This is a genomic window from Pseudarthrobacter sp. BRE9 (genome assembly GCF_031844305.1).
GTDB lineage: Bacteria > Actinomycetota > Actinomycetes > Actinomycetales > Micrococcaceae > Arthrobacter.
On sequence record NZ_JAUZUY010000004.1, the window covers coordinates 112,152 to 168,899 of the forward strand.

The window sequence follows — 56,748 nt, forward strand, 5'->3', positions numbered from 1 at the left end:
GGCGGCCTGGATGCCATCAGCGTGGCAGTGCCCACGTTCCTGCACGCCCCCATCGCCATCGCCGCCCTGGAACGGGGAATCCACGTTTTGAGCGAGAAGCCCATCGCGCGCAACGCCGCCGAGGGCCAAGCCATGGTGGACGCAGCCCGGAAGGCCGGGCGGGTCCTGGACGTCGCCTTCAACCACCGCCGCCGCGGCGACATCCGGGCGCTGAAGGAAGTGATCGACGACGGCGGGCTGGGCCGGCCCTACTACGCCAAGGCATCCTGGCTGCGCCGCTCCGGCATCCCCACCCTGGGCAGCTGGTTCACCAACCCCGAGCTTGCAGGCGGCGGCCCGCTGGCGGACATCGGCGTGCACGCGCTGGACTACGCCCTTCACCTCCTCGGCGAACCGAAGGTGGTGGCGGTCTCCGCCGCGACGCACTCAGAGCTGGGCCCGCAGGGCAAGGGCGGCGGAAGCCGGTATTCGGCCCAGGCCACCAGCCACGCGTTCGAGGTGGAGGACTTCGCGTCAGCGTTCCTCCGGCTTGAAGGCGGCGGGACACTGCTCATCGAGGCAGGCTGGGCCACCTACCGGGAATCGGATGACCTGCTCGACTTTACGGTCTACGGAACCGACGGCGGCGCAGAACTCAAGGTGCACGGTGCACCCTTCCCGCCGGTCGGCCAGCTTCGGGTGTTCACTGACAAGGACGGCGAATCCGCCGACTATGTGCCAACCGTGCTGCCGGGCCGCGCCCATGATGCAGTGGTGGAAGACTTCGTAACGGCGGTGCGCGGCGGTGAAGCTGTCTGGGCTGCGCACGACGGCTCGCTGGCGCTCTACCGGGCACAGATCATCGACGCGTGCTACCAGTCGGCGCTGGAGCAGAGGGAGGTTCGGCTCTAATGAACGGCAAACTGAGGATCCGGGTGTGGAACGAGGGCGTCCACGAGGCCATCAATGAGCCCTCGCATATCGGGGAGATCTACCCCGACGGCATCCACGGTGCCATCGCGGCAGGACTTCGTTCCTACCTCCCGGACGCTGACATCACGACGGCGGTCCTGGCCACCGACAACGAGCACGGCCTGGACGAGGAGGTGCTCGCGGAGACGGACGTCCTGCTCTGGTGGGGCCATATGGCCCACGCTGAGGTGAGTGACGCCGTCGTCGAACGCGTCCACCGGCATGTGCTCGGCGGAATGGGACTGATCGTGCTCCATTCGGGGCACTTCGCGAAGATCTTCACCAAGCTCCTGGGCACCAGCTGCGCGCTGGCGTGGCGGAACGACGGCGAGCGCGAGCTGGTGTGGACCGTCAAGCCATCACATCCCATCGCCGAGGGTGTGGACAGCCCCATCGTCATCCCTGAGCAGGAGATGTACGGGGAACTGTTCGACATCCCGGACCCGGACGACCTGATCTTCATCAGCTCCTTCGCCGGCGGCGAGGTGTTCCGTTCCGGCGTCACGTTCACCCGGGGCAAGGGCCGCATTTTCTACTTCAGCCCGGGCGACCAGGAGTACCCGGTGTACCACCACCCGCAGATCCAGCGGGTGCTGGCCAACGGCGTGAAGTGGGCCGCGCAGCCGGGGCTGCACCGTTCCGCCCCGGAAGTGACCAATCCGCCCCGGGAGTGGTTCCAGGAGGAAAAACGTCATTGACATCGGGTCCGCCCGGGAGCAGATTGAAAGCGTTACAACGCATGGTTCGGCGGGTTCTGGACGGGCACTTCCCGCCCTGCCGGACCCTCTTTCCCTGAGCGGCTCAGCGCACGTGGGTTTCATAGCCACTCCCTTTTGAGGAGCCAGAAATGCCTGCAGTAACGGTCACGAACCTCGAATCCAAATCCTTCAACGAACCCGATGAGAAGCGCCGCCCGCCCAAGACCCAGGTTGATGTGGTCAACATTGGCGGCGCCACCCTGGGCCGGTTCACCTTCGAGCCCGGCTGGCGCTGGTCTGAAACCGTCAAGACCGTGGTCAAGACGGACAGCTGCCAGAACAACCACCTTGGCTTCTGCACTGCCGGCACCTTGACGGTGCAGCTCAACGACGGCACGCGGACCACCATCCATGCCGGTGACGCCTACTCCATCCCGGCCGGGCACGACGCCTGGGTGGAAAACGACGAGACGTTCGTTGGCTATGAAGTCATGAGTGCGGCCGAGTACGCCAAGCCTGCCTGATGACCTGGAAGAGCAAGGCGAACCAGCACGAAAGGGAGGCCCGCCAGGACCTCCCTTTCCTGCTGCTGCGGCCCTACGGTTAGGGGAATACAACGATCGGAGAGCAATGAAAGTCACCGTCATCGGCGGCAGCGGCCACATCGGTTCGTTCCTGATCCCCCGGCTGGTCCGCGCCGGCCACGAGGTCACCAACATCAGCCGCGGCACCAGCAGGCCCTACACGGACACGCCGGAATGGCAGCAGGTCCGGCAGGTCACCGCGGACCGGGAGGCGGAAGACCGGGATGGAAGGTTTGCTGAGCGCGTGTCCGCGCTCAAGCCGGACGCCGTGGTGGACCTGGTCTGCTTCACCCTCGAATCCGCGGCGTCACTGGTGCACCGGCTGCGGGGCGAGGTGGGGCACCTGCTGCTCTGCGGCTCCATCTTGCGCTACGGCCAAAGCCTGAAGCTGCCCATCAGGGAAGGCTCGGATTCCGCGGCCGAGCCCTTTGGTGAGTACGGCGTCCAGAAACACCGGATCGCGGTGATGCTGCAGGAGGAGACCGCCGGCGGCGGCCTGGCAACCACCTCGCTGCATCCAGGCCATATCGTCGGGCCGGGGTGGCATCCCATCGGCCCGCTCGGAAACCTGGACCCCGCCGTCTGGCAGACCATCTCCGCCGGCCAGCCCCTCCGGATCCCCGGCAGCGGCGCGGAACTCATGCACCACGTGCATGCCGACGACGTCGCCCAGGCTTTCGAAAAGGCCATCGCACAACGGGAGGCGGCCGCCGGTGAGGACTTCAACATCGTGGCCCCGACGGCCCTTACCGTCCGTGGCTATGCGGACATCGCGGCCGCCTGGTTCGGGCACGCCGCCGTGTTGGAGACGGTGACCTGGGACCGCTTCCGCGAAAACACCTCCCGGGAATATGCCGAATCCAGCTGGGGCCACCTCTACCGCAGCCATTGCTTCAGCATTGAGAAGGCCACGTCCTTGCTGGGCTACGCGCCGCGGTACGAGCCGGAGCAGGCCGTCTTCGAATCCATCCAGTGGCTGGTGGAGCAGAAGCGGCTGCACGTCGCCCGCCCCCTGGGAGTCCCCGCGGGCTGGACACAGCGGGCCGGACACAAAATTTCGACGCCGAATGGGTGCCAAAGTCGAAAGCATGCTTAGTATGGAGGGGTCAGGCTCTGGCTTTGGCCAGGGAGAGCACCAATGTAAGGAGCAACTCCATGGGTTTGGATGACAAGATCGGCAATGCCGCAGAGAAGCTGGGCGGCAAGGGCAAAGAAGCTGCCGGCAGCGCTACAGGCGACGAAAGCCTGAAGGCCGAAGGCAAGACCGACCAGGCCAAATCGGACCTGAAGCAGGCTGGCGAGAACGTCAAGGACGCCTTCAAGAAGGATTAGTTCGACGCTTCAAGAATGGGTGCAACTCCAACCGGAGTTGCACCCATTGGCGTTTTCAGGGCCGGTCGCGCATAGCCCGCAGCTCCTGCAGAAGTTTCAACTGCTCAGCGTTGATGTTCATCAGCATTTCTATCTGCGCCTCCGCACGGACATCGGTGTCGTAGTCATGCTGCGCCATCGCGGAGGCGATGGCGTCCTGGCGCTTGGCCGCGATCAGCAGGATTGCACCCTGCAGGCCGGCCAGCATGGAAAGGAACAGGTTCAGGAGAATGTACGGGTAGGGGTCCCAGGCGTTCGCTGCCAGGACGTAGGTGTTCACCAGCGCCCATGCCAGCATGGATGCCAGGAAGATGCCCACAAACGGCCAGCTGCCCATCCCGTTCCGGAGGGTGTCCGCTGCCCTTTCGCCGGCACTGAGGCCGTCCTTGTGCCGCCGGTGCCAGTTAACCCTCATGTCTGCCATGGCCCCAGCGTATGCCCGGCGGGAACCGCCGGGCATACGCGGCGGGGCAGGTTCGGCGAATCCGATCCCGCCGCCTGGAACCTTAGTGGATAAGTCCCGAGACCAGGTTGATGGTGGTGGCCAGCACGATCGCTCCCAGGAGGTAGGACAACAGCGCCTGCCGCAGGACCGTGGAGCGGATGGCGTTCGTTTTCAGGTCCGTATCCGAGACCTGGAAGGTCATGCCAACGGTGAAGGCCAGGTAGGCAAAGTCCGAATAGCGGGGTTGGGTCTCCTCGTTGAAATCAACGCCCGTGCCGTCACGGTAGTAGATGGCGGCGTATCGAAGGGTGAACAGCGTATGGACCAGGAACCATGAGAGCGCGATGCTGCCCAGGGCCATGGCCACCGTGGCATCCTTGGCCGGCCCCTGGGTGTTCGAGGCATCAAGCAGGATCAGCGCCACCCCCGCGAAGCTGGCCATGGTAGCGGTGAGGACCAGGGCATCTGAGAAGACCCGGCCAGGATCCTCGCGCCGGGCATGGGCAGCGGTGGCCGCGGGTCCCAAGCGCGCGATGACACTCCACACCCAGATGAGGTAGGTGGCCGAGGCAGCGGCCCATCCGAGGGCAGGTGCGTATGCCCAGTTGCCAATGGCCCCGACGGCTATCGCCGCAATCACGCCGACTCCGAGCATCACCAGCATCCGGAGCCGGGAATGGTGAGCCGGGGAGTTGAAGTTCCGGCGATGGTCGGCAGCGGCAGGCATCGCATTCATGGGTTGATCATGCCACCGCCAGCTTGTACCCGCCTGAGAGAGTCAACCCTCATCGGATTGCGACTGGGGACGAATAGCTGAGCTCGGGGAACCCCGGCTAACATCCGTGATATGAAAATGAGTTTCCATCCAATGAGAAGCTGCGCCGCGCGGCGTTCCCCGATCGGCAGAGACTGATGCCGTACGTCTGCCTGCTCCTCTCCGGCGCCGCGCTGCTGGTCAACGGCCTCGCCACGCTGGGGCGGCTCCCCCGCCGTGATGCCGCCGCGTTCAGCCTGGTGATCGGAGGCACCCAGCTGGTTCTCGGCGTCGTGCATCTCTCCGCTGGTGACACCGGGACGCCGGCGCTCCTGGCAGCCGCCGGCATGTTCCTGTTCGGACTGACATACCTGTACGCAGGGCTGGATGTGGTGCTGGCTCTCGGGTCCAGGGGACTGGGCTGGTTCTGCGGGATGGTGGCGTTCTGCGGGCTGCTGTTGGGGGCTGCCTGGTCGGGCACCGACCCGCTGCTCGCTGTGCTCTGGCTGTGCTGGTCTGTGCTGTGGGCGCTGCTGTTCGCGTCAATGGCCCTCGGTGCCGTGCGGCTGGAACCGTTCACCGGTTGGGCGCTGGTCCTGGCCAGCCAGGTCACGGCCACCGTTCCGGCGCTTCTTGGTCTGGCGGGTCTCTGGCCGCGTTCCATCCTCGTGGCATGGCTGGCTGCACTGTTCCTGGCCGGACTGTTCGCTGCGGCACGCGCACTGGCCCGGCGCGGAACGAACGTTCCACGCCGCGCCAGTGCGGGGTGGCGCTGACGAACCCCGGTTACCGGAGCACCACGGTGCGGTTGCCCTGCAGGATGACCCGGCCTTCGCAGTGCCACTTGACCGCGTTGGAGAGGGCCTTGCATTCCGTGTCGCGGCCGGCGGCCACCAGGTCTTCCGGCCCGTACGTGTGGTCCACCTCCACCACCTGCTGGGCGATGATGGGCCCCTCGTCCAGCTCCGCGTTGACGTAGTGTGCCGTGGCACCCACGGTCTTGACGCCGCGGGCATAGGCCTGGTGGTAGGGCTTGGCGCCCTTGAAGCTGGGCAGGAACGAGTGGTGGATGTTGATGGCCCGGCCGTCCAGCTGCCGGGTCAGGTCGTCGCTGAGCACCTGCATGTAGCGGGCCAGCACCACCAGTTCCACGTCGAGCCCGTCCACCAGTTCCATGAGCTGCGCCTCGGCTGCGGGCTTGGTGCCGGCCGTGACCGGGATGTGGTGGAACGGAATCCCGTGCCACTCCACCAGGGCCTGGTGGTCCCGGTGGTTGGACACCACTGCCACCACGTCAATGGGCAGTTCCCCGATCCGGGCCCGGAACAGCAGGTCGTTGAGGCAGTGCCCGAACTTGGACACCATGATCAGCACCCTGCGCTTGGAGCCCTGGCGTTCCAGCTGCCACCGCATGCCGAACTTCCCGGCAACGGGGGCAAAAGAGGACCGCAGGAGATCCAGCGTGGATTCGTCCCCTTCGGAGACGAAGTGCACGCGCATGAAGAAGTGGCCCTCGGAGCGTTCACCGAACTGCTTGTTGTCGATGATGTCGCAGCCGTGCTCCAGCAGGAAGCCGGAGACGGCGTGCACAATGCCGGGCCCTTCCGGGCAGTCGAGGGTCAGGACGTGCTCCACCGTGGTGGGCGCCTTCGGTGAGGGGATGTGGGTTTCAGTAACAGTCATGGCTCAGCACTCGATCACATTCACGGCGAGGCCTCCTCGGGAGGTTTCCTTGTACTTGGTTTTCATGTCGGCTCCGGTGTCGCGCATGGTCTTGATGGCCTTGTCCAGCGAGACCTTGTGGCTGCCGTCCCCGTGCAGGGCCAGCCGGGCCGCGTTGATCGCCTTCACGCTGGCGATCGCGTTCCGCTCGATGCAGGGGATCTGCACCAGGCCGCCCACGGGATCGCAGGTGAGGCCCAGGTTGTGCTCGATCCCCACTTCTGCGGCGTTTTCCACCTGCGCGGGCGTTCCGCCGAGCACTTCGCAGAGCCCGGCCGCGGCCATCGAGCAGGCGGAGCCCACCTCACCCTGGCAGCCCACTTCGGCGCCGGAGATGGAGGCGTTCGTCTTGAAGAGGATTCCGACGGCGGCCGCCGCCAGCAGGAAGCGGACCACACCGTCGTCGTCGGCTCCCGGAACAAACTTGATGTAGTAGTGCAGCACGGCGGGCACGATGCCTGCCGCCCCGTTGGTGGGCGCCGTGACGATGCGGCCGCCGGCGGCGTTCTCCTCGTTCACGGCGAGCGCGAACAGGTTGACCCATTCCATCGCCAGCAGCGGGTCCGCCGGTGCCTGGACGGGCGACGGCGATGCTGCCGCGGCTTCGGCGCTTGCCGCCGAGGCCGTCAGGGTGCGGAACAGTGACGGCGCCCGGCGGGTGACCTTCAGGCCGCCCGGCAGGATGCCTTCGGCGTTGCAGCCGTTCTCCACGCATTCGCACATGACCGCCCACAGGGCCAGCAGTTTCTCCCGCAGTTCCGCTTCGCTGTGCCAGGTGAGCTCGTTGGCCAGCATGACGTCGGAGATGGACATGCCTTCCCGGCTGCAGATCTGCAGAAGCTCGTCGGCGGTGGAGAACGGGTAGGGCAGGACAGTGTCATCGGGCACCACCTTGTCAGCGCCCGCCGCGTCCCCGTCCACCACGAAGCCGCCCCCAATGGAGTAGAAACTCCGTTCGCTCAATACGGCTCCGGTGTGGTCAAGCGCACGGAAGGTCATCCCGTTGGGGTGTGCCGGGAGGGACTTGCGCCGGTGGAGGACCACGTCCTCTTCCCAGTTGAAGTCCACCCGGTGGCTTCCCGCAACATGCAGTTCGGCGTTCAGGGCCGCGGCCGCCACCTGGTCGTCCGCCGTGAAGGTGTTCACCGTTTCGGGTTCCAGGCCCTGCAGGCCCAGGACCACCGCCTTGTCCGAGCCGTGGCCGCGTCCCGTGGCGCCCAGGGAACCGAAAAGTTCCGACTGGACGCGCACGGCGGAGGCCAGCAAGCCGTCACCCTTCAAGCTGTCAGCAAACAGCTTGGCCGCCCGCATCGGGCCCACCGTGTGGGATGACGAGGGCCCGATGCCGACAGAGAACAGGTCAAGGACGCTCAGCGCCATCAGGGGACCTCTGGCGAGGCGTACTCCCGCATGGCGTCCAGCAGCCACCGGCCCAGGAACTCGGCGAAGGATGCGCGCGGGAAGATCCGGAAGGACTCCTCACCGGTCTTCCACAGGATGGCCGGGATGTTGGCGATCTCGGTGGAGAGGGCGGTGCCGGCCTTGAACACCCGGGGGTGCAGGTCCAGTGAGCAGCCCTTTTCCAGGACGGCGCGGACCCGGGGGCCGGTCAGTTCGAACGTGGTCCGGTTGGCGGACAGATCCACCACCTGGCCCGCGTCGTCCCCCAGTGCTTCCCGGAGTGCGGGGATCAGGCCGCCGCCCAGGGATTCGTGGGCCTCGGTGGGTGCCACCACCAGGAATTCGCCAGGGCCCAGCCAGAGGACGGAGGTGTCGCCGCTGCCGGCCACGGCGCCGGACCCGGCGGGAAGGCCGCCGGTGACCGCGGCCAGGCGCTTGGCAGTGTCCGATCCTGCCGTGGCCCTGAGCCCGACCATGGTGAGGAAGGGCAGCTCAGCAAGTTCCACAATGCCGGCCAGGGAACCGGCCGCGAACGCTTCGGAGAGCTGTTTAGCGGGACTGACTCGGGCTGCGAGGTTCTTGTCCGCGGCGGTCTTTGCGGCGATCGGGGATGCTGCTGTTTCAGCCATCTTTACGGGTCCCTTCTGGGTCAAAAAGCACTGTTTCTGCAACAACCACGTCAACCAGCTGGTCGCCGGCGGCGGCCACCAGGGTTTCGCCGATGCGGTTGCGGCCGTTCTTGATCAGGGCCAGGCCGAAGGACCTGCCCAGGGCTGCACTGTGGTAGCTGGAGGTGACGAAGCCTTCCATCGGGACCGGGCCGTAGGCCGGGTTGGTGGAGCGGCCCTTTTCCACCAGCTGGGTGCCTTCGGGGAGCCGGAGGGTCCCGTCGACGGGAAGGACGCTCACCAGGTGTTTGCGGTCCTCGCGCTGGGCATCGGCCCGCGAGTAGGAGCGCTTGCCGATGAAGTCCTTGGCCTTGGAGACGATCCACTCCATGCCCGCATCCTGCGGGGTGACGGTGCCGTCCGTGTCCTGCCCAACGATTGGGTAGCCCTTTTCGGCGCGCAGCACGTGCATGGTTTCGGTGCCGTAGGGGGTGATGTTGAACTCGGCACCGGCGGCGGCCACGGCTTCCCAGGTGTTCAGCCCGTACCAGGCCGGCACGTTGATTTCGTAGGCCAGCTCACCGGAGAACGAGATCCGGCAGATCCGGGCGCGGACGCCGGAGGCAAGGGTGGTTTCGCGGAAGGTCATGAACGGGAACGCCTCGGCGTCCAGCCCACCGTTGGCAGCGAGTTCCGGGGCCACCTTGGCGATGACTTCACGGGACTTGGGTCCGACGACGGCGATGGTGCTCCACTGCTCCGTCACCGAGGTGCATTGCACGTCCAGCTCCGGCCACTCAGTCTGCAGCCATTCCTCCAGCCAGTCCAGGACCTTCGCGGCACCGCCGGTGGTGGTGGTCATGAAGTAGGTCTCGTCGTCCACGCGGAGGGTTACGCCGTCGTCGAAAATCATCCCATCCGGCGTGCACATCACGCCGTAGCGTGCCGAACCCGGTGCGAGCTTCTTGAACGCGTTGGTGTAGACCCGGTTCAGGAACTCCCCCGCGTCCTTGCCGCGGATCTCGATCTTGCCCAGGGTGGTGGCGTCCATGAAGCCCACGGAGTCGCGGACGGCGGCGCATTCGCGCAGCACGGCAGCGTCCATGTCCTCCCCGTTCTGCGGGTAGTACCAGGGCCGCTTCCACTGTCCAACGTCCTCGAACAGGGCGCCCTTGGCGACGTGCCAGGGGTGGATGGAGGTGACGCGGGCCGGGTCGAACAGCTCGCCGCGCTGGCGTCCAGCCAGTGCCGCGAACGCCACCGGGGTGAACGGTGCACGGTACGTGGTGGTGCCGATGTCACCGATCCCGCGGGAAGCTTCCCCGGCCGTGCGGAGGGCCGCCGCGATCACGCCGATCGCGTTGACGCCGGAGGTCTTGCCCTGGTCGTTGGCGGTGCTGATGGAGGTGTACCGCTTGATGTGCTCCACGGACCGCATGCCTGCCCCGGTGGAACGCAGCACGTCGGCCACGGACTGGTCGCGCTGGAAGTCCACGAAGTGATGGTGCCAGTCGTCCGGGGTGCCCTGTTCGCCCGGAACCAGCCACAGCTGGCGGGTGGGGGCGGCTGCCTTCGGTTTGGCGAGCGGGGAAGGTTCGACGGCGGACGCGAACCCCGCGGCGATGGCCGCCTTCGCGCCGGCGGAGACACCCTCGGCCAGGCAGTCGGCGGTGGCGAAGGAGCCGCGGCCGGAGCCGATGTTCTGCTGGTTGGGCACTTCGGTGCTGGGCACGAAGGCGGCGAGGTCGTCGTCCCAGCGCAGCTTGCCCTGCCGCTGCGAGTGCAGGTGGACCAGCGGGCTCCAGCCGCCGGACACCGCCAGCAGGTCGCAGGCGATCTGCTCGACGCCCGAGGTGAGGTCGCCGTCGTCGTTAATGCTGCGGACGGTGACGCCGTCCAGCCGGCCGGACCCGTCGGCGGAGGTGTTGGCCACCGCGCTGCCGATCAGCACCCGGATCCCGGATTCGACGGCGGCAGTTGCCGCGGCGGTCAGCGCAGGACGGGCGTCCACCACGGCGGCGACCTTGACGCCTGCGGCGGCGAGGTCCGCTGCCACGGAGTAGGCGCTGTCGTTGGTGGTGCTGATGACCACGCGCTTTCCGGCGGCCACCGCATACCGGTTGAGGTAGGTGCGGACGGCCGAGGCCAGCATGATGCCGGGGCGGTCGTTGTTCTCGAACACCAGGGGACGTTCGTGCGCGCCGGGGGCCAGGACCACCTGGTTGGCACGGATGTGCCAAATCCGCTGGCGGGAGACGCCGGGGGCGGCGGGGGTGGTGAGGTGGTCGGTGCGGTTCTGGACGGCGATGACGTAGTTGGCGTCGTACGCACCGAACGCGGTGGTGCGGTTCAGGACGGTCGATTCCGCGCCGGACACGAGTTCCGCTTCGACGTCGGCCACCCACTCCAGGGCCGGCTTGCCCTCGATGGTCTCGGCCTGGCCGGGAGACGTGGAACCGGAGAGCAGCGAGCCGCCGAGTTCGGGTTGGTCGTCCAGCAGCATGACCCGGGCGCCGGTGCGGACGGCTTCGCGGGCCGCGGCGAGGCCTGCGGGGCCGCCGCCGATGACCAGGACGTCGGTGTGGACGTACTTCTTGTCGTATTCGGCGCGGTCATCCTCGGGATCCAGCTTGCCCAGCCCGTTCAGCAGGGTGGCCTGCAGCCCATCCACCAGTGAGACGGTGGTGGCGGGGAGCATGGATTCGGCGACATGGCCGGGGAAGCGGGCTTCCACGCGGACCAGGGCGTTGGCTTCCTCCACGCCGGCGGACATGATGCCGCGGTGGCGGTCCTCATAGAGGGAGTTGCCGGCGGCGATGCGGCCGTTGGCCAGCAGGGCAGAGGCCAGGGTGTCGCCGGGGTGGCCGGTGAACTCCTCGCCGTCCAGCGTAAAGCGCCAGGAGATGGTGCGGTCGATGCGGCCGCCGGTTGCCAGGCGGGCGTTCTGGGAAGTCACTTGGTCGCTCCTTCCGGGGCGGTGCTGGGGCTGAGGGGGGTGGTGCTCGCCGGGCCGGTGCTTGCGGTGCCGGTGTCGGCGGCCGGCGGAACGGGCGCGGCGGGCCGCGGCACTCCCATCGGGTAGACGGCCTGGATGTCATAGGTCACGGTGTCGCGGAGCATGTTGAACCACTGGCGGCAGCCGGTGCTGTGGACCCAGCGCTCGGCGAAGATGCCTTTGGGGTTCTCGCGGTAGAAGAGGTAGCGGGACCATTCGGTATCGCTCAGCTCGTTCGGGTTCTCCGGGTATGGGACGTGGGCCTGGCCACCGTAGTGGAATTCGGTTTCGTCCCGGGGGCCGCAGTTGGGGCATGGGATCAGCAGCATGTGCGTTAGTCCTTTTCTGGTGGCGGCGGCTAGTGGGCCACGGCGGCGGCGCCGTGTTCGTCGATCAGGGCACCGGTTTCGAAGCGTTCCAGCGAGAACGGCTTGTTCAGTGCGTGCGGGGCGCCGGTGGCGATGGTGTGCGCGAAGGTCAGGCCGGCGGCGGGGGTGCCCTTGAAGCCGCCGGTTCCCCAGCCGCAGTTCACGAACATGTTCTCCACGGGGGTCAGGCCCACGATCGGGGAGGCGTCCAGGGTTGTGTCCACGATCCCGCCCCAGGTCCGGAGCACGTGGGCCCGGGCGAAGATCGGGAAGAGCTCGACGGCGGCCGCCATCTGCTGCTCGATCACGTGGAAGGAGCCGCGCTGGCCGTAGCCGTTGTAGGAGTCGACGCCGGCGCCCATGACCAGTTCGCCCTTGTGGGCCTGGGAGACATAGACGTGGACGTGGTTGGACATGACCACGGTGGGGTGGACGGGCTCGTGCAGTTCAGACACCAGTGCCTGCAGCGGGTGGGACTGGATGGGGAGCTGGAAGCCGGCCATCTCTGCCAGGACCGAGCTGTGGCCGGCGGCGCAGAGGCCCACCTTTTCGGTGTTGATGGTGCCGCGGCTGGTCTTGACGCCCACCACGCGGTCGCCGTCCTTGAGGAAGCCGGTGACCTCGCAGTTCTGGATGATGTCCACGCCCATTTCGTCGCACTTGCGGGCGAAGGCCCAGGCCACGTGGTCGTGCTTGGCGATGCCGGCGCGCGGCTGGTAGGTGGCGCCCATGACCGGGTAGCGGATGTTGTCGCGGATATTCAGGATGGGGCAGAGTTCCTTGACCTGCTGCGGGTCCAGCCATTCGGCGTCCACGCCGTTGAGCTTGTTGGCGCCCACCCGGCGGATGCTTTCGCGGACGTCGCCCAGGGTGTGGGCCAGGTTCATCACGCCGCGCTGGCTGAAGAGGAAGTCGTATTCGAGTTCCTCGGGCAGGATTTCCCAGAGCTTGAGGGCGTGCTCGTAGATGGCCGCGCTCTCGTCCCAGAGGTAGTTGGAGCGGATGATGGTGGTGTTGCGGGCCATGTTGCCGCCGGCCAGCCAGCCCTTTTCCAGGACGGCGATGTTGGTCATCCCGTGGTTCTTGGCCAGGAAGTAGGCAGTGGCCAGGCCGTGCCCGCCGCCGCCCACGATCACGGCGTCATAGGAGGACTTGGGTTCCGGGTTCCGCCAGAGGAAGTCCGGGTGCTCGGGGAGGAGATCTGCGCTCACTGGGCGGCTCCAATCAGGTCTGCTTCGGCTTCGGCCAGGCCGGCGTCGGCGGAGAGGTGCGGGTAAAGGGGGAACTTGTCGGCCAGGGCCGCCACGCGGTTGCGGAGTTCGACGGCGGTGTCCCCGGGCAGGGTGCCTGTGCCGGCCGATGCGATCAGCGCAGTGGCGATGATGTCTGCAACCTCGGTGAATTCGGCGGCGCCGAAGCCGCGGGCGGCCAAGGCGGGGGTGCCGATCCGGAGGCCGGAGGAAACCATCGGCGGGCGGGGGTCGAACGGTACGGCGTTGCGGTTGACGGTGATGCCGATCCGGTGGAGGGCGTCCTCGCCCTGCTGGCCGTCGAGTTCGGAGTGGCGCAGGTCCACCAGGACCAGGTGGACGTCGGTGCCGCCGTTCACAACGGAGATGCCGGCGGCCTGAACGTCTTCCTGGAGCAGGCGTTCGGCCAGCAGCTTGGCGCCCTGCAGGACGCGTTCCTGGCGTTCCTTGAATTCAGGGGCTGCGGCGAGCTTGAAGGCCACGGCCTTGGCTGCGATGACGTGCTCCAGCGGACCGCCCTGCTGGCCGGGGAACACGGCGCTGTTGATCTTCTTGGCGTATTCCTCCTTCGCCAGGATGACGCCGCCGCGGGGTCCGCCCAGGGTCTTGTGGGTGGTGGTGGTGACCACGTCCGCGTACGGGACGGGGTTGGGGTGCAGTCCTGCGGCGACGAGGCCCGCGAAGTGGGCCATGTCCACCATGAGGTAGGCGCCCACAAGGTCGGCGATCCGGCGGAATTCGGCGAAGTCGAGCTGGCGGGAGTAGGCGGACCAGCCGGCCACGATGAGCTTGGGCTTGTGTTCCAGGGCCAGGGCTTCCACCTCGGCCATGTCCACCCGGAGGTCGGATTCGCGGACGTGGTACGGGACCACGTTGTAGAGCTTGCCGGAGAAGTTGATCTTCATGCCGTGCGTGAGGTGCCCGCCGTGGGCCAGCGAGAGGCCAAGGATGGTGTCGCCCGGGTTCAGCAGGGCGAACATGGCGGCGGCGTTGGCCTGGGCGCCCGAGTGCGGCTGTACGTTGGCGAACTCGGCGCCGAACAGGGCCTTCACGCGGTCGATGGCGAGCTGCTCGATCACGTCGACGTGCTCGCAGCCGCCGTAGTAGCGCTTGCCCGGGTAGCCTTCGGCGTACTTGTTGGTCAGGACCGAGCCCTGGGCTTCCATGACGGACGACGGTGCGAAGTTTTCCGACGCAATCATTTCCAGAGTGGACTGCTGGCGGTGCAGTTCCTGTGCCACAGCGGCGGCGACGTCGGCGTCCACGGTGGCGAGCGAGGCGTTCAGTACGTCCTGCATGGTTCTCCTTCTAGGCCCTTCGGAATTACTGATCCATAACTGATCTGTAACTGATATATTAGAACTGACGTAATAGTATGTTGTAGATCACGTGGCAGTCAATAGCTACCTTGGGAGAGCTCGGATGAGCGTAATGCTAGAAAACCAGCTGGCCGGAGAAGGGGACCTCTCGCTCGCCGAGCAGGCCTACCGGCACCTTCGCGACCGCCTGATCATGCTGGACATCCGGCCGGGTGAGGCGATCAACGACGGCAAGCTCGCCGCCGAACTGGGGATCGGACGCACCCCCGTCCGCGAAGCGCTCAAGCGCCTGGAAGGCGACCACCTCGTCGTGTCCTACCCGCGCCGGGGAACGTTCGCCACCGTCGTCGACATCACCGAACTCGCGGATGTTTCGGAGCTGCGCGAATCGCTGGAACCCCTGGCGGCCCGCCGTGCCGCCAAGCTGGCCACCCCCGCATTGCGCAAGGAAATCAGGGAGACCGCCGCGGCGATTGCGGACATGGGCGCGGAGGACGATCCCTATGACCTCATGCGGTACGACATCAAAGTCCACCGCCTGATCTACCGGGCTGCTGCCAACACGCACCTTGAGGACGTCCTGATCCGGTACGACAACCTGGCCACCCGCATCTGGTGCATGGTGCTGGAAAAGGTGCCGTCCGTGGCGGGGCACATCGCCGAGCACGTGGAACTGCTGGAAGCGGTGGCCGACGGCGACTCGGACCGGGCGGGCAAGCTCGCCCTTGAGCACGTGACCAGTTTCGAGCAGGCCATCCGGAGCGTGCTGTAGGTTCCGCATCTTTTCTTGGCCGGGTGCGATAACTTTAATCCCGCAATCGCGGGTGAGGGCCGGAGGGTTGCCTGTCAAAGGGGGCCCTTGGATCTGGTTGAGGGATAGACTCGGCCAAGTCCGGCACTGCTGCGGTCTGCACCATCTACATGACTGGGGGTCGAATGTCGTTTGCTTTGAGTTCCTGCAGTCAGGCCATTTGCTGTGGTGACGAAGAACCGGATCGTTGTCGTGGGTGAATTGGTGGTTCGCGGACCCGCTGAAGAGCCGGGCCGGGTCTTGAGGGTGCTGGTCGTTGATGATGACGCGGGGTCCTTGCTGGTCGCGAGGGCAGCTGTGGAACAGTCCGGACACGAATGCATTACCGCCGCGGACGGCGACACGGCCTGGGAGCTTTACCGCAGCCATCAGCCGCACGTGGTGGTTGCCGACCTGCAAATGCCTGGCATGGACGGGCTCAGTCTCTGCCGCGCCATCCGCACCGCCGACACAGACAACTACACGTATCTGGTACTGGTCACCTCCCACGGATCCCGAAACGACGTCCTGGCCGGCATGGACGCCGGTGCCGACGACTACGTCACCAAACCGCTGGACCCCTTCCACCTCCAGACCCGGCTCTTCGCCGCCCAACGGGTCACAACCCTCCACAGCCACCTTGCCGATGCCTTGGCTGCGGCCAGGAGCAGCAATGAGCGTCTTGCGGATTTCACTGGCCGCGTCAGTCATGATCTCCGTACCCCGTTGACGTCGATCATCGGGTATGTGGAGCTTGGTTCCATGGACCCCGACCCGGACCCGGCAGAGGTTGCCGAGTACTTGCAGATTGCGGGTTCAAGTGCGCGCAGGATGCTGTCCATGGTCGAGGAACTGCTGGCATTTGCGTCCATCGGTGGTTCGCTTGAGAGAAAAGAATTGGCGCTGGCGGACTTAGTGGAAGCAGTCCGGGTAGACATGAGCGCGGGCTTACGGGCGTCCGGCGCTTTCCTGACGTGTGAGGACCTCGTCTTCGTGGCGGATGAGGCGCAGATGCGGATGGCGTTGCAGAACTTGATCAACAATGCCCTTGCCTATAGCCGCCCCGGGGTTCCGCCGGTAATCCGTGTGGAAGGTCACCATTCGGAGGCCGGGACCATAGTGCGGGTGGTGGATAACGGTAAGGGAATCAGCGTGGGGGACCGCGCCCGGGTGGTGGAACCGTTGGTGCGCCTGCACCGTGACGGCGACCCCACCGGGTCCGGGCTGGGCTTGGCTACATGCTCGAGGATCGCGGCCGCACACGGGGGCCGGCTCGAAATTACCGGGAACCCCGGTCAGGGCACCACCGTCAGCCTGTTTCTAGCGCAAGCCTAGACAGTGTGTAGCAGGACCTGGTTCTTCCGAGGTTTCCTCACGCGCTATTGCCTGGCTGAACTTGAGAGCGCGGGATCACTTCGGTTGGATGCCGGGCGAAGCCTTGCGCGGGCAAAGGTCCTGCGAAACACTCGAGGTACGCATGCTGAATTTGATGGAAATTTGGATGGCGGGATACCAGGGAAAACGGAGGCAAAGACGCCTCGTGCCTGTCGGGCGGCAAAGATGCGGCCTCAAGATCCCGCAGACCGAAAGGATCGCAATGGCAGGAATGTTCGAACTATTTGTCGACGCGGAATCTGCGTTCAGGTTCCGGCTGACAGCGCCAGATGGGACCATCATGGCAATCTCCAAGCCCTTCGAGACCAAGACTGACGCTGTTGCTGGCATCGCCGCTGTGCGCGAATACGCCGGCATGGGACTGATCACCGACCGCTGCACAACATCCACAAGTAACGCCCAGCCAGCAGCCTGGAGTGATCCTGGCGGCCAAACTGAGGATTCCCCGCGCATGCCAAAGATCGACTTCCACACCCGTGCCAGGGCCGTCCGCAGGGCCGTGTCCGGCCCCCGCTGGGCCGGGGCAATCCACAACCTCTCCTGAGCGCCGGGGAGGGGATGGGCAGATGGAAGAGGTCAACCTTGGAAAGGCCGACAAAGGCCATGTTGTGCTGCTGGGAGATTCGATCTTCGACAACGCCGCGTACGTAGGTGGAGGTCCCGACGTCGTGGCCCAACTGAGGCAGGAACTACCGGACTGGCAATGCTCCCTGCTGGCGGTCGACGGCGACGTCATAGGTGGCGTCCACCGGCAGCTTGGTTCCCTGCCCGCGGATGCGACGCTCCTGGTGGTCAGCGCCGGCGGCAATGATGCGCTCGGCCACGCACCGCTGCTGCAGGAAAAGCCCCTGTCGGTCGCTGAAGCTCTTGCGATGCTTGGGGCGGCCCAGAAGACATTTACCAGGGATTACTCGGCAATGATCGATGCCCTCGCCGGCACCGGACTGCCGTCAGCCGTGTGCACCATCTACGACACTCCCCCGTCCGAGCCTAACCACAGCGTGATCAAGGTAGCCCTGTGCCTCTTCAACGATGCCATCACCAGGGCGGCCTTTTCGCGCGGTACTGCCTTGATCGACCTTCGCCTCATTTGCAGCGAAGACGGGGACTATGCGAACCCGATCGAACCGTCAGTCCAGGGCGGGCTGAAGATAGCGCGGGCCATCGCTTCACTGGCTCGGGCGGGCCGGGACGCGGGAGCTTCAAATCATCGTGGCGGAGGGACAGCCGTGTTAACGGCATTCCAACAGGGGCGAGACCTGGGCCAAGTCTCTGCCATCGGCAGCGACGAGACGCGGGCAGCTGCAGCTCAGTTTCTTTCAGAGGTTGCGGGAAGTCGCAGAGCTCGAGGCGCTGCGCGCGAACGCAAAAGCCGCCGAGCTGAGCCCTTTAGTGCACGGCACCCTTGAAGATTGCAGGCGGATCGGAGTAGTTCGCCGAGTGGACCTCCATCCGGACGTCACCGAAGCTCGCTGTCGGTATGCCGTAGGCGACCGTCACGGTTTGCGTCTCGCCGGGCAGGATTGTTGAGAGGGAGCCTCCAGAATTCCCCAAGGCGAAGTCATAAGCCGACTGTGCCTCGATGCCCTGGGCGCTGTAGCTGACCTTCGGACGGCCCATCATGCTGCCCTCGACGGCTTCCGTTCCGCCGTTCGTCACAGCCAGGTCGAAGACGACTATCTTGCCTTCAATGGCGCCCATCCCTGTCTGGCTGGAAGGAACAACTCTGCCGGGTGAGACCTTCACTGCAATGGCGCTTGGGTAGGTGATGGTGTCGCCAAAAGCTCCGACCGTCTTCGCTCGTGGTGTCTGCGTTGCCGTCGTTTGAGTCGGCTCGGGCCCAGCCGCTGCCGGGGGCGTTGATAGGCCAGGAGTAACAGTGTTCGATCCTCCGCACGCGGAGAGTGAGCCAATAGCCACCGCCGCGGCGACAAAGAGGATCTTGAGCTTCATTGCGCGTTCCCCCTAGACAAAGGGCCCTACGGCGGAATCATAAGAGCCAGCTATCGTGGAGACAACTGGGTTGGAGGTTCCAAATTCGGTCGGCTGTGGGGCCGAGGAACGCCACCGGGATGGAAGCAAGGAATACTGTCGGTACAGCCAGGCTACGGCGCCGCGGACCTCAGCAGTCGTAGACAGTGACTTCCGAGCCAGAAGGTGGCTCAGTGCCTTTGATTGCCCACGACCATACTGCGGCTAGAGCGTCGACGTCGCATTGTGAAAGCACTGGCGGTCGGTTTCGTGTCCAGCCGTACCCCATGAGGTCGTAACTCTCCTGAATGTTTGTTGCGTGCCCCAGCCCCAGCGCGTGTCCGAGCTCGTGGAGTGCCACACCGTATACAAGTTCGTCAGGGTAGGGTTCGTGCCTTCCGGTAGCGACCATAATTTTGCAGGCCTGGGCATTGCCCATGCACCATTCGACGCCGGAAGCCGAGACACCCAGTGCGCCCGGAACGATGCGGAGGACCACGTCTGCGGAGCCCCACTTGCCGGGCACGATCTCGCGAATGGTGACTGCGCCGTCTAGGCAGGACTGTAGAACCGAGTTCCAGGTGCGTATTGCCCTTGAGGCTGCCGCAATTTGCTCAGTGGTTACTTGCGGAGTGACCTTGATCGCGACGGTGATATCGGTGTCTTGCAGTCTCTCGTCGGCCGCGATCATCTGAATGCCTTCGGCGTTGGACTCCGGTCGAGTGCACGTGGCTCCGGTGGTTTCGTCGGCGGCTGCCGGGACAAGCGAAGTGAAAGCCATCATGGCTGCCACGACAACGCCAACCGAAATGGTTCGAGTGTTCTTCACGCTCAGTTGCTCCATTCCAGTCCGTGGCTAACTACACCGGAGCGCATCGGGCAAATGGGTGGGGCGTCCGGCGTGTGACATGAGGCGTTTGCGTTCTTCATTCTGGAAACCTCTACTTGACGAGATCTGCAATTCGATAAGTTCCCCAGATTCCCGATGCTAGGAGCCGGATACAAGTACGGCAATCCCTAATCCGCGCATCAAACTCCCCTGTTAAACGAGAAAGCCCTTACACCGGGTTCAGACGCTGCAAAGCTGCCCACGCTCCGAGATCAACGTCCTGAAGCTGTCCAAGCCGCAGCCCGACATATCTTGGAGGGCTGCCGCCTGACAGAGATATTCGCCGCCGGGTGGCCCGCGGGCTTCAAGTTCTCGGACACGCTCGAGGATTCGATCTCGGGATGTCCTGCCTCAGGCGGCTGCAGCACATCAGCATGACGGCACCACTTATTCGCTTATGGTTGCGCCAAAATCCAGCCGAAGAATCCCCGGATCCGCCGTGCAAACGGGAGCTCTCACAACCACTTCCACTGTCGGATTCTAGAAGCCGATATTTGATATTCCGTCAAGCTAGGGCGAGGAGCGGCGGGAGCCCTCGACTCCTCGGAGTCTCCCGAGCTTGCTCGCTGACCGTGCGGGAATAGGACTTTTCTAAAATTTTCGATGGTGACACTAGGCTGCATATATGGAGGATTTTGAAGCGCACCAGTTGCTTAAGCGCGCCTGGGCAGTTCGAGCCAACGCAGCCGTTCGGGGAAACCGACGTGTTGGAGCGTCGGTCCTCGCAAGTAACGGCCAAATCTACGTGGGCTGCAATATTCAGCAGAAATACCACATTGGTGACGTCCACGCCGAAGTAGCTGCCATCACCGCAATGGTCTCGATGGGCGGAAGCAAGTTTTCTGCCATCGTAGTTGTTTCTGATGGTGATGGGGTTCCTCCGTGTGGCGCATGCCGGGATTGGATCCTCCAGTTTGGAGCGCCTGACTGCATCGTGCTTTGGTGTGGGGAGAACGATGGCAGCTCGAACCAGTTACCCGCGAGAGATCTCATGCCCTACCCCCCTTCGTTTATGCCATTCCCGTGATCTTGGGCTTTTGTCGCTATCACTGCAGCAGTGGAATGGATCGCCCGCCAGAGATTCATTGATGCCTGAAACCGCCGTCGGTCAACAGAGCTTGGTAGGGGCACAGACAAGGCTCCCTTTGCAAAGTCCGGGGTCGAATGCAGGCGGCTGTACCCGTGGCGTTCAGCGTGCAACCAATGACGCACCCGGCGCTCCACCTCACTTTCGTAATCCTCTGCATAAGGTGATTGAACCAAAGCGCGGCTGCGTGCCGCCCCTATCGCAGCTAGTCGGTCGCTCTCAGCGTGCCCAAGGGGCAGCACTGTAGGGACGATAGCTGGATGAATAGCGTAAAGCGATCCCGTAGGCCGCTTGGGGAAGATTCCACTTCGAAAGCTCTCCTGGACAGCGTAAGAATAAAGACGTTGAAACTCGGTCGAGTCACGAGTTATCAATGGAGCTTTGGTGGCTGCTGCTGCTTGAACTTCCGATCTCCGATAGGCCTGCAGCAGCATCTCAATTGCCCCCTCGGCGAGATAGACGTCGTTATCAACGACGACGAGGACATCCGCCCGCTCATCCTTCGCCAACTCGGCACCGAGCGCGACTGCAGCGATCTTGTCGGCCACCTTGCCGACTGAGATGGTCACCGGCAGACCAACCGGGACACGTCGACGCAGGACACTGGCTATAGCAGCACCCCCAGCACCGTTTACATGGACCTGAATGCCGTAATCCCCACTGATCGCCGCTGAGGCCTGACGCGCGATTTCTTGCACAAGAACAGGAAACTGCGGCACCCTCTTTGCATCCCTAGATGACCATGGGAGAAAAAAGGTAACCCTCACCTAATGATCCACCTTACGTCGGCGTCTGAATCCACTGAAGTGAGGCTCTCAAATGATTGCCTGATTGACTGCAGTATCACGTGATTATACCCAGCCTGGTTTGGTTAGCAGGAGCAGCGTCAAGGAGTGAAAGTTGCTCCCGTAAAGTATTACTGACGCCTTTTCGGTCAGTATAAGTCATAAGCTCAGGCCGGCTGAATCGCTCAATCATGCCAGAGGCCGCGACCAGACCAGGACGGCAAGCACTTAAATCTTGGGCGAAGACTGTGATAGTCAGCGTTCCGTCGGTCTGAACGGTATGAAAATCGTCAAGGGGGATTTTATATACCTCGCCCGCACATCTATTGAATGTTCCTTGATTCCGCAGCATTATCGTTCCGTTCGCGGTCAGTTCCGGCTGCCCTGGGATGTTCGGGACAAAGTCGTAGCGATCGAATATATCGCCAGACTCGTCCAGACCCCAACGCCGCTCAAGAAAATTCCCAGTTACGATGCGGCTGAAGATTGGATGCCGATGGGAGTGAATGTTGGTTGTCGCAGCAGCCGATCGATCATCCCAAATGTGCACACGAATCTGCATATCAGCGTGAACCCCCAAAAGGATTTTCACGAATCCATTTTCATGCCGGTATACATCGGTGTGGAACAAGTGCTTAGCGGCAAGGCGTAGGATCGTGGTGACTATATAGTCGTCTGCTAGAGCTTCTTCCGGCCCTATTCTGACGCGTGATAAGACTTCTAAATCCGGGAGCGTGAACACCGCTAATCAAGCACCTTCTTGACAAAATCGAGGATCTGCGTGCGGGTCGCCGTTTTGACTAGCTCAGGGAAACCTATATTCATGGCCTCCAAAGCACCTCGGATATTCCTTTCATTAAGATTGGAGGTAGATGCTGTAATAGATTGTAAATCAAGTTCGCGCGCATTGACCGATTGAAAATTGGAAAAGTAAGAATACGAGGTCGCGTAGTACGGGCTCTCAGCCTCAAATCCAAACGCAGGCGCTGTCTGGTCTTCATGCGTGATGAATCCGTAAGTATCCGACAGGTCAAGCCTAAACGGGTTATCAAGGTCGGTGACTAGCACTCGCACTTGGAGCTGAGGACAGGCAGCTTGTGCCTTCGCCAGGGAAAGCACAGTAGCCGCAATCTCAACTTTGATGTGTCCGGCCGTGAAAGGCGTAGATTCTTTTCGTCTCCGTGAATTTCGCCGCATCGCATGGGACTCACAGACTGGATGATTAGTAGGGTCAAGCAGTATGACTACGATGCGTAGTGGTGCTGGACTTCTTGCAGAGCGTTTTATAAATTCCGGCAGCACGTTCTCGCGAACCCATCGGCCAATCTGACCGTGGTGAAACCAGACCACAGCTCGACCAGCGAGACGACAAAACTCTTTAGCACCCTCGTCTCCATGGATAACTTGGGTCTCACGGGCTCGAGTCTCGCTCGAGATGAATACGCGTAGGAAAAGTAGCCCGAGCAGCCAAACGACAATCGCTCCTGCAACGCTCGAGACCAGTTCGCGTGCAATCACCGTAGAGCCGTCTGCGGGATCGGTTCCAAGCACAACACGGACGACCACAACGACGATCAGCAGAAGCACGCTTGCTAAATACAAAAGGCGTCTTACGCGTCCGCTTATCAGGCCATCAAACACCTAAAAACCTTTCGTGTCAGGACTTGTTGCAGGGGCTAGAATATCCTCGACGAGCAGCGATACCTCATCATTTTCGAGTGATTCTAAAATGCTGTTCCACATGATAATGCTTTGACGCGCAAGCCCATCGTACAAATCCTTTGCTTCGTCGGTGTAAAAGTAATAGCCCTCTTCCAGCCGGCTTGCTTGTTCGCCAATAATTGACTCTGCAAGCTCTTTAAGCGACACATGGTTCTCTTTGAGATAATCGCGTGCTAGTAAGACTGGAGTAACTGGCAGAACCTTGAATAGGCTGTCGGCATCAGACAGGCATGCAACCTCACTTGATACAATAGGACCACGGGTCGCGAGATCAGCTTCTAGGACAATAGACGTTACTCTGTCCATCTGACTACTGTTATAACCGGCGTCGCGCAGATACTTACGCATTAAAGTAATTCCTTCCTTTACCTGCGACCCAGGACGAACAAGATAGTTTAAGTCGTGCACGAGCCCCGCTGCGGCTACAAGGTCACTGTCTGCACCGACTGCTGCCGCTAAGCGAGCTCCGTGGTCTGCAACGAAACGCACGTGGGGCCAGCCGTGATATGGGATGTCATCGCTATGCGAAGTAAGTAATTTAAAGATTGCGCGACGAAGCCTCGAAAGTGGGATTTCTGGCCGGGCAGCGGCGTCCATGTCAGCAGTAGGGCCTTGCCGTTCTTTCATATGGTGATGCTACAAGACATGCGAGCTTGTCGCCTTCGGGGAGTATTCTTGCGCCTTGCCCGGATGCTGGTGAGGCTGTCTGACCTCAATTCCAGAGGATGTCGAAGCGAAAGCGATCCGAAAAGCTCACCTCTGCAGAACTCCCCTATAGCTCGATGGGGGCAAGGGCGCTCCGTCTTACAAATGGGGCTGCGACGCCCTGTAAGAGTGATCTGCGTGGGCAAAGCTGAGGATGGCGTTGGGTTGGTACGGGACGCGTTCCTGGAGATTCGTGTCGAGCTCGTCGACAGCGATCCTGGGATTTGGCGCCAGTCGAGATCCGAAGCACCATGACGCAGGGTAGGGTGCACCAGGTCTTGCAGGCGGCCTCTGGTTGGGAGGATGCGCACCTGCACAGGTTCACAGCCTTGGAGCCCTTTTGTGCGGCTGCGGCCGGTCGATGGCGAGATTCCCGATGACCTGCAGTGTGTACCGGAGTATCTGACGTATGACTACCGCTGCACGTTCCGCGGGGTTCCCGGCGTCCATCACGACCCGGACGATTATCCGATGTTCTGGACCGTGAAGGTCAAGGGCCGGGTTTGGGACGACGAGGATGACGGCGATGGCAAGGAGGTGACCGTCGGCGAGGCCGAGCTGTACATCGTCCCGGACGCAGGCATCATCGACCTCTTCCTGACACTGGACGCGGTAAACCAAGAGGTCGCCAACATCGGCGAGATGCTCACCGTCAACCGCCCTGATCTGATCCACGAGATGAGCCTCGGCGGGGATCTTCTGATCCTGTCATGGCTGAAAGTCGTACCAAGATTCCGCGGGAACAAGCTGGGTCACTCAATGCTGAAAGCGGTCCTCAGCACGATTGGCAGATCATCGACGAAAGTCATCATCGAGGCCACTCCCCCATTGACCGACAACGGCCCCATAGAAGGCAGCCCGGAGTACCTCGCCGGGAAGGCAGCCCTGCGGCGGTACTTGGAAAGTTTCGGGTTCCAGCCGGCCCATGGCGATGACCTGGTCCTCGACGACATGGCCGACAGCATCGACTGAGCCGCGTCACCCCACGCCCCGGGACCTACCCCTTGACGTTTCCACCTCACACCCTGACACTCAATTCCACAAGTCAGTGGTTGGAGGCAGCCGTGAACGGTCAGCGCATCGGCTACGTGCGGGTCAGCACGCTCGACCAGAATGAGCGGCGCCAGCTCGAGGGCCACGTCCTGGACAGGGTTTTCACTGACAAAGCCTCCGGCCGGGACACCGCGCGACCGCAGCTGACAGAGCTGCTCCGGTTTGTCCGCGAAGGTGACACGGTTGTCGTGCACAGCATGGACCGGCTCGCCCGCAACCTCGATGACCTTCGCGCCCTGGTCCAGGGGCTCACCCGACGCGGGGTGCGGGTGGAGTTCCTCAAGGAACAGCTCGTCTTTACCGGCGAGGACTCCCCCATGGCCAACCTCATGCTGTCCGTCATGGGGGCCTTCGCCGAATTCGAACGCTCCCTGGTTAAAGAACGCCAGCGCGAAGGCATCGCCCTGGCCAAGCAGCGCGGCGCCTACAAAGGACGGAAGAAGACGTTGACGCCCGAGCGAGCAGCGGAACTGGTTCAACGCGCCGGCAGCGGTATCCCCAAAGTCGTCCTTGCCCGCGATTACGGAATCAGCAGGGAAACGGTCTATCAGTACCTCCGCCAAGGGGCATCGAAGTAGACCACTCCTACTCCCCCGGCGCGCTCCCAACTAGCGTTAGGGCTGAACCCTCAGGGTTATGCACGGAACCTCAATCGGCGCTAGCCTATGTTCTGATTTGGGCTGATCACTCATCAGCCTCGCTCACTTCGAACCCGATTTGGCCGCGTTCGGCCACGGGTAGCGTTATGGGCGCACCAAAAACTTTGGATGTAATGCTTGCGATGCCCTCTCGTAGGTACGGGAACAGCGTCATAACCGCCACTTCGTTGGCAAAGAGTTCGACATTACGGCGCGGCGGCTGCTCCCCGTGAAGAAGTTTGTATTCGACGGCGGCGACTACTCGAACCTCTCCGATCGCAACCGCGACATCTCCGACGATTCGAATTCCGAACCCATCCAAATCGGCACGGTGCTGGAAGCCTAGGCTGATTTGGCCCTCGTGAGGCTCCTCTGAGTCAGGAACGCCTTCAAATCTCTTCGCTGAGACCTCGTGGAACTCAATGGAAGCAAGTTCCGAACGCTGCAGAAGGTCCCTGACCAGCTCAATATCCCTTGCTGCGGCATCTTTCACAGGAGTCACCGAGCAAGAGCAAAGTCGGTTTGCTTGGATGTTGCAGCGGACCAGGCCGCACCTAGTAATGAGCTCTGCGTGTATTGGCTACGCACATCCATGAAACGTATCGCGTCGACGGGCACCCAATCCGATCTCGCAGCTGCCAGTACCAGGGACTGTCCCTGGTCGCGCTCAACTCGGTGCTCTACCAGAGCACCCACCGCGTTGGCGTACCTGCGGACCGTGGAAAGCTTTGGGTCTGAGTCATAGCGTTCGAATTTGGAAACGGCCTGCTGCGTGACGCCCATGCGATTGGCAACGTCGCCCTGAGTCAGACCAGCTTCCCGCCGCAGTGCGACGAGCTCTGAGCGCATGGTTCGGTGTTCGCGAGCCAGGACTTTGGCGCGGGCCCTAACAACTTCTGGGGTCATCAAAGGTGCCGAAAGGGTTGCGGTGGACATGTGGCAATCATTGCTCACAACCTCTAGGTTGTGCAAGCTCGATTGCTAATCGTTATGACCACATCGGGTAGCCATCGGAGTACCGCTTCACGGCGAAGTCGATCTCGTTCTGCTGCTGCCCAGAGCCCTTCATATGCTTATGAAGGGCCAAAAGTCCTTCGGGAAGTTCAGAAGGTTCGGCGTGATAAAAGCGTAGGTGCTTGGACAACGCCTTTCGCCTTAGTTCAAAAACGTCAGGATCCGCTCGAATCGGCTTGATGGGGGTCCGTGCATCCCCCGTATCCTCGAGCTCGCCCAAAGATGCGGCCTCGAAAAGATCATCAATTTCACCGAGTTCATGACTGCGGCTGAACACGGGAAGACTCTGGATCCAAGATTCGAATGCTTGCACGGATTCATGAGACGTGTCGATGTAAAAACGCCAGGTCCTCGGGTAAGGCATGGGCGTGCAGCATCTCGAGTCGCTTCCCCTACGTCGATCCATACAGCACATGCTAATCGGTGGGTCTGACAAATGATCGATTGCGGGCGCCAGCCGCCCAGGAACAAAGTACTGCAGCGCATTCCAGGAACGCCTGCTAGACCTCCGTAGGCGGCTTGCCACTGCAAAATAAAGCGGACCAAACTCCTCGCCAACGGATCTCCTTTTTTGGCCAGCCGCAGGGCCTTTCCTCGCAAAGCCAGCTTTACAGAATCTTTATTATCGGCTCTTTGAAATCATCGGGGAGGAGCCCCCAAAGGGGGCGCTAACTAACGTCCCCCCGGAGGGTATGGTCATGTCTGCATCGCCTACCATGCCGAAACGAAAGAAGCTGGGGCCCGTTGCGAGTAGGGCCCCAGCAGTTAAGGGGGCTGCGTTACCCGAGATAGGGGTCTGCGATGCCGATGTATTGGGTGGTGGTGTATTCGGCGATGCCTTCGGTGCCGCCTTCGCGACCGAGGCCGGACTGCTTGACGCCGCCGAATGGTGCGGCGGCGTTGGAGATGACGCCGGCGTTGAACCCGACCATGCCGAACTCAATCTGCTCCGCTATTCGCAGCAGCCGGTTGAAGTCCCGGCTGTAAACGTAGGAGGCGAGGCCGTACTCGCTGGCGTTCGCGAGCCTGATCGCGTCGTCCTCCGTGGTGAACGTTGTCACCGGGGCGACGGGCCCGAAGATCTCCTGGCCCAGGATCGCGGCGTCGTTGGGGACGCCGCCGAGGACGGTGGGCTGGTAGAAGTACCCGGGACCGTCAACGGGTGCGCCCCCGGTGATGGCGCTGGCTCCGGCGTCGACGGCGGCGGTCACCAGGGCGTGCACGTCGTCGCGGGCGCCGGCGTCGATTAGTGGTCCCACCTGGGTGGCCGGGTCGGTGCCGCGGCCGGTGGCCAGGGAGCCCATGGCGGCGGCAAACTTCCGGGTGAATTCCTCGGCCACGGATTCCTGGACCAGGAACCGGTTGGCGGCGGTGCATGCTTCACCCATGTTCCGCATCTTGGCCGCCATGGCACCTTCGACGGCGGCATCTAGGTCGGCGTCTTCGAACACGATGAACGGTGCGTTTCCGCCGAGTTCCATGGAGGTCCGCAGCACGTTCTGCGCCGCGTCGGCCATCAGGCGCTTGCCCACCGGGGTGGAGCCGGTGAAGGAAACCTTCCGCAGCCGCGAGTCCTTCATCAGCGGCCCGGAAATCCCGGATGCGCTGGACGAGGAGACGACGTTCAGCACCCCGGCGGGCAGGCCGGCGTCGAGCATGGTCTGCGCGAAGTACTGGGCGGTGAGCGGTGTGAGTTTGGCGGGTTTGAGGACCATCGTGCAGCCTGCGGCGACGGCGGGTGCTACCTTGCGGGTGGCCATGGCCAGCGGGAAGTTCCAGGGGGTGATCAGCAGGCAGGGGCCGACGGCTTTGTGCTGGACCAGGATCTTGTTCCTGCCCTCGGGGCTGGTGAGGTAGCGGCCGTAATTCCGGACGGTCTCTTCTGAGAACCAGCGCAGGAACTCGGCCCCGTAGGTGACTTCGCCGCGGGCTTCGGCCAGGGGTTTGCCCATTTCCAAAGTCATCAGCAGGGCGAAGTCCTCGGCCCGCGCGGTGACCAGGTCAAAGGCCCGACGCAGGATCTCGGCCCGCACCCGGGGCGCGGTCCGCGCCCAGGAAGCCTGCGCGGCGTCGGCGGCGTCCAGTGCAGCGATCGCGTCCTCGCTCGTGGCGGAGGCGAGAGTGGCAAGTACCTCCCCGGTGGCGGGGTCGTGCACATCAAACGTGCCGCCATCGGACGCGTCCCGCCACTGACCGCCAATCAACAGGCCAGTGGGAACCAAGTCCAGTAATTCCATTTCCTTCAATGCGGGGACAGTCATCTTCTAGTACTTCCGTTCATAAGACTGGGGTGTGGCTGGCGGTGCTCATGTCTGCGCCTAGTAGGCCCGGACACGTTGCTCGACGACGAGGTGGATGAGCGCGAACACGCGGTCTTCATCGATGGCTTTGAGGGCTGCTTCGACGGCTGCGGGGACATCGGCATCCTGCTGTACTTTGATGCCAAAGCCGCCGAAGGCCTGGGCCATGAGGGCGAATTCCGGGTTCTTCAGCTGGGTTCCGGAGACCCGTTCGGGGTAGTGGCGTTCCTGGTGGGTGCGGATGGTTCCGTATTCCTGGTTGTCCATCAGGATGACCAGAGGTGTGGCACCGTACTGGGCCGCGGTGGCGAGTTCCTGGCCGTTCATGAGGAATTCGCCGTCCCCTGCGATGGTGACGATACGCCGGCCGGGGTATTTCAGGGACGCTGCGATGGCGGAGGGAACGGAGTAGCCCATGGAGCCGTTGCGGGCGCTGATCATCGAGGCATAGCGCTGGGTGGGGAAGTAGCGATGCGCCCAGTTGGTGTGTTCACCGGCGCCAAGGGTGACCATGGAATCCGCGGGCAGGGTGGGCACGAGGTTCGCCATCAGGGTATCCATCCGCGCGGGTCCGGCCGTCGGTGCCGCCGGAGGGAGCGCGGCGAAGGTTTCCTGTTCGCCGCGCATCCGTGCCGTCCAGGCTTCCCATTCGTCCTTGACCGGGAGTTCGATCTTTGCAAGGTCGCGGATGAACACGTCGGGTTTGGCGACGATTTGGTAGGAGACCGGGCCCGAGCGGCCGCGGAGGGAGGGGTCGATCGTGACGAGGAAGTTTTTCTTGGACCAGTCCTGGCGGCACAGAAAACCGTCAGTAATGACGTCGCCGGGCACGGTACCGACGAAGATCAGCAGGTCGGTTTCTTCGAGTAGGTCGTAGGTGGGGCGGGGCCGGCCATAGCCGATAGGACCGACGTAGGACGGGGAATCGAAGGGAACGGTTCCTTGGGTGCGCCATTCGGCTGCGGCGGGGATGTGGTGCTTTTCCAGCCACGCGGTGAGCTGGTCGGCGGCTTCCTGGGTCCAGTCGTTGCCGCCGGTGACGAAGAGCGGTTTGCTGGAGCTGGCCAGGGCCGTGGCGAGGGCATCGGAGTCCACGGTGGTCATCCCTCCGGTGGCTACCGGGATGGGCGGGTGAAGTTCGGCGGGGATCTGCTGCCGGATGACGTCCTCGGGCAACCCGATGACAACGGGTCCGGGCCGGCCGTTCATGGCGGAAAACAGGGCTTCTGCGACAATTTCGGAGGCCCGTTCGGCGTGGTCCAAGACCATAACCCGCTTGGCACCAGTGTCGAACCAGGCTTTGATGTCGAATTCCTGGAAGGCTTCGCGGTCCCGGTGGGCGAAGGGGATGAGGCCGACGAAGAGCACCATGGGGGTGGAGTCCTGCCAGGCCGTGTGCAGGCCGACATGCGCGTTGGCCGCGCCAGGACCGCGGGTGACCATGGCGATGCCGGGCAGCTGGTTCATCTTGCCGTCGGCTTCAGCCATGTAGGTGGCGCCGCCTTCGTGGCGGCAGACGATGGTTTCGATCCCGGAGCCGTGCAGTCCGTCTAGGACGTCGAGGAAACTCTCCCCCGGCACGACGTGTGCACGCTTGATCCCGTGGGCGACGAGCGTGTCCACGATGACATGCCCGGCGCTTTTTTGAGTATCGCCTTGTACGACTGCACCTGCCCTGCTGGAAATGGTGCTCGTTTCGGTCATTTGTCCGTCTGCTTCCTTGAATATGGAAAGCACCGCAGTGCTGCCGCGGGGTCAGTGGATTCCGATGTCTTCATCGTTGTTTCTTTCCTCTTCTTCAGGCCGGGTCGGCCGTGCCATAAGTGGTCTGTCGGTGCCGCCTCCGGGCAGGAGCCGTCCCGTTTCCGGAATATTTCTCTGGTGCGGCGGTTTATTCGGGTTGGACGGTCTTCTGGTCCAGGGCCAGTTTCAGAACTTCGGCAAGGTGACTGGCGTCGGCTCCGGTGCCCTGTGTCACCTGGGTTCGGCAGGAGAATCCATCGGCCAGAACGATTGTGTTCCCGTCTTTGCCTCGCACCTTGGGAAAGAGCTCGCGTTCACCCAGTGCCTGTGAGACGTCCCAGTGTCCAGGCTCGAAACCAAAGTTGCCTGCAAGTCCGCAGCAGCCGGAACCAATGATGTCTGTGTCCACGCCAAGCTTCTGCAGTACCGCTTTGTCGGGGTCGTAGGACCCTTTCGCTTCCTGGTGGCAGTGCACCTGGGAGATGGCCTTGATGTTGATTTCACCGAACGGCCATGGCCCCTGATGGGCCGCGACGATGTCCGCCAGGGTCACGACCTGGCTGGCCAGCTTGGCCGCCCGAGGGTCATCGGCCAGGAGTTCGGTGATCTCGTCCGTGAGCATGACGGTGCAGGAGGGCTCGAGCCCAATGATTGGCATGTTTGCGTCCAAGGCAGGCCCCAGTGCTTTCAGGGTCTGGGTAATGACCCGCTTGGCCATGTCCAGCTGCCCGGTGGAGTGCCACGTCAGGCCGCAGCATACCTGTCCGTCAGGGAGGACCACGCGGTATCCCAGTGCCTCCAGTACCTCGACGGCGGCCTGGCCGACGCCGGGTGAGTTGAAGTTGTTGAAGGTGTCGGGCCAGAGCATCACGGTGGGTTGGTCCGGGTTAACCGGCTGTGCAGCTGAGGCGGCACGTTTTGTGAACCACTTTCGCAGGGTTTGGGGTGCGAAGTGGATCATGCGGCGCTTGGGTTCGATGCCGGCGAGACGCTTGACCAGTTCTTCCACCGGGCGGAACCCGAGGGTCCAGTTGGCGAACCGGGCGGCCCCAGGGATAGCCTCCAGCAGGCGCGATGTGAGGGGCAGCCATCCCATCGCGTAGTGGGCCATGGGGCGGATACGACCCTTGTAGTGGTGTTGCAGGAATTCGGCTTTGTACGTGGACATGTCCACGTTGACGGGGCATTCGGTGGAGCAGGCCTTGCAGGACAGGCACAGGTCCAGTGCCTCCAGGGTTTCCTTGGATCGCCAGCCGTCAGTTACCGATTCCCCGCGCAGCATCTCCCCCAGCGCCCGCGCCCGGCCGCGGGTGGAATGGACCTCGTCCCGGGTCACTTGGTAGGAGGGGCACATGGAACCGACGTCGGACCGGCAAAGCCCCACGCCGACGCAGCGGTTCGTGGCGCCCGCGAAGGATCCGCCATCATGGCTGAAAGCATGCACGGGAGTGAGCTCGAAGGTGCGGTTTCCGGGGCCGGGGCGGATGCCCTGATCCAGCGGTTCCGGGTTGACGAGGACACCGGGGTTGAAGAAGTTCTCTTTGTCAAAGATGTTCTTGAATTGCGCGAAGGCCGTCAGGGCTTCCGCTGAGTACATCAATGGCAGCAGTTCCGAGCGTGCGCGCCCATCCCCGTGTTCACCGGAGACGGACCCGCCGTATCGGGCGACCAGGGTGGCTGCTTCCTCGATGAACTTCCGGTAGCCCAGGACGCCTTCTTCTGACCCGAGGCTGAAGTCGATACGAATGTGCACGCAGCCTTCGCCGAAGTGGCCGAACGGTATGCCACGCAGCCCGTGGGAGTCCAGGATTTTATACAGATCGCGAAGGTAGTCCGCCAGATGCTCCGGCGGCACGGCGGAATCCTCCCACCCCGGCCAGGCCTCGCCGCCGTCGGGCAGTCGGGTGACGATGCCGGCGCTGGCTTCGCGGATCCGCCACAAAGCACGTGCCTGACTGTTCTCCGTCACGACGACAGAGTCCACGATCCGCCCGTCCCGGGCCAGGTCGTCGACCAGGGCCCGGGCGGCGTCACCGGCATCTTCGGGGGTTTCCCCACCGACCTCCACGTAGAGCCAGCCTCCACCCGCGGGCAGTTCGGATCCTGCCATGGCCTGGCCGGGACGTGAACGCAGTGCGGCAAGAAGGTCCGCTCCCATGCCCTCGACTGTGTACACGCCGGGCTGGCGCAGAAGCGGCGCGGCAGTTGCCGCAGCGAAGACATCGGAGAAACCCAGCACGGCCAGCGCGGTGGCCCGTGGCCGCTCGACGAGCCGGACTATCAACTCCGTGATGATCCCGCAGGTCCCTTCGGTCCCGGCCATGGCCCGGCCCACGTTAAAGCCGTTCTCGGGAAGCAGATGGTGAAGCCCGTACCCCGATACTTGGCGGGCGAATTGGCCCAGTTCGGTCCGCAGGATGCGCAGGTGCTTATCGCGGAGCCGTTTGAGCTGGTTCTCGATAACCGGGTCGCTGCAGTAGTCAGCACCGATTTCGATCTCGCGCCCGTCAGCAAGCATGAGCTTGAGCGAGACGATGTTGTCTGCCGCTGTTCCCCAGGCGACGGAGTGGGAACCGCAGGCGTTGTTGGCGAAGATCCCGCCGACGGTGCAGCGCGAGTGCGTTGAGGGGTCGGGCCCGTAGGTAAGGCCGAACGGTTCGGCCGCGTCGCGCAGCGTATCGCACACCACACCAGGCCGGATCCGCGCTGTTCGCGCCTCGGGGTCGATGGACAGGATCTGGTTGAAGTACCGGCTCGTGTCGATGATGAGTCCATCACCGATGGCGTTGCCTGCCACCGAGGTGCCGCCCCCGCGGCAGGTAACGGACCAGCCGCGTTCTGCCGCGATGCGCAAGGCATCGCGGATCTCCTCCACAGAGCGGGGTTCAACCACGGCCGCGGGCACGCGCCGGTAGATCGAGGCGTCCGAAACGTAGGCCGCGCGTGTGGTGAGGTCCTCACGTAGGGCGACGAGGGTCATATCTTCTCCTAGAGTGCGGTGACGGCCTGGTCCTCCAGGCCGTCACCAAATGTGTTGCAGAGGTGGCTATTTTTCCGCCGGTGCTCCGGCTGCTTTCCGGCGGCCAAACAGCATGAGTGCGACCACGACAAGCGCGGCGAGGCCATTGGTGGCGACCATTACCGTGATCGACACGGCGGAACTTCCGGTCGCATCCTGGATCCACCCGAAGGCCAGCGGGCTGAAGAAACCAGCAGCGTTACCCAGCGAGTTGATAAGTGCGATGCCGCTGGCGGCGCCGACGCCGGCGAGGAAGGATGTGGGGAGGTTCCAGAAGAGAGGTTTCGATGTCTGGATCGCCATGGTGGCGATGATGACAGCAAGGAAAGCCAACATTGGTACTGAGCCCAGCAGGAGGGCAGTTGCCGCGAACGCGAGCGTCGAAACCGCCAAGGCGATGATGAGCGGCGGTGACGGGCGGCGGGTTGAGACCGTCTTTCCCACCACGTACATGCAGACCGCGGCGGCCAGGAACGGGATGGCGCTCAGCCAGCCGATGGTCGTTGCATCGAAGCCGGGCCCGACACCCTTAATCACCGACGGCAGCCAGTAGATCAGCGGGTAAGAGCCGCACTGCAGCAGGAAGTAAACGGCAGCCAGGACCAGGACCCTCTTGTTTTTAAGTGCAGCCCAGTGGCCCTTAGGGGCAGTCTGGCTGCGGGTGGCGTCCTCGGCCGCAATCGTTGATGCAATCCACGTCCGCTGCCGGTCAGTCAGCCATTTGGCCTTCGCCGGCGAATCCGAGACCGTAAAGAGGAAGACGATGCCGAGCACGACGGCGGGTATGCCGCCCACGAGGAAGATCCACCGCCAGGCATCGAGGCCCAGCAGACCGCCGAAGGTATCAAGGATCCAGCCGTTCAGCGGTCCGCCAACCAAGCCGGCGATCGGGATGGCCATCATGACCGTCGCCACCACCTTGGCGCGTTCCCGGTTGGGGTACCAGTACGTCAGATAGAGGATGATGCCGGGGAAGAAGCCCGCCTCGGCGACACCAAGGAGGAAGCGCAGAACGATTACCGACTCCGAGTTCCAGGCGCCTGCCATCAAAGCACCCACGATGCCCCAGGAGATCATGATGCGGGCCAGCCATTTACGGGCACCGAATCGGACCATGAAGATGTTGCTGGGTACCTCGGCGAGGATATAGCCAAGAAAGAAGATGCCGGCGGCCAGGCCGTAGGTGGCGGCGTCCATGTTGAAGTCGTCTTCGAAGCCGAACTTCGCGAATGAGATGTTAACGCGGTCGATGTAGCTGATGAAATAGCCGATGATGAGCAGTGGGACGAGTCGCCACGTCACCTTCCGCATGGTCTGCTTCTTCTCCGCCTCGGTCAGTTCGCTGGTATCCAACGGAACCGGCTGGGCGGGGTTGCCAGCTTTGTGCATGTTCCCTCTGTTTCGTCTGGCCGCCGATGGCGGTCACTCCATTGTGATCGCGACAACAGTAACATGCTACATGTGACACGTGAAAGGGTGATCGCTGCGAAGTGGAGAGCGCGGCCAGCTCTGCCCCTTTTCTCACAGGGCTTCAGGGCGGGCTCTTCCGCTGGGATAAGGTAAATTTCATGGCACGACATGATCTTTCGTTCGAACCCTTGGGAGAGCCCGAAACCTCCCTCACGGGCAAGGTCATGAACAGAGTGCGAGCCGCGGTCATGTCAGGCGAGATGAAGCCGGGCGAGTTGTATTCCGTGTACCAATTGGCGGAGTCTTTCGACATCTCCCGCTCCCCAGTCCGTGACGCTATGCTGCGCCTGGAGGAGGCCGGCCTGGTTCGGTTTGAACGCAATAAGGGGTTTCGGATCGTTCAGCCCCGCCCGGAAGACGTCGCAGAAATATTCGCCGTCCGACTGGCACTGGAGGTCCCCTCCGCACGCCGCGCAGCCCTGAACGCGTCAGAACAACTCGTCCTGGCGCTCCGCCAGGAAATGACACAGATGCTAGACGCCACGACCGCAGACAACGAGACGCGGTTCTTCATGCACGATCAGCGCTTCCACGACCTCATCATCCAAGCCTCCGGAAACCACAGAATTCGGGAAATAATCAACCGGCTGCGAGCGTCAACGCGGATACTTGGCGCGTCAACAGCAGGCGTTGACCGCACCCTCGTGGACATCGCACACGAGCACGATCCAGTCATCGACGCCATCACCCGGGGCGACGGAGAGGCGGCAGCGGCCGCTATGCACGCCCACCTCTCCCACACCGGACGGCTCCTCGTGCAGCAGAACGTCAAGAAACTGGGCCTTGACCTCGACGGCAACGAAGTGTGGGAACGCATCACCGCCGCCTACTAAGCCCTGCTCTTGGGCAACTTCGCGCGGTGGTCGAAGTATGCCCAGACCAGGCATTGCGGAAAATGCGTTTCGGGCTAAGACGCGTCCCAGAAACTCTTTTAAGGCTGATGTCCCAAGTACTACTGGAATGTCTCCAGGATGATGTCGGCGACGTTTTCGACGATTCCGCGCGTGACGGGTTGGCGAACCAGCCACGTCTCAAGGGCCATGGCTGGATCTACGAGCTGCTTCCAGTGCCAGTCGGGTAGGAGTCGCCGGGCGCTTGCTTCGGTCAGCATTACCGCGACCGACGACGTGGAGTCAGCGCAGGCGCGGGCATGTTCGTTGAAGGTTGCAATCCGCCAGGCTGGAGCCACACCGAGCTCATGGGAGGTTGCCAACAGCCGGTCATGTCCGAGGGGGAATTGCTCCCTGGAATGAATCAGCACTCGTTGATCATGAACATCGGCCAGTCGGCAGTCCGTCTCGCCGCCGATCGCCGGCAGTCCGGGGCGGCAGGCAAGCCCGAAGAATTCTTTCCTGACGCGCCCGCCGACAAGGTCCTGTGAGGGTTCCTGATGCACGAGGCCAATATCGAGTCGTCCTTCCCGGACCATTCTTAGCTGGCTTGTGGTGTCCCCGTCTGTCAGCTCCAGCTCAGCCAGGGGTGCTTGTGCGCCTACTGCCACGAGAAGTCGGTCCACCCATTCGAAAGGTAGACCCGGCGCCAACCCAAGAGCGACAGGTTGCCTTACTGGCCCGGCTTGGCGCGCTACGTCCCGAGCGGACCCGGCCAATGCCAGCATTGTCAAAGCATGCTTATGGAGGGCCACGCCGGCCGGAGTCGGGAAGGTGCCCTTGGGCAGACGCTCAAACAGCGGCGTACCGCACTCGTGTTCCAAAAGGCGGATCTGGCGCGTCAAGGCAGGCTGAGAGATTAGCAGCTGTTCTGCAGCCCTGGAAATTGACCTTTGGCTAAAAACCGCCACGAAGTAGCGCAGTTGCCGAAGTTCCATGTTGCGTCCTTTCGCAGAGCAAGACTCTTGCCTGGCCATAACTTCAGGGTATGCCCCCTCCCGGAAAAGGGTATTGGATACCTGCAATCAAGGGCTTCTATATTGTGATGTGTGACATAGACCCGTCCCGTTAGTTATGGGAACGGATCTCAGACTCACAGTAGGGACCGCTGCAGCCCGCCCCCTTTCCCATCTGTCAATTGCCTGAAAGAAAGAAAGTCAATGACGACTTCGCAACCTGCGATCCGCCAGTCCCCCTACCGTTGGGTGGTCCTGACCTTGGCCTGGGCTGCCTTCACCATGACTTCCGTAGACCGCGCCACCTGGGGACCCGCCGCCGGTTCTGTTGGTGAAGACCTCGGCGTTGCCGTGGCTGGGCTGGGACTCTTCGCCACCACGTATTACATCGGCTACGTCCTCTCCAACCTGTTCGGCGGCTTCCTTGCCGACTGGCTCGGCGGCCGGCTCATTGTCGGGCTGAGCATTCTGCTGTCCGGTTCCTTCATGCTCGCCTTCGGCGAGTCGACCTCCCAGGAGATGGGCCTGGTCTTCCAGGCCTGCATCGGCCTGTGTGCAGGTGCAGAATTTGGCGGAGGCATCCGGCTGATCTCCAACTGGTTCCGCCCTGAAAAGCGCGGAGCTGCCATGGGAATCTTTATGACAGCAACCTCTCTTGGCCTCGTTATCGCCAACGCCGTCGTTCCTTCCCTGATCCAGCAGGCAAGCTGGCGGGCCTCCTACCACCTGTTCGGTTTCATCTCCATCGGCCTCGGCATTATCTGCCTGATCCTTCTGCGCGGCGGCAAAGAGCAGCAAAGTGGCCCGCAAGAGAAGACCCGGCCGCAGATCAAGCCCCTCCTGCGCAACAGAAACCTCATCCTGCTCGGCCTGGCAGGCTTCGGCGCCCTCTGGGGCACCTACGGGTTCGTCACCTGGTCAAATCTGCTCATGACCAAAGGCGTCGGCGTCGACCCCGTGCAGGCCGGCATCGTCGTGGTCATTTTCGGTACAACCGCAATATTCTCCAAGCCCCTCATCGGATTCCTGTCCGACGCCATCAAAATGACCCGCCGAACCCTCACCATCTGCATTCTGCTGACCTTCTCGGCAACTCTTGTTCTTTTCAGCACGGCAACGGACGGCGTGCAGTTCCTCTGGATCGCACCGCTGCTTGGCATCGCCGCCTACGTCTACAGCCCCATCATGCTCGCCATGATCCCCACCCTCGCCGGCGAAAAACTCGCCGGATCCGCAGCAGGCGGAGTCAACGCCTTCTGGCAGTTGGGCAGCACCGTGGTCCCAACCGTCATCGGCATGGTGTTCGGCGCGACGTCCTCCTTCCAGCTCGCATTCCTCGCCTTGGCAGCAGGCCCGCTGCTCGCAGTGATCCCGATGCTGGCGATCCGCCCTGTAAAGCCCGCCAGCAGCCAGAACGTCCCTGTGGCAGCGGCCGAGCCCGCCCAGTAACTTCCCCCGAACCTTCAGCTCCACTTTGAAAGGCAAGACTTTGGATAAGCATTACGACGTCATCATCGCCGGCGGAGGATCGGCAGGAGTAGCGGCAGCCGTCGGCGCCAGCCGGGCCGGCGCCCGCACACTCCTGCTGGAGAAAGGACCCTGCCTCGGCGGAGCCGCGACCCTGCGCAACGTGGTGACGTACGCCGGGATCTTTACCCAGGAAGACCAGCGACAGGTCGTCTTCGGCGTCATGGAAGACGTGTACGCGAGGCTGCGTGAAATAGGCGCCGTCAGCGAACCACGCAAGTACAACGCCGTCACGGTCGTCTTCGAACCCGAAGACGTCAAATTCGTCCTCGACGAACTGTGCGCCGAATCCGGTGTGCACGTGCGGCTTCACACCCTCATTGTGGGCGCGGAAGCGGATGCCGCCGGAACCATCACCGCCGTCCGCGTCGCAGACCACGAAGGCATCCACCAATTCACGGCCGGTGCATTCGTGGACGCCACCGGAGACGCTGACCTGGCCCACCACAGCGGTGCAGAGGTCCGTTACGGCCGTGACGGAAAGGTACAGAACGGCACCCTGGGAGTCCGCTTCGGAGGGATCCCGCTCGAGGTTGACGCCGGACGGGCCGCACTGAAGAAGGCGGTCACCGCCAGCAAAACCGCGGGCGTGCCGAACCTGCTCGCCGAAACCGGACTCGTGGCCCGCCTCCCAGTCTCCGGAGACATCATCACCTACCTCGTGGACGAGGGCTACGACGCACGCAGCGCCATGGACACCAGCCGGGCCGAAGCCCACGCCCGTCTCCAGGCACAGGCCTACCTCCAGGCGCTCAAGACCGTCCCCGGCTGCGAGAACGCCTATATCGTCTCCACCGGACCCGAACTGGGCACCCGGGAGTCCCGGCATGTGGTCGCGCCCCTGCGCCTCACAGAAGAAGACGTGCTTCTCCCGAAACCCCGTCACGACGCTGTCGCCATCGGGGCATGGCCCATGGAGTACCACCCGGGCCCCGGCGTCCCCTCGATCTGGAAATTCATCGCCGACCCCGGCTACTTCGGCATTCCCCTGGACTGCCTTAGGAGCGTAAACCGGACCAACCTCTTCGCCGCCGGCCGGCTTCTTGACGGGGACCAGGCCGCCGGGTCATCACTCAGGGTCATGGGCACCGCCTTCGCCACCGGCCACGCCTCGGGCATCGCCGCCGCCCAGACCGCACTCGGCAGGACCTGCGACACCTACTCCGTTCAGACGGAACTGCAACGCCAGGACGCACGGCTCCCGATCCCCGTCACCACTGCGGCTCGCCCCGAAGTCGCTGCCTCCTAGTCCATACCAACCCACATTCCCCGGGGTGGCCGATGCCACCGACCCTGCTTCACCTATTCTCAAAGGAAAGTACTTTTATGGTTGCCAAGATCGCCCTTGAAGAGCACTTCGGTGCTACCGACCCCAACATCGTGGAGCAGTCCGCGGAGCACTTCACCGCCGACGCCTGGCCCGCACGCCGGGACATGCTGCTGGACATCCACGATGACCGGCTTCGCCTGATGGACCAGTGCGGGATCGAAAAGTCCGTGCTGTCACTGCTCTCACCCGGCATCCAGTCGCTGCACAATCCCGAGCAGGCCGTGGACTGGTCGAAGCGACTGAACGATTACGCCGCCAAACAGGTTTCAAACAATCCGGACCGTTTCGCTTCCTTCGCGGCACTGCCGATGCAGGACCCCGACGCCGCGGTCGCGGAGCTGCGCCGCGCCGTGACTGACCTGGGCCTTGTCGGGGCCTTGGTGAATGGCTATTCGCAGATCGGCACTGAGGACACGGTGGTGTACCTGGACGACGCGCGGTACGCCGAGTTCTGGGCCACGGTGGAGGAACTCGATGTGCCCCTCTACCTTCACCCCCGCGACCCGCTGGCTTCGCGCAGTCCGCAGTACGACGGACACCCGTGGCTATATGGGTCCGCCTGGGCATTCTCCGTCGAAACCGCCACCCACGCGCTGCGACTGATGGGCAGCGGACTGTTCGACAGGCACCCCGGAATCCAGATCATCCTCGGCCACCTGGGCGAACTGCTGCCCTTCAACATCTGGCGCACCGACCACAGGATCGCCGTGGCTCCCCGCGGCATCTCCATCGAAAAAACCTTTGGACATTACCTGCGCAACAACTTCCACCTCACGACAAGCGGAAACTTCCGCACCCCTGCCCTGCTTAACACCATTCAGGAGATCGGGGCAGACCGGCTGCTCTTCTCCTCGGACTACCCGTTCGAGCGGATGGATGAGGCTGCAACCTGGTTCGACAACCTCGAACTCAACGAAAACGATCTGACCAAGATCGCGCGGACCAACGCCGCCAAGCTCCTGAAGCTTTAGCGAACCCAAGACCCCAACCGCCTGAAGTATTAGGAGCAACAGACATGAGTGCACAAGCAACCGCTGCCTCCTCCGGCGCCAACGCAACGCAACGATTCCGTGAGAAGAAGCAGACCGGTGCAGCCACGAGCCAGGAGCGTGTGGCCCTGCTCGCCGGTCGGCTGATCAAAGCCACGAACGACATCGTGCTGGAAGAAAGGGTCACGTACGACGAGTACAACGCACTCAAAGCGTGGCTGATCCAGGTCGGCGAGGACGGTGAATGGCCGCTGTTTCTGGACGTCTGGGTTGAGCATTCCGTCGAGGAAGTGGCGACCAGCCACCGCAAGGGCAACAAGGGATCCATCGAGGGGCCCTACTACGTCCCGAACTCTCCGGAACACAAAAGCCCCGCAACCATCGACATGCGCCCTGGTGAGAAGGGCACCCCGATGCTCTTTCAGGGCCAGGTCCGCAGCACAGACGGCCGCCCGCTGCCGTTTGCGAAGATTGAGCTGTGGCACGCTGACGAGGACGGTTTCTACTCCCAGTTCGCACCGAACATCCCTGAGTGGAACCTGCGCGGTACCTTCATCACCGATGACGAGGGAAACTTCCAGATCAACACGATCCAGCCGGCCCCGTACCAGATCCCAACCGACGGGGCCTGCGGTCGCCTCATCACCGCAGCGGGCTGGCACGCCTGGCGTCCGGCCCACCTGCACCTGAAAGTTTCCGCTCCGGGATCCGAGCTTCTGACCACGCAGCTCTACTTCCCTGGGGACCCGCATAACGATGACGACATCGCCACCGCGACCAAACCGGAGTTGATGCTCGACATCCAGCCCGGCCCCGACGGGCAGGGAGTGCAGACTACTTACAACTTCGTCCTGGACCCCGAGGCCTGATCACCACAAGTGATGAGCTAACGCGACTGCCGCTGCGGGATCCTTCCCCAGGATCCCGCAGCGGTTCTCCATCAATACCGCTCCCAGGCCAGCCCCTCTCACCCCGGTCTGAAGCCGGAAGGACCGCCCCGTGAAAATTGAACGAATCGAAGCGATCCCCTACGCGATCCCTTACACGCACCCCCTGAAGTTCGCCAGTGGTGAGGTCAGCACCGCCGACCATGTCCTCGTCCGCGTCCACACCGACGACGGAATAGTGGGAGTCGCTGATGCTCCTCCCCGCCCATATACCTACGGCGAGACCCAAGAATCCATTACGGCAATCATCGACAACGTGTTCGCCCCCCAGCTGGTTGGCATGGAGGTGATGGACCGGGAACAAATCCACGCCGTGCTGGGCCGAACCGTCAACAATCACGTCGCCAAGGGATCCGTTGACATCGCAGTCTGGGACGCAATCGGCAAGACTCTCGAAACACCGGTCCACAAGCTGCTCGGCGGCTACACCGACCGCATGCGGGTCAGCCACATGCTCGGCTTCCGCCCCGCGGAAGAACTGCTCGATGAGGCCCTGCGCTTCGGCGAGATCTACGGCATCACCACCTTCAAACTCAAGGTAGGGCGCAGGCCGCTCTCCCTCGACATCGAAGCGTGCCGCGTGCTGCGCGAAGGGCTGGGCGAAGACGTCGAAATCTACCTCGACGCCAACCGCGGCTGGACGGCCAACGAGGCCCTCGAAGTCCTCCGCCGCACCGAAGGCCTGGGCCTGACGCTGCTCGAGGAACCATGCGATGCCAACGAAGTCATGGGCCGTCAACGTCTCGTGGACAAGTCACCGATACCAGTAGTAGGCGACGAATCAGTACCCACCGCCGGTGACGTCGCCCGGGAACTGCTCTCCGGCAGCTGCAACGCCATCTGCATCAAAACCGCCCGCTCCGGATTCACCGAAGCCACCCAAATCCTGGGACTTTGCACCGGACTAGGGGTCGACGTGACGATGGGCAACCAGATCGACACCCAAATCGGCTCCCTCGCCACCGTCACCTTTGGAGCCGCTCACGAAGCATCCAGCCGCCGGGCAGGGGAATTGTCCAACTTCCTGGACATGGCAGATGACCTCCTGGCCGACCCGCTCCAAATCCTGGACGGAACCATCACCGTACGTAACGTGCCCGGCGTAGGTGCGGAAATAGACGAGGACAAGCTCGCCGCATACCGCGTGCGCTAGCCCACCTCAAAGCAAACCGAAAGAGAAAAATGCTGTTCCTAGCCCGCATGGATGTCCAAGTCCCGCCTCACCTCAACCCACAAGACATCGAACGCCTTCAGCGGCTGGAAAAGGAATACTCGCAGGCCATCCAGCAAGATGGGCGACTTACAGCTATCTGGCGGGTAGTTGGCGAATACGCAAACTACTCCGTGTTCGACGTCGACACCAACGACGAACTGCACCGGACTCTCAGCGACTTCCCGATGTACCCCTACCTGAAAATCAAAGTCACACCATTGGCCACCCACCCCAACTCAATTGGCAAAGACGCACCAACCAAGTCCTAGCCGGGTGGAGTGTCTCCTAACCCACGCGACCCCAACGCTAGGGACGGAGGACAAAACAGACGCCCCAAGACACGACCCTGATTACCTCCCGGTCGTTGGTGCCTCTAGTTGTGGGCGACCGGGGACTGTCTGAATAACGGTGTGTGGAGTCCGGCCTGATCCGAAAGGAGACGGCCGTGTCAGAGTCCACGTCCGAGATGGCAGGGGTGATGATCGATCCTGTGACGGGAGAGATCATCGATCAGAAGGAGCTTGCGGAGCGGTTGCTCGCGCAGGCCAAGGAACAGGGCGTGAGCCTGGTAGGCCCGGGCGGGCTGCTGAACCAACTCACGAGAAATGTGCTGGAGACCGCTCTGGAAGCCGAGCTGACAGAGCACCTCGGCCACGAGCACGGCCAGACACCGATCGCAGCCAACATGCGCAACGGCACCAGGTCAAAGACCGTGTTGACCGAGATCGGTCCGGTCGAGATTGAGGTGCCCCGGGATCGGGACGGGTCGTTCGAACCGGTGATCGTGCCCAAGCGGAAACGGCGTCTGGACGGGATCGACCAGATCGTGCTCTCCCTCTCTGCCCGGGGGCTGACGACCGGGGAAATCGCCGCCCACTTCGAGGAGGTCTACGGGGCCAGAGTCTCTAAAGACACCATCAGCCGCATCACGGAGAAAGTCGCCGGAGAACTGGCCGAATGGTCGGCCCGGCCTTTGGATCCGATCTATCCGGTGCTGTTCGTTGATGCGGTCGTGGTCAAGGTCCGTGACGGGCAGGTGCGCAACACCCCGTTCTACGTCGTTATGGGCGTCACCACCAATGGGGAGCGGGAGATCCTGGGCATCTGGGCCGGCGACGGTGGCGAGGGTGCCCGGTTCTGGCTGCAGGTCTTCTCGGAGCTGAAGAACCGGGGCGTGGAAGATGTGCTGATCGCCGTCTGCGACGGGCTCAAAGGCCTGCCGGAGGCGATCACGACCACGTGGGAGCGGACGGTGGTGCAGCAGTGCATCGTGCACCTGATCCGCAACAGCTTCCGCTACGCCGGACGCCAGCACCGCGACGGCATCGTCAAGGCGCTCAAGCCGGTCTACACGGCCCCGTCCGAGCAGGCGGCGAAGGACCGGTTCGCCGAATTCACTGCCGAGTGGGGCCAGCGGTATCCGGCCATCGTACGGCTCTGGGAATCCTCCTGGGCCGAATTCGTGCCCTTCCTGGAGTACGACGTGGAGATCCGACGGGTCATCTGCACGACGAACGCGATCGAGTCGATCAACGCACGCTACCGAAGGGCGGTGAGGGCCCGCGGGCACTTTCCGAACGAGACCGCTGCCCTGAAATGCCTATACCTGGTCACCAGATCTCTTGATCCAACCGGCGGTGGCCGTGCACGCTGGGTGATGAGGTGGAAGCCTGCGCTAAACGCGTTCGCTATTACCTTCGCTGGCCGGTTCGAAAGAACCACTCAACAATGAAAACCGGCCGGACTCGACACACCGTTTATCGGACAGTCCCGGCGACGGCGAGGTGACCACTAACTGGGGCTTGTCTATTCGGATGTCAGCTGAGGTACACCCCAACCTGACGTCAGAAGCGGTGGTCAATTCCGTCAGGATAGGGTCCAATTTCGGATCCGCCGACACCCAACTCGAAGAGGCTTAGAGTCCAATCTGACAGACCCGGAGTTGAGCGACGCTGAATCCGGACTAGGAAGGCGCGCAAGTCACGCCGCCGTAGGACGCCCCAGCATGTGACGTGGAATACTTCCCTAGGGGCGCGCGGCCGGGAAGGCCGGCGGAAGTGGGGAAAGGGCCGGTCAAAATGCAGGAAACCGTCAACGAGGACCAGGAAGCACGACGGCAGGTACTTTCCGCAGTAGCCCGGGAACGGGAGCTCACCCTGGGCCCGGATCCGGACTTTGACCGGCGGCTTGATGAGCATTTCCCCACACTCCGCAGCCTGTTCCACTCGCTCTACGGCGCCCGGCAGGACTGGCTGGAGCAGCTGTCCGCCCTGGTGGTCCAGTGCGCCCGGTCGTGGCAGGAGCGCTCCGCGGAGCTGACGTCGATGGACGCCGAGCGCGAGGAGACGCCGGACTGGTTCCAGTCCAACGGCATGCTGGGCGGCGTCTGCTACGTGGACCGCTACGCCGAAAGCCTGGAAGGAGTGCGCAGCCGCATTCCCTACTTCAAGGAACTGGGCCTCACCTACCTGCACTTGATGCCGCTGTTTCTGGCGCCCGAACCCCACTCGGACGGGGGCTACGCCGTCTCCAGCTACCGCCAGGTCAACCCGAAACTGGGCACCATGGAGCAGCTCCGGGATCTCGCCGCGGAACTGAAGGCCAACGGGATCAGCCTGGTGGTGGACTTCATCTTCAACCACACCTCGGACGAGCACGAGTGGGCCCGCAAAGCAGCCGCGGGCGACCCGGAGTACAGCGATTACTTCTGGATCTTCCCGGACCGCACCATGCCGGACGCCTTCGAGGCGAACGTCCGCGAAATTTTCCCGGAGAACCACTCTGGGTCCTTCATCCAGATGGCGGACGGCCGCTGGGTGTGGGCCACCTTCCACACCTACCAGTGGGACCTGAACTACTCGAATCCCGAGGTTTTCCGGGCTATGGCGGCCGAGATGCTGTTCCTGGCCAATCAGGGCGTGGACATCCTCCGCATGGATGCGGTGGCCTTCATCTGGAAGCAGCTGGGCACGCCCTGCGAGAACCTCCCCCAGGCGCACACGCTGCTCCGGGCCTTCAACACCGTCTGCCGGCTGGCGGCACCATCGCTGCTGTTCAAGTCCGAGGCCATCGTGCACCCGGACGAGGTGGCGCTGTACATCGACCCCGCCGAATGCCAGCTGTCCTACAACCCCCTGCAGATGGCCCTGATCTGGGAATCCCTGGCCACCCGGGACGTATCCCTCCTTGCCCAGGCCCTGGAGCGCCGGCACAACATCCCCGACGGCACGGCCTGGGTGAACTATGTCCGCAGCCATGACGACATCGGCTGGACCTTCGCCGATGAAGACGCCGCCGAACTCGGCATCAACGGCTTCGACCACCGCCGCTTCCTGAACTCCTTCTACGTCAACCGGTTCCCGGGCAGCTTCGCCCGCGGTGTCCCCTTCCAGGACAACCCCAAGACGGGTGACTGCCGGATTTCAGGCACGACGGCGTCCCTGTGCGGCATGGAGGTCGAGCCGGCTGAGGCGGTGGAACGGATCCTCCTGGCCCATTCGGTGCCGTTCAGCACCGGCGGCATCCCGCTGCTGTACCTGGGCGACGAAGTGGGCCAGGTCAACGACTACTCCTACGCGTCCGAGCCGGGCCACGAGGAGGACAGCCGCTGGGTGCACCGGCCGCACTTCCCCGCCGAACAGTACGCCCGCCGCGACGATCCCACCACCCCGGAAGGCGCGGTCTACGCCGGCCTGAAGCGGATGATCGAGGTCCGCGCCGGAACCCCGGAATTTGCCGGGACCACGCTGGTCGGTTTCCGCACCAACAACCGCTCGGTGCTCGCCTACCAGCGCCCGGGCGACTCGAGTGAAAGCACTGTCCTTGTGCTCGCCAACTTCGGCGACTCAACCCAGGCCCTGCCCGCGGAAACCTTTGGTGGCTTCACTGCCGCCGCCGTCGACCTTCTCTCCGAAGCCACCCTGCAGCTGGACGACGGCGTCACCCTCCTCCCCCGGCAGTACCTCTGGCTGCGCGTCACCCCCGCGTAGCATCGCGGGACCGTTTTCCCAACGGGCCCGCAAGCGTGAAACCATACGGATCATGGCCTCCAAGATTGCGTACCAGGGTGAGCCCGGCGCCAACTCCAATATCGCGTGTCAGCAGATGTTCCCGGACATGGAAAGCGTCCCGTGCGCCAGCTTCGAGGACGCCTTCGAACTCGTGGCCAGCGGCGAAGCGGATCTCGGCATGATCCCCATCGAGAACTCAATCGCCGGCCGGGTGGCGGACATCCACATCCTGCTGCCCCAGTCCAACCTGCAGATCGTGGGCGAGTACTTCCTGCCCATCCATTTCGACCTGCTCGGCATCCCGGGGAGCACTATCGAGGGCGCCACCGAGGTGCACAGCCACATCCACGCCCTGGGCCAGTGCCGCAAGCTGATCCGCGAGCACGGCCTGAAGCCCGTCATCGCCGGTGACACAGCCGGCTCCGCGCGGGAAGTGGCCGAGTGGAATGACCCCCGCAAGCTCTCCCTGGCTCCCCCGCTGGCCGCGCAGATCTATGGCCTCGACGTCCTGGCCTCAAGGGTTGAGGACGACCCCTCCAACACCACCCGCTTTGTGGTCCTGGCCCGCGAAACGGCACTGCCGGCTCGGGATGAACTTCCCGGCCCGGCAGTCACCAGCTTTGTGTTCCGTGTCCGGAACGTCCCGTCCGCTCTGTACAAGGCACTGGGCGGCTTCGCCACCAACGGGGTGAACATGACCCGGCTGGAAAGCTACATGGTGGGCAACGAGTTCGCCGCCACCATGTTCATGGCCGACGTCGAAGGCCACCCCGAGGACCTGCCGCTGAAGCTGGCGCTCGAGGAACTGGACTTCTTCACCACCGAGGTGCGGATCCTCGGCGTGTACCCCGCGGCCGATTACAGAACGGCCGACTACCGGGAGGCAGCCACCGCCTGACGCGGCTGCACGGGCGCCGCCTTGGTAAGCGGCTTGAGCAGCGGCCCGAAGAACGCGGCGAGCTCCGCGGTTCCGGTCAGCGGCAGGACGTTGGCCACGTACTGGTCCGGCCGGACCACCACCACGGCGCCCGCACGGTCGATGCCGCGCAGGTCGAAGATGTCCGCGGCAGGATCCGTTGCGTACACCTTCTCGTAGTCCGTGAGCTTGAACGGGCCCACCTGCGGCTTGAACACGGCAGGGACGGCACCGATGTCGACGGCGGTGTGCGGCTGCTGGTAGATGACCTTCAGGTCGAACCACGCATCCAGGTCGGCGCCGGCAGGGGTGGCGGCAAGCGGAGATTCGGGTGACCGGGCGAACCACTCGGCGAGCTTGTCCGTGGTGGAATCTGTGCCGGGCAGGGCGGCATCGGCGAAGACGTAGATCCGCCAGCGGCCGTCAGCTGTGGCGTGGTGGCCCAGGTGGATGGGGTTGGTGTCCCCCACGCGCACCACGGGTGCCGACTTGAAGCGTTTGCCCACGGGGAAGCCGCTGGCAACGCCCTGGTGATCCGCCGATCCGATAATCAGGGACGGCGCGTACTGGGTCATGAAACCTGCTGGGAACTCGGCGGTGCGGACGTAGAAGTCCTCGAGGTCGGACGGGTGCTCGAACTCCTCAGGCTTCTTCGCCATCATGGTGGACCACTCCTTGTCGAAGTCGATCAGGTTCTTGGCCACCACCTGCCGCTCCTCTGAGTAGGTGGACAGCAGGCTCTCCGGGCTCCGGCCCTCCAGCACATGCCCCAGCTTCCAGGCGATATTGAAGCCGTCCTGCATGGAGACATTCATGCCCTGGCCGGCCTTGGCACTGTGGGTGTGGCAGGCGTCGCCAGCGATGAACACCCGCGGGGTCCGCGTGCCGCGCTCCTCCGGCAGGACGTCGTCGAACCGATCAGTGAGCCGGTGCCCCACCTCGTACACGCTGTTCCACGCCACGTTGCGGACATCCAGGGTGTAGGGGTGCAGGATTTCGTTGGCCTTGGTGATGATCTGCTCGATGCTGGTGTTCCGCACGGCGTGGTGCGTGGCAGGATCCACCTCGCCCAGGTCCACGTACATGCGGAACAAGTGGCCGCCTTCGCGGGGAATCAGCAGGATGCTGCCCTTTTCGGCCTGGATGGCGCACTTGGTGCGGATGTCGGGGAAGTCGGTGACGGCCAGGACGTCCATGACGCCCCAGGCGTGATTGGCCTGGTCCCCCGCCAGCGTGCAGCCGATCGCCGTGCGCACCTTGCTCCGCGCGCCGTCGGCCCCCACCACATACTTCGCGCGGACAATCCGCTCCTGGCCCTCGTTGGGTCCGGCGGTGTCGAGCAGCGTCACGGTAACGGGGTAGTCGCCCTCTGTGGCGACGGTGAGGCCCTGGAAGTCATAGCCGTAGTCGGGCTTCAGCCGGGTTGGCGAGTTAGCGGCGAACTCGGCAAAGTAATCCAGCACGCGCGCCTGGTTGACGATCAGGTGCGGGAACTCGCTGATCCCCGTCTCGTCATCCACGGCGCGGGCGGCGCGGGCAATGTTGGCGTGGTTTGCGGGGTCCGGCTTCCAGAACGCCATCTCGGTGATGCGGTAGGCCTCGGCGATGATCCGCTCTGCGAACCCGAAGGCCTGGAAGGTTTCGACGCTGCGCGCCTGGATCCCGTCAGCCTGCCCGATGGTGAGGCGGCCGGGCCGGCGGTCAATGATCCGGGTGGTGACATTCGGGAACATGGACAGCTGGGCGGCGGCGAGCATTCCCGCCGGACCGGTGCCGACGATGAGAACGTCCACTTCCTCCGGAAGCTCCTCGGGGCGGTTCAGGCCGACGCCGGCCGCCGGCTGGACGCGCGGGTCACCGGATACATATCCGTGGTGGTGGAACTGCACGGGCTTTCCTCACTTCTTTGTGGATGGCTCACCATGTTCTATATCAGAACAACTGATTCGATAATTGAAAACTCAAAACTTGATTTCCACTGTACGCCGGATGTGACGCGGGCGACAAGTGGCCTAAGTTGTGACTGGAAACCGACGGAAAACCGGGTGTTGACGGGAGCGGCAAATCTGGGGATAGTGATCGTATACGATTTCGTACTTGATGAGGAGACGCTTTGGAGCAGGTCAACGGGGACACCCTGGCAGCAGCACGCAAGGTGGTCGCAGTGCACATCAACTACCCCAGCCGTGCCGCCCAGCGCGGCCGCACTCCGGCCCAGCCGTCCTACTTCCTCAAGCCTTCCAGCTCACTTGCGCTTAGCGGAAGCCCCGTGGAACGCCCGGCCGGCTGCGAACTGCTCGGCTACGAAGGTGAAATCGCACTGGTCATCGGCAAGGCCGCCCGCCGCGTGGGAATCGAGGACGCCTGGAGCCACGTTGCCGCCGTCACGGCCAGCAACGACCTTGGCGTGTACGACCTCCGCTACGCGGACAAGGGCTCGAACCTCCGGTCCAAGGGCGGGGATGGTTTCACCCCCGTGGGCCCGGCACTGATTCCGGCAGACGCCGTCGACCCTTCGCAGCTCCGGATCCGCACCTGGCACAACGGCGACCTCGTGCAGGACGACACCACGGAAGGCCTGCTCTTCCCGTTCGCGCGGCTGGTGGCGGACCTGTCCCAGCTACTCACCCTCGAGGAGGGGGACATCATCCTCACCGGCACCCCAGCCGGCGCGTCGGTGGCAAAGCCCGGCGACGTCCTGGAAGTCGAGGTCGGCACCCTGGACGGCAGCCTCACCACCGGGCGTCTGGTCACCACCATTGAGCAAGGCACGACGGCGTTCGCCGGGTTTGGTGCCCAGCCCAAGGTGGATGACCTACAGCGGGAGGAAGCCTTTGGTTCCCGCGAGGCCGCCGGGCTGGCACCTGAGTCGGTGGCCGCCGTCGTCCCCGCCCTTTCCCCTGAGCTGAAAGCGAAGCTGGAGAGCGTCGCCACGGCCACCCTGTCATCGCAGCTGCGCAAGCGCGGCCTTAACAACGTCAGCATTGACGGGCTGCAGGCCACGCGCCCGGACCGCCGCGTGGTGGGATTGGCCCGGACCCTGCGCTACGTGCCCAACCGCGAAGACCTTTTCAAGACCCACGGCGGCGGCTTCAACGCCCAAAAGCGCGCCATCGACTCCGTCAACGAGGGCGAAATCCTGGTCATGGAAGCCCGCGGCGAAAAAGGAACCGGGACCGTGGGTGACATCCTGGCCCTGCGCGCCCAGGTCCGCGGCGCCGCAGCCATCATCACCGACGGCGGCGTCCGCGACTACACTGCCGTTGCCGGGCTCGAGATGCCCACCTACTTCGCCAACCCCCACCCCGCCGTGCTGGGCCGCCGCCACATCCCCTGGGACACGGACATCACCATCGCCTGCGGCGGTGCCACCGTCCAGCCCGGCGACATCATCGTGGCCGACTCCGACGGCATCCTGGTGATCCCGCCGGCCATCGCCGAAGAACTCGTGGCGGACTGCATCCAGCAGGAAAAAGAAGAAACCTTCATCTTCGAGATGGTGAAGCAGGGAAACAGCGTGGACGGCCTCTACCCGATGAACGCCGAGTGGCAGGCCCGCTACAAGGAATGGGCAGGCAACACCGATGACTGAAACAGCCGTTACCGGCCTCGCAGCCACACCCGGCAGCAAGTCCCAGCAGGCCTACCAGGCCGTCAAGGCGCGGATCGTGGAGGGCACTTACACTCCCGGTTACCGGCTGGTCCTGGGCGCCATCGCCAAGGACCTGGGATTCAGTGTGGTTCCGGTCCGGGAAGCCATCCGACGGCTGGAGGCCGAAGGCCTGGTGACGTTCGAACGCAACGTCGGCGCCACCGTCGCAGGCATCGACCCCACCGAATACCTCTACACCATGCAGACCCTCAGCATCGTGGAAGGTGCGGCGACTGCCCTTTCCGCTCCCCTGATCGATGCTGCGGCCGTTGCGCGGGCGCGCGCCGTGAACCAGGAGATGCGCGATTGCCTGGAGCACTTCGATCCGGTGCGCTTCACCCAGCTCAACCAGGACTTCCACAGCGTCCTCTTCGAGCACTGCCCCAACCCCCACATCCTGGACCTGGTCCACCGCGGCTGGAACCGGCTCGCAGCGCTCCGGTCCTCCACCTTCCGCTTCGTCCCCGGCCGGGCCCGCGACTCGGTGGAGGAACACGAAAACCTGCTGCACCTCATCGAGACCGGGGCGGATGCAGACGATATCGAGAAAGCTGCCCGCCGGCACCGCACCGCAACGCTGGACGCTTACCTCGCCCACACCAACTAGACCTATAGCCCACTTGTACGCACAGAACCAGTTAGGACTTCAACGATGACGACCTCGGTAGAAACCACCAAGCACTACGTTCCGGACGACCTGCCCGCCCATATCCAACACTTCATTAACGGCCAGTTCGTCGACTCCGTGGGCGGCAAGACCTTCGATGTCCTGGACCCGGTCTCCAACCGGAACTACGCCACCGCCGCAGCCGGGCAGAAAGAGGACATCGACCTCGCCGTGGCCGCCGCCCGCGAAGCATTCGTGAACGGCCCGTGGCCCAGGATGAAGCCCCGCGAACGCGCCCGCGTCCTGAACAAAATCGCCGACGCCGTCGAAGCCCAGGAAGCCCGGCTCGCCGAACTCGAAACGTTCGATACCGGCCTGCCGATCACCCAGGCCAAGGGCCAGGCCCTCCGCGCCGCTGAGAACTTCCGGTTCTTCGCGGACCTGATCGTGGCCCAGTTCGACGACGCCATGAAGGTCCCCGGCTCCCAGATCAACTACGTCAACCGCAAGCCGATCGGCGTCGCGGGCCTGATCACGCCGTGGAACACCCCGTTCATGCTGGAGTCCTGGAAGCTCGCACCGGCCCTGGCCACCGGCAACACCGTGGTCCTCAAACCCGCCGAGTTCACGCCGCTCTCCGCCTCCCTGTGGGCCACCATCTTCAAGGACGCCGGCCTGCCAGACGGCGTGTTCAACCTGGTCAACGGTTTGGGCGAGGAAGCCGGTGATGCGCTGGTCAAGCACCCGGACGTCCCGCTGATCTCCTTCACCGGCGAAACCACCACGGGACAGACGATCTTCCGGAACGCGGCGGCCAACCTCAAGGGCCTGTCCATGGAGCTCGGCGGTAAATCCCCGTGCGTCGTGTTCGCCGACGCCGACCTGGACGCCGCAATCGACTCGGCACTGTTCGGGGTTTTCTCACTCAACGGCGAGCGCTGCACCGCGGGCTCCCGCATCCTCGTGGAACGAGCGATCTACGACGAGTTCTGTGAGAAGTACGCCGCCCGTGCCAGGAACATCGTGGTGGGTGACCCGCACGATCCCAAGACCGAGGTGGGTGCCCTGGTCCACCCTGAGCACTACGACAAGGTCGCTTCCTACGTGGAGCTCGGCAAGTCCGAAGGCCGGCTCCTGGCCGGCGGCGGCCGCCCCGAGCACCTCCCCGAAGGCAACTACATCGCCCCCACCGTGTTCGCCGACGTCGCCCCCGATGCCCGGATCTTCCAGGAGGAAATCTTCGGCCCCGTCGTCGCGATCACCCCGTTCGAGAACGACGACGAGGCGCTGGCCTTGGCGAACAACACCAGGTACGGCCTCGCCGCCTACATCTGGACCCAGAACCTCACCCGCGCCCACAACTTCTCCCAGAACGTCGAAGCCGGCATGGTTTGGCTGAACAGCCACAACGTCCGCGACCTCCGCACCCCGTTCGGCGGCGTCAAAGCCTCAGGCCTGGGCCACGAGGGCGGCTATCGCTCCATCGACTTCTACACGGACCAGCAGGCCGTCCACATCACCCTCGGCTCCGTCCACACGCCGAAGTTCGGGAGCATCGAAGCCTCCGCCGCCAACGAAGGCTAGGCTCCGGCACCCGCCCGGCCTGCCGCCGTCGTACTTTCCCAGACCTTTCAAAGAAGAGAGACCATCATGACCAATTTCGTTCCCACCCCTTCCGTCCCGGCACCGGACATCGTCCGTTGCGCCTACATGGACATCGTGGTCACCGACCTCGCCAAATCCCGCGAGTTCTACGTCGACGTCCTGGGCCTGCACGTCACCGAGGAAGACGAGAACGCCATCTACCTGCGTTCGCTGGAGGAGTTCATCCACCACAACCTGGTGCTCCGCAAGGGACCCATCGCCGCCGTCGCCGCCTTCGCCTACCGCGTGAAGTCCCCCGCCGAAGTGGACGCCGCCGAGGCTTACTACCGCGAGCTCGGCTGCCGGGTTGAGCGCCGCAAGGAAGGCTTCACCAAGGGGGTGGGCGACTCCGTCCGCGTCGAGGACCCGCTGGGCTTCCCCTACGAGTTCTTCTACGACGTGGAGCACGTGGAACGCCTCACCCAGCGCTACGACCTCTACTCCGCCGGCGAACTGGTCCGCCTGGACCACTTCAACCAGGTCACCCCCGACGTCCCCCGCGGCCGCGCCTACCTCGAAGACCTCGGCTTCCGCGTCTCGGAGGACATCAAGGACGCCGATGGCGTCACCTACGCCGCCTGGATGCACCGCAAGCAGACCGTCCACGACACCGCCCTGACCGGCGGTAACGGACCGCGGATGCACCACGTCGCGTTCGCCACCCACGAGAAGCACAACATCATCCAGATCTGCGACAAAATGGGCGCCCTGCGCATCAGCGACCGGATCGAACGCGGCCCCGGCCGGCACGGTGTGTCCAACGCGTTCTACCTCTACATCCTGGACCCCGACGGCCACCGCATCGAGATCTACACCCAGGACTACTACACCGGCGACCCGGACAACCCCACCATCACCTGGGACGTCCACGACAACCAGCGCCGCGACTGGTGGGGCAACCCCGTGGTCCCCTCCTGGTACACCGAAGCCTCCCTGGTCCTGGACCTGGACGGCAACCCCCAGCCGGTCATCGAGCGCGAGGAAAAGTCCGAAATGGCCGTCACCGTCGGCGCCGACGGCTTCTCCTACACCCGGCCCAGCGAAGCAGCCGGGGCTGAAGGCTTCAAGCTGGGAGCGCAGGTCTAGGACATGCTGGAGCCAAAGACAATCGAGGCCATCGCGGACGAGCTGGTGGAAGCCGGCCGCACCCGCACCCCTGTCCCCCGCCTGACCGCCCGCTACCCGGACATGACCGTGGAGGATTCCTACGCGGTGCAGCAGTTGTGGCGGCGCCGGAACGAGGACGCCGGCCGGACCCTGGTGGGCCGGAAAATCGGCCTCACGTCCAAGGCAATGCAGGCTGCCACGGGCATTACTGAACCTGACTACGGCGCCATCTTCGATGACATGGTCCTCGAAACCGGCTGCTCGGTGGAGTGGGAGCGGTATACGCATCCGCGGGTGGAGGTGGAACTCGCTTTCGTCATGAAGGACGGGCTCAAGGGCCCCGGCGTCACCATCTTCGATGTCCTGAAGGCCACCGACTACGTGGTTCCGGCCCTCGAGATCCTGGACTCCCGGATCGAGATGGAGGGCCGGACCATCGTGGATACCATCTCGGACAACGCGGCAATGGGCGCCATGGTGATCGGCGGCAACCCGGTCAAGCCGGACGCCGTGGACCTGCGCTGGGTCTCCGCCATCCTGTACAAGAACCAGACCGTGGAGGAAACCGGCGTCGCGGCGGGCGTGCTGGACCACCCCGCCAACGGCGTGCACTGGCTGGCCAACAAGATCGCCGCCCACGGCGACGCGCTCAAGGCCGGGGACATCATCCTGGCCGGATCCTTCACCCGCCCCATGTGGGTCTACAAGGGCGACACCGTCCACGCCGACTACGGACCCCTCGGGAGCGTGACATGCCGTTTCGAGTAGAAGACACCTTCCGCTCCGCCCTGGCAGCAGCGGACCGGCCGCTGGCCGGGATGTGGGTCTGCTCCGGCAGCCCCCTGATCGCCGAGCTGTGCGCCGGGTCCGGACTGGACTGGCTCCTGGTGGACGCCGAGCACAGCCCCAACGGGCTCGAATCCATCCTGGCCCAGCTCCAGGCCATCCACGGCTACCCGGTGCACACCATGGTCCGGCCGCCGGTCAACGACACCGTACTGATCAAGCAGTACCTGGACCTCGGAGTGCAGAACCTGCTGATCCCCATGGTCAACTCCGTGGCCGAGGCAGAAGCGGCAGTGGCGGCCACCCGCTACCCACCCCACGGCGTCCGAGGCGTCGGCTCTGCGTTGGCCCGCGCTGCCCGCTGGAACCGGGTGCCGGACTACCTGGCCCGGGCCGGCGAGACCATCAGCGTCACCGTCCAGATCGAGTCGACGGCGGCCGTCGAGGCAGTGGAAGACATCCTGAAAGTTGACGGCGTGGACGCCATCTTCGTCGGCCCGTCCGACCTCGCGGCGTCCATGGGCCTGCTCGGACAGCAGGAACACGCCGAGGTGCGCGCCGCCGTCGAACACTGCCTGGCAGCTGCCACAGCGGCCGGGAAGCCCGCCGGCGTGAACGCCTTCACCCCCGACACGGCCCAGCATTACCTCGACCTTGGAGCCAAATTCATCCTGGTGGGCGCCGACGTCTCCCTGCTGGCGAGAGGCTCCGAGGCCCTCGCCGCGAAGTACATTCCGCAGGCCGACGGCGGCACCCCTGCCAGCTACTGATCCAACCGGACTGCGGGTCCAGGCGACTGGCGTGACACGTACGACGGTGTCACGCAGGGCACGCTTTCGGCCCACCTTCGGCGGCGGGACCTTGGGAAACCCGGGGTCCCGCCGTCGTACGTTCAGCGAAAGCATGCCTGGCGTGACGCCTTTTGCGTTCGCTGAGTACAAGCACTTTGCGCACAAACACAAGAGCGCGGCAGGCCATCATCAAGACTGGGGTGGAGCTCGTGGCGGTCGCTCGGCAGATGCCCATGGGCAAAGGACTGGACGAGAACAACGTGCTGGGCGCCTCGGTCTGATCCCCCAACCTGGCCGAGGCCCGGGACGTCACGGCACGGCTCCAGGCCGGCACCG

The 56,748-nt window shown here is 63.7% G+C and carries 55 protein-coding genes (1 of these 55 cut by a window edge); 32 read left to right on the top strand and 23 right to left on the bottom strand.

Going from position 1 to position 56,748, the window contains the following annotated elements; genetic code table 11:
- The 5 genes from Q9R31_RS10280 to Q9R31_RS10300 all read left to right on the top strand — a co-directional run.
- Positions 1-891 carry the 3' portion of a Gfo/Idh/MocA family oxidoreductase gene (locus tag Q9R31_RS10280; RefSeq protein WP_311262631.1) on the top strand. It extends 243 nt beyond the left edge of the window, so the window shows 891 of its 1,134 coding nt (coding positions 244-1,134); its start codon lies off the left edge, out of view; its stop codon occupies positions 889-891.
- Entirely contained in the window at positions 891-1,649 is a 759-nt protein-coding gene (locus Q9R31_RS10285; RefSeq protein WP_311262632.1) for a ThuA domain-containing protein, read from the top strand. The genes Q9R31_RS10280 and Q9R31_RS10285 overlap by 1 nt, the downstream gene beginning before the upstream one ends.
- A 149-nt stretch (positions 1,650-1,798) precedes the next feature.
- The gene (locus Q9R31_RS10290) at positions 1,799-2,173 is read left to right on the top strand and encodes a cupin domain-containing protein (protein ID WP_311262633.1); all 375 of its coding nucleotides are present in this window, start codon (positions 1,799-1,801) and stop codon (positions 2,171-2,173) included.
- 106 nt (positions 2,174-2,279) lie between these two features.
- On the top strand, positions 2,280-3,329 hold the full coding sequence (locus Q9R31_RS10295) for an NAD(P)-dependent oxidoreductase (protein WP_311262634.1): 1,050 nt from the start codon (positions 2,280-2,282) through the stop codon (positions 3,327-3,329).
- Positions 3,330-3,388: 59 nt separating this feature from the next.
- Positions 3,389-3,565: a CsbD family protein gene (locus tag Q9R31_RS10300; RefSeq protein ID WP_214946270.1), complete on the top strand. Its 177-nt coding sequence runs from the start codon at positions 3,389-3,391 to the stop codon at positions 3,563-3,565.
- Positions 3,566-3,620: 55 nt separating this feature from the next.
- On the opposite strand, the gene Q9R31_RS10305 is transcribed toward Q9R31_RS10300, so the two are convergent.
- Together Q9R31_RS10305 and Q9R31_RS10310 are read right to left on the bottom strand one after the other, a co-directional pair.
- A complete protein-coding gene (locus Q9R31_RS10305) occupies positions 3,621-4,028 on the bottom strand; it encodes a DUF1003 domain-containing protein (RefSeq protein WP_311262635.1) in 408 nt (135 codons plus the stop codon).
- A gap of 82 nt (positions 4,029-4,110) precedes the next feature.
- On the bottom strand, positions 4,111-4,785 hold the full coding sequence (locus tag Q9R31_RS10310) for a DUF1345 domain-containing protein (protein ID WP_311262636.1): 675 nt from the start codon (positions 4,783-4,785) through the stop codon (positions 4,111-4,113).
- A gap of 176 nt (positions 4,786-4,961) precedes the next feature.
- On the opposite strand from Q9R31_RS10310, the gene Q9R31_RS10315 reads away from it, so the two are divergent.
- Positions 4,962-5,579 carry an AmiS/UreI family transporter gene (locus Q9R31_RS10315; RefSeq protein ID WP_311262637.1) on the top strand — a complete coding sequence of 206 codons (618 nt, stop codon included), beginning with the start codon at positions 4,962-4,964 and terminating at the stop codon, positions 5,577-5,579.
- A gap of 10 nt (positions 5,580-5,589) precedes the next feature.
- Here the strand turns inward: Q9R31_RS10315 and purU are convergent, their stop codons facing one another.
- Genes purU through glyA form a run of 7 tightly spaced genes read right to left on the bottom strand, consistent with a single transcriptional unit; the run spans position 5,590 to position 14,445 of the window.
- On the bottom strand, positions 5,590-6,486 hold the full coding sequence (gene purU / locus Q9R31_RS10320; protein ID WP_311262638.1) for a formyltetrahydrofolate deformylase: 897 nt from the start codon (positions 6,484-6,486) through the stop codon (positions 5,590-5,592).
- Positions 6,487-6,489: 3 nt separating this feature from the next.
- Positions 6,490-7,905, bottom strand: a complete 1,416-nt coding sequence (locus Q9R31_RS10325; RefSeq protein ID WP_311262639.1) for an L-serine ammonia-lyase — start codon at positions 7,903-7,905, stop codon at positions 6,490-6,492.
- Positions 7,905-8,555, bottom strand: coding sequence for a sarcosine oxidase subunit gamma family protein (locus tag Q9R31_RS10330; RefSeq protein ID WP_311262640.1), 651 nt, complete (start codon positions 8,553-8,555; stop codon positions 7,905-7,907). The genes Q9R31_RS10325 and Q9R31_RS10330 overlap by 1 nt, the downstream gene beginning before the upstream one ends.
- Positions 8,548-11,490 (bottom strand): sarcosine oxidase subunit alpha family protein, encoded by a 2,943-nt coding sequence (locus Q9R31_RS10335; protein WP_311262641.1) that lies wholly within the window; start codon positions 11,488-11,490, stop codon positions 8,548-8,550. The genes Q9R31_RS10330 and Q9R31_RS10335 overlap by 8 nt, the downstream gene beginning before the upstream one ends.
- Positions 11,487-11,858, bottom strand: coding sequence for a sarcosine oxidase subunit delta (locus Q9R31_RS10340; protein WP_311262642.1), 372 nt, complete (start codon positions 11,856-11,858; stop codon positions 11,487-11,489). The genes Q9R31_RS10335 and Q9R31_RS10340 overlap by 4 nt, the downstream gene beginning before the upstream one ends.
- Before the next feature lie 29 nt (positions 11,859-11,887).
- Positions 11,888-13,108, bottom strand: a complete 1,221-nt coding sequence (locus Q9R31_RS10345; protein ID WP_311262643.1) for a sarcosine oxidase subunit beta family protein — start codon at positions 13,106-13,108, stop codon at positions 11,888-11,890.
- Complete coding sequence (gene glyA / locus Q9R31_RS10350) at positions 13,105-14,445, bottom strand: serine hydroxymethyltransferase (protein ID WP_311262644.1); 1,341 nt, start codon at positions 14,443-14,445, stop codon at positions 13,105-13,107. Before glyA ends, Q9R31_RS10345 begins: the two co-directional genes overlap by 4 nt.
- Positions 14,446-14,569: 124 nt before the next feature.
- On the opposite strand from glyA, the gene Q9R31_RS10355 reads away from it, so the two are divergent.
- The 4 genes from Q9R31_RS10355 (at position 14,570) to Q9R31_RS10370 (ending at position 18,060) form a co-directional block, all read left to right on the top strand.
- Positions 14,570-15,238, top strand: coding sequence for a GntR family transcriptional regulator (locus Q9R31_RS10355; RefSeq protein WP_397428229.1), 669 nt, complete (start codon positions 14,570-14,572; stop codon positions 15,236-15,238).
- A 207-nt stretch (positions 15,239-15,445) separates the two neighbouring features.
- On the top strand, positions 15,446-16,591 hold the full coding sequence (locus Q9R31_RS10360; RefSeq protein WP_311262645.1) for a response regulator: 1,146 nt from the start codon (positions 15,446-15,448) through the stop codon (positions 16,589-16,591).
- A 340-nt stretch (positions 16,592-16,931) separates the two neighbouring features.
- Entirely contained in the window at positions 16,932-17,195 is a 264-nt protein-coding gene (locus Q9R31_RS10365) for a hypothetical protein (protein ID WP_397428230.1), read from the top strand.
- A 22-nt stretch (positions 17,196-17,217) separates the two neighbouring features.
- Complete coding sequence (locus Q9R31_RS10370) at positions 17,218-18,060, top strand: SGNH/GDSL hydrolase family protein (protein ID WP_311262646.1); 843 nt, start codon at positions 17,218-17,220, stop codon at positions 18,058-18,060.
- On the opposite strand, the gene Q9R31_RS10375 is transcribed toward Q9R31_RS10370, so the two are convergent.
- Both Q9R31_RS10375 and Q9R31_RS10380 read right to left on the bottom strand, forming a co-directional pair.
- Positions 18,041-18,604, bottom strand: coding sequence for a hypothetical protein (locus Q9R31_RS10375; protein WP_311262647.1), 564 nt, complete (start codon positions 18,602-18,604; stop codon positions 18,041-18,043). The two genes, Q9R31_RS10370 and Q9R31_RS10375, sit on opposite strands and share 20 nt — an antisense overlap.
- 169 nt (positions 18,605-18,773) lie before the next feature.
- Positions 18,774-19,451, bottom strand: coding sequence for a hypothetical protein (locus tag Q9R31_RS10380; protein ID WP_311262648.1), 678 nt, complete (start codon positions 19,449-19,451; stop codon positions 18,774-18,776).
- Positions 19,452-20,136: 685 nt separating this feature from the next.
- Here Q9R31_RS10380 and Q9R31_RS20160 point away from each other — a divergent pair.
- Positions 20,137-20,538: a cytidine deaminase family protein gene (locus tag Q9R31_RS20160; protein ID WP_397428231.1), complete on the top strand. Its 402-nt coding sequence runs from the start codon at positions 20,137-20,139 to the stop codon at positions 20,536-20,538.
- Here Q9R31_RS20160 and Q9R31_RS10385 read toward each other — a convergent pair.
- Positions 20,508-21,167, bottom strand: coding sequence for a hypothetical protein (locus Q9R31_RS10385; RefSeq protein WP_311262649.1), 660 nt, complete (start codon positions 21,165-21,167; stop codon positions 20,508-20,510). The two genes, Q9R31_RS20160 and Q9R31_RS10385, sit on opposite strands and share 31 nt — an antisense overlap.
- Before the next feature lie 496 nt (positions 21,168-21,663).
- On the opposite strand from Q9R31_RS10385, the gene Q9R31_RS10390 reads away from it, so the two are divergent.
- Entirely contained in the window at positions 21,664-22,035 is a 372-nt protein-coding gene (locus tag Q9R31_RS10390) for a hypothetical protein (protein ID WP_311262650.1), read from the top strand.
- Positions 22,036-22,127: 92 nt separating this feature from the next.
- On the opposite strand, the gene Q9R31_RS10395 is transcribed toward Q9R31_RS10390, so the two are convergent.
- Together Q9R31_RS10395 and Q9R31_RS10400 are read right to left on the bottom strand one after the other, a co-directional pair.
- Positions 22,128-23,024 (bottom strand): hypothetical protein, encoded by an 897-nt coding sequence (locus Q9R31_RS10395; RefSeq protein ID WP_311262651.1) that lies wholly within the window; start codon positions 23,022-23,024, stop codon positions 22,128-22,130.
- Positions 23,025-23,732: an HD domain-containing protein gene (locus Q9R31_RS10400; RefSeq protein ID WP_311262652.1), complete on the bottom strand. Its 708-nt coding sequence runs from the start codon at positions 23,730-23,732 to the stop codon at positions 23,025-23,027.
- A 329-nt stretch (positions 23,733-24,061) separates the two neighbouring features.
- Between Q9R31_RS10400 and Q9R31_RS10405 the strand changes: the two genes are divergently transcribed.
- From Q9R31_RS10405 to Q9R31_RS10415, 3 genes are all read left to right on the top strand, one after another.
- On the top strand, positions 24,062-24,190 hold the full coding sequence (locus tag Q9R31_RS10405; RefSeq protein WP_311262791.1) for an IS1096 element passenger TnpR family protein: 129 nt from the start codon (positions 24,062-24,064) through the stop codon (positions 24,188-24,190).
- Positions 24,153-24,782: a hypothetical protein gene (locus Q9R31_RS10410; RefSeq protein ID WP_311262653.1), complete on the top strand. Its 630-nt coding sequence runs from the start codon at positions 24,153-24,155 to the stop codon at positions 24,780-24,782. The genes Q9R31_RS10405 and Q9R31_RS10410 overlap by 38 nt, the downstream gene beginning before the upstream one ends.
- Before the next feature lie 92 nt (positions 24,783-24,874).
- Positions 24,875-25,441 carry a recombinase family protein gene (locus Q9R31_RS10415; protein WP_311262654.1) on the top strand — a complete coding sequence of 189 codons (567 nt, stop codon included), beginning with the start codon at positions 24,875-24,877 and terminating at the stop codon, positions 25,439-25,441.
- A gap of 106 nt (positions 25,442-25,547) precedes the next feature.
- Here Q9R31_RS10415 and Q9R31_RS10420 read toward each other — a convergent pair whose 3' ends face one another.
- The 7 genes from Q9R31_RS10420 to Q9R31_RS10450 form a co-directional block, all read right to left on the bottom strand.
- Positions 25,548-25,994: a hypothetical protein gene (locus Q9R31_RS10420; protein WP_311262655.1), complete on the bottom strand. Its 447-nt coding sequence runs from the start codon at positions 25,992-25,994 to the stop codon at positions 25,548-25,550.
- Between the two features lie 5 nt (positions 25,995-25,999).
- Entirely contained in the window at positions 26,000-26,437 is a 438-nt protein-coding gene (locus Q9R31_RS10425; protein ID WP_311262656.1) for a helix-turn-helix transcriptional regulator, read from the bottom strand.
- Between the two features lie 52 nt (positions 26,438-26,489).
- Positions 26,490-26,792 (bottom strand): hypothetical protein, encoded by a 303-nt coding sequence (locus Q9R31_RS10430; protein ID WP_311262657.1) that lies wholly within the window; start codon positions 26,790-26,792, stop codon positions 26,490-26,492.
- A 502-nt stretch (positions 26,793-27,294) separates the two neighbouring features.
- Positions 27,295-28,776: an NAD-dependent succinate-semialdehyde dehydrogenase gene (locus Q9R31_RS10435; protein WP_311262658.1), complete on the bottom strand. Its 1,482-nt coding sequence runs from the start codon at positions 28,774-28,776 to the stop codon at positions 27,295-27,297.
- Positions 28,777-28,833: 57 nt separating this feature from the next.
- The gene (locus tag Q9R31_RS10440) at positions 28,834-30,519 is read right to left on the bottom strand and encodes a thiamine pyrophosphate-dependent enzyme (RefSeq protein WP_311262659.1); all 1,686 of its coding nucleotides are present in this window, start codon (positions 30,517-30,519) and stop codon (positions 28,834-28,836) included.
- A 187-nt stretch (positions 30,520-30,706) separates the two neighbouring features.
- On the bottom strand, positions 30,707-33,538 hold the full coding sequence (locus tag Q9R31_RS10445; protein WP_311262660.1) for an FAD-binding and (Fe-S)-binding domain-containing protein: 2,832 nt from the start codon (positions 33,536-33,538) through the stop codon (positions 30,707-30,709).
- Positions 33,539-33,604: 66 nt separating this feature from the next.
- Positions 33,605-34,966, bottom strand: a complete 1,362-nt coding sequence (locus Q9R31_RS10450; protein ID WP_311262661.1) for an MFS transporter — start codon at positions 34,964-34,966, stop codon at positions 33,605-33,607.
- A gap of 179 nt (positions 34,967-35,145) precedes the next feature.
- On the opposite strand from Q9R31_RS10450, the gene Q9R31_RS10455 reads away from it, so the two are divergent.
- The gene (locus Q9R31_RS10455) at positions 35,146-35,880 is read left to right on the top strand and encodes a GntR family transcriptional regulator (protein ID WP_311262662.1); all 735 of its coding nucleotides are present in this window, start codon (positions 35,146-35,148) and stop codon (positions 35,878-35,880) included.
- Between the two features lie 119 nt (positions 35,881-35,999).
- Here Q9R31_RS10455 and Q9R31_RS10460 read toward each other — a convergent pair whose 3' ends face one another.
- Entirely contained in the window at positions 36,000-36,875 is an 876-nt protein-coding gene (locus tag Q9R31_RS10460; RefSeq protein ID WP_311262663.1) for a LysR family transcriptional regulator, read from the bottom strand.
- A 222-nt stretch (positions 36,876-37,097) separates the two neighbouring features.
- Between Q9R31_RS10460 and Q9R31_RS10465 the strand changes: the two genes are divergently transcribed.
- The 9 genes from Q9R31_RS10465 (at position 37,098) to Q9R31_RS10505 (ending at position 47,807) form a co-directional block, all read left to right on the top strand.
- Complete coding sequence (locus tag Q9R31_RS10465) at positions 37,098-38,342, top strand: MFS transporter (RefSeq protein ID WP_311262664.1); 1,245 nt, start codon at positions 37,098-37,100, stop codon at positions 38,340-38,342.
- 40 nt (positions 38,343-38,382) lie between these two features.
- Positions 38,383-39,669 carry an FAD-dependent oxidoreductase gene (locus Q9R31_RS10470; RefSeq protein ID WP_311262665.1) on the top strand — a complete coding sequence of 429 codons (1,287 nt, stop codon included), beginning with the start codon at positions 38,383-38,385 and terminating at the stop codon, positions 39,667-39,669.
- Positions 39,670-39,746: 77 nt separating this feature from the next.
- A complete protein-coding gene (locus Q9R31_RS10475; RefSeq protein ID WP_311262666.1) occupies positions 39,747-40,721 on the top strand; it encodes an amidohydrolase family protein in 975 nt (324 codons plus the stop codon).
- 44 nt (positions 40,722-40,765) lie between these two features.
- A complete protein-coding gene (gene catA, locus Q9R31_RS10480; protein ID WP_311262667.1) occupies positions 40,766-41,608 on the top strand; it encodes a catechol 1,2-dioxygenase in 843 nt (280 codons plus the stop codon).
- Between the two features lie 130 nt (positions 41,609-41,738).
- Positions 41,739-42,839: an enolase C-terminal domain-like protein gene (locus Q9R31_RS10485; protein ID WP_311262668.1), complete on the top strand. Its 1,101-nt coding sequence runs from the start codon at positions 41,739-41,741 to the stop codon at positions 42,837-42,839.
- Positions 42,840-42,868: 29 nt separating this feature from the next.
- Entirely contained in the window at positions 42,869-43,168 is a 300-nt protein-coding gene (locus Q9R31_RS10490; protein WP_311262669.1) for a muconolactone Delta-isomerase family protein, read from the top strand.
- 209 nt (positions 43,169-43,377) lie between these two features.
- Positions 43,378-44,631: an IS256 family transposase gene (locus Q9R31_RS10495; protein WP_041653295.1), complete on the top strand. Its 1,254-nt coding sequence runs from the start codon at positions 43,378-43,380 to the stop codon at positions 44,629-44,631.
- Between the two features lie 346 nt (positions 44,632-44,977).
- Positions 44,978-46,888 (top strand): amylosucrase, encoded by a 1,911-nt coding sequence (locus Q9R31_RS10500; RefSeq protein WP_311262670.1) that lies wholly within the window; start codon positions 44,978-44,980, stop codon positions 46,886-46,888.
- A 52-nt stretch (positions 46,889-46,940) separates the two neighbouring features.
- Positions 46,941-47,807: a prephenate dehydratase gene (locus Q9R31_RS10505; RefSeq protein ID WP_311262671.1), complete on the top strand. Its 867-nt coding sequence runs from the start codon at positions 46,941-46,943 to the stop codon at positions 47,805-47,807.
- Here the strand turns inward: Q9R31_RS10505 and Q9R31_RS10510 are convergent.
- Complete coding sequence (locus Q9R31_RS10510) at positions 47,783-49,714, bottom strand: FAD-binding monooxygenase (RefSeq protein ID WP_311262672.1); 1,932 nt, start codon at positions 49,712-49,714, stop codon at positions 47,783-47,785. The two genes, Q9R31_RS10505 and Q9R31_RS10510, sit on opposite strands and share 25 nt — an antisense overlap.
- A 224-nt stretch (positions 49,715-49,938) precedes the next feature.
- Between Q9R31_RS10510 and Q9R31_RS10515 the strand changes: the two genes are divergently transcribed.
- The 7 genes from Q9R31_RS10515 to Q9R31_RS10545 all read left to right on the top strand — a co-directional run bounded on the left by Q9R31_RS10515 (position 49,939) and on the right by Q9R31_RS10545 (position 56,693).
- Positions 49,939-51,417 carry a fumarylacetoacetate hydrolase family protein gene (locus Q9R31_RS10515; RefSeq protein ID WP_311262673.1) on the top strand — a complete coding sequence of 493 codons (1,479 nt, stop codon included), beginning with the start codon at positions 49,939-49,941 and terminating at the stop codon, positions 51,415-51,417.
- Complete coding sequence (locus tag Q9R31_RS10520; RefSeq protein WP_311262674.1) at positions 51,410-52,084, top strand: GntR family transcriptional regulator; 675 nt, start codon at positions 51,410-51,412, stop codon at positions 52,082-52,084. The genes Q9R31_RS10515 and Q9R31_RS10520 overlap by 8 nt, the downstream gene beginning before the upstream one ends.
- 45 nt (positions 52,085-52,129) lie before the next feature.
- Entirely contained in the window at positions 52,130-53,668 is a 1,539-nt protein-coding gene (gene hpaE / locus Q9R31_RS10525) for a 5-carboxymethyl-2-hydroxymuconate semialdehyde dehydrogenase (RefSeq protein WP_311262675.1), read from the top strand.
- Between the two features lie 66 nt (positions 53,669-53,734).
- Positions 53,735-54,814: a 3,4-dihydroxyphenylacetate 2,3-dioxygenase gene (gene hpaD, locus Q9R31_RS10530; RefSeq protein WP_311262676.1), complete on the top strand. Its 1,080-nt coding sequence runs from the start codon at positions 53,735-53,737 to the stop codon at positions 54,812-54,814.
- A gap of 3 nt (positions 54,815-54,817) precedes the next feature.
- Positions 54,818-55,603, top strand: coding sequence for a 2-oxo-hept-4-ene-1,7-dioate hydratase (gene hpaH / locus Q9R31_RS10535; RefSeq protein WP_311262677.1), 786 nt, complete (start codon positions 54,818-54,820; stop codon positions 55,601-55,603).
- On the top strand, positions 55,588-56,391 hold the full coding sequence (locus Q9R31_RS10540) for an HpcH/HpaI aldolase/citrate lyase family protein (RefSeq protein ID WP_311262678.1): 804 nt from the start codon (positions 55,588-55,590) through the stop codon (positions 56,389-56,391). Before hpaH ends, Q9R31_RS10540 begins: the two co-directional genes overlap by 16 nt.
- A 176-nt stretch (positions 56,392-56,567) precedes the next feature.
- A complete protein-coding gene (locus Q9R31_RS10545) occupies positions 56,568-56,693 on the top strand; it encodes a hypothetical protein (RefSeq protein ID WP_311262679.1) in 126 nt (41 codons plus the stop codon).
- Positions 56,694-56,748: the final 55 nt, after the last annotated feature.

Coding starts and splice junctions, on each gene's coding strand:
- Q9R31_RS10285 (WP_311262632.1), top strand. CDS start 891: ATGAACGGCAAACTGAGGATCCGGGTGTGGAACGAGGGCGTCCACGAG.
- Q9R31_RS10290 (WP_311262633.1), top strand. CDS start 1,799: ATGCCTGCAGTAACGGTCACGAACCTCGAATCCAAATCCTTCAACGAA.
- Q9R31_RS10295 (WP_311262634.1), top strand. CDS start 2,280: ATGAAAGTCACCGTCATCGGCGGCAGCGGCCACATCGGTTCGTTCCTG.
- Q9R31_RS10300 (WP_214946270.1), top strand. CDS start 3,389: ATGGGTTTGGATGACAAGATCGGCAATGCCGCAGAGAAGCTGGGCGGC.
- Q9R31_RS10305 (WP_311262635.1), bottom strand. CDS start 4,028: ATGGCAGACATGAGGGTTAACTGGCACCGGCGGCACAAGGACGGCCTC.
- Q9R31_RS10310 (WP_311262636.1), bottom strand. CDS start 4,785: ATGAATGCGATGCCTGCCGCTGCCGACCATCGCCGGAACTTCAACTCC.
- Q9R31_RS10315 (WP_311262637.1), top strand. CDS start 4,962: ATGCCGTACGTCTGCCTGCTCCTCTCCGGCGCCGCGCTGCTGGTCAAC.
- purU (WP_311262638.1), bottom strand. CDS start 6,486: ATGACTGTTACTGAAACCCACATCCCCTCACCGAAGGCGCCCACCACG.
- Q9R31_RS10325 (WP_311262639.1), bottom strand. CDS start 7,905: ATGGCGCTGAGCGTCCTTGACCTGTTCTCTGTCGGCATCGGGCCCTCG.
- Q9R31_RS10330 (WP_311262640.1), bottom strand. CDS start 8,555: ATGGCTGAAACAGCAGCATCCCCGATCGCCGCAAAGACCGCCGCGGAC.
- Q9R31_RS10340 (WP_311262642.1), bottom strand. CDS start 11,858: ATGCTGCTGATCCCATGCCCCAACTGCGGCCCCCGGGACGAAACCGAA.
- glyA (WP_311262644.1), bottom strand. CDS start 14,445: ATGCAGGACGTACTGAACGCCTCGCTCGCCACCGTGGACGCCGACGTC.
- Q9R31_RS10355 (WP_397428229.1), top strand. CDS start 14,570: ATGAGCGTAATGCTAGAAAACCAGCTGGCCGGAGAAGGGGACCTCTCG.
- Q9R31_RS10365 (WP_397428230.1), top strand. CDS start 16,932: ATGGCAATCTCCAAGCCCTTCGAGACCAAGACTGACGCTGTTGCTGGC.
- Q9R31_RS10370 (WP_311262646.1), top strand. CDS start 17,218: ATGGAAGAGGTCAACCTTGGAAAGGCCGACAAAGGCCATGTTGTGCTG.
- Q9R31_RS10375 (WP_311262647.1), bottom strand. CDS start 18,604: ATGAAGCTCAAGATCCTCTTTGTCGCCGCGGCGGTGGCTATTGGCTCA.
- Q9R31_RS20160 (WP_397428231.1), top strand. CDS start 20,137: ATGGAGGATTTTGAAGCGCACCAGTTGCTTAAGCGCGCCTGGGCAGTT.
- Q9R31_RS10390 (WP_311262650.1), top strand. CDS start 21,664: ATGAAAATCGTCAAGGGGGATTTTATATACCTCGCCCGCACATCTATT.
- Q9R31_RS10400 (WP_311262652.1), bottom strand. CDS start 23,732: ATGAAAGAACGGCAAGGCCCTACTGCTGACATGGACGCCGCTGCCCGG.
- Q9R31_RS10405 (WP_311262791.1), top strand. CDS start 24,062: ATGACGCAGGGTAGGGTGCACCAGGTCTTGCAGGCGGCCTCTGGTTGG.
- Q9R31_RS10425 (WP_311262656.1), bottom strand. CDS start 26,437: ATGTCCACCGCAACCCTTTCGGCACCTTTGATGACCCCAGAAGTTGTT.
- Q9R31_RS10435 (WP_311262658.1), bottom strand. CDS start 28,776: ATGACTGTCCCCGCATTGAAGGAAATGGAATTACTGGACTTGGTTCCC.
- Q9R31_RS10440 (WP_311262659.1), bottom strand. CDS start 30,519: ATGACCGAAACGAGCACCATTTCCAGCAGGGCAGGTGCAGTCGTACAA.
- Q9R31_RS10445 (WP_311262660.1), bottom strand. CDS start 33,538: ATGACCCTCGTCGCCCTACGTGAGGACCTCACCACACGCGCGGCCTAC.
- Q9R31_RS10450 (WP_311262661.1), bottom strand. CDS start 34,966: ATGCACAAAGCTGGCAACCCCGCCCAGCCGGTTCCGTTGGATACCAGC.
- Q9R31_RS10455 (WP_311262662.1), top strand. CDS start 35,146: ATGGCACGACATGATCTTTCGTTCGAACCCTTGGGAGAGCCCGAAACC.
- Q9R31_RS10460 (WP_311262663.1), bottom strand. CDS start 36,875: ATGGAACTTCGGCAACTGCGCTACTTCGTGGCGGTTTTTAGCCAAAGG.
- Q9R31_RS10465 (WP_311262664.1), top strand. CDS start 37,098: ATGACGACTTCGCAACCTGCGATCCGCCAGTCCCCCTACCGTTGGGTG.
- Q9R31_RS10475 (WP_311262666.1), top strand. CDS start 39,747: ATGGTTGCCAAGATCGCCCTTGAAGAGCACTTCGGTGCTACCGACCCC.
- catA (WP_311262667.1), top strand. CDS start 40,766: ATGAGTGCACAAGCAACCGCTGCCTCCTCCGGCGCCAACGCAACGCAA.
- Q9R31_RS10490 (WP_311262669.1), top strand. CDS start 42,869: ATGCTGTTCCTAGCCCGCATGGATGTCCAAGTCCCGCCTCACCTCAAC.
- Q9R31_RS10495 (WP_041653295.1), top strand. CDS start 43,378: ATGATCGATCCTGTGACGGGAGAGATCATCGATCAGAAGGAGCTTGCG.
- Q9R31_RS10500 (WP_311262670.1), top strand. CDS start 44,978: ATGCAGGAAACCGTCAACGAGGACCAGGAAGCACGACGGCAGGTACTT.
- Q9R31_RS10505 (WP_311262671.1), top strand. CDS start 46,941: ATGGCCTCCAAGATTGCGTACCAGGGTGAGCCCGGCGCCAACTCCAAT.
- Q9R31_RS10520 (WP_311262674.1), top strand. CDS start 51,410: ATGACTGAAACAGCCGTTACCGGCCTCGCAGCCACACCCGGCAGCAAG.
- hpaE (WP_311262675.1), top strand. CDS start 52,130: ATGACGACCTCGGTAGAAACCACCAAGCACTACGTTCCGGACGACCTG.
- hpaD (WP_311262676.1), top strand. CDS start 53,735: ATGACCAATTTCGTTCCCACCCCTTCCGTCCCGGCACCGGACATCGTC.
- hpaH (WP_311262677.1), top strand. CDS start 54,818: ATGCTGGAGCCAAAGACAATCGAGGCCATCGCGGACGAGCTGGTGGAA.
- Q9R31_RS10540 (WP_311262678.1), top strand. CDS start 55,588: ATGCCGTTTCGAGTAGAAGACACCTTCCGCTCCGCCCTGGCAGCAGCG.